The following is a 53,322-nucleotide window of genomic DNA, read 5'->3' on the forward strand; positions in this document are numbered from 1 at the left end:
AAAAGCTTCAACGCAAAGACGCAGACATTGGGTGATACCATCGTGCCTGTCGTCATCACCGTGTACCAGGATAGATCGTTTAGCTACATCACGAAGACGCCACCGGCGTCCGTTCTGCTTTTAAAGGCAGCCGGTCTGCAGAAAGGTTCGAGCAATCCGAAAGCCGAGCGTGTCGCGGAGATCGGCAGGGACAAGATCCGGGAAATCGCTGAGATCAAAATGCCCGACTTGAACGCCTACGATATCGAAGGTGCAATGAAGATCGTTGAAGGTACTGCCAGAAGCGCAGGCATTACCGTGGTGGACTGAGAAAATTATTAAATATCTATACTGCCGGCAGGACAACTGTGCTGCATGGGTAGGAGGCTGGACATGCCGAAACACGGAAAAAATTATAAAAATAAACTGAAGGAAGTCGACAGGACGGTTTTGCAGGGACTCGAGGAGGGTATCGAGATGGTGCTCAAGTCCAGTTACGCAAAATTTGACGAAACTTTTGATATTGCAATGAAGCTTGGTGTCGATCCGCGTCACGCCGACCAGATGATAAGGTCGTCGGTAAGCCTTCCCCACGGCACCGGGAAAGTAACGCGGGTACTCGTTTTCGCCAAGGGACCCAAGGAAGCCGAAGCACAGGAAGCCGGCGCCGACTACGTTGGCGGCGACGACCTTGTTGAGAAAATTAAAGACGGCTGGCTCGAGTTCGATAAGACCGTGGCAACCCCTGACATGATGGGCGTCGTAGGAAAAATCGGAAGAATTCTCGGGCCGAGAAACCTGATGCCAAACGCCAAACTCGGCACCGTGACCATGGATGTGGGCAATGTTGTAAAGGAGATCAAGGGTGGTAAGGTCGATTTCCGTGTCGACAAGGCGGGTATCATTCACGCTGGAATCGGTAAATTGTCCTTTGGCAAGGAGAAGCTTGCCGAGAACGCACTGGCGTTTGTACAGAGGATAATTCAGCTGAAACCCTCTGCGAGCAAAGGCGTATATCTCAAATCAATCACAATTTCATCTACAATGGGGCCCGGGGTAAAGCTCGATACGCTCGCGCTGCGTGCCGCAATTAAATAAATGTTGCAGTTCCGCGACAATAGTTCGTGGAACTGCAGTGTGTTGTTAGTCGAAGACAGCGGGCACATCTCGTTTAATCGTGTAATCGCGACCTGCCGAGACGAATGAAGCGATAAAGAATAACATCTTGAAACGCTGCTTTTGGTAATTCTGGTAACTGCTGTTTCGAAAAATATTAAAATTCAACTTGGAGGAGTGCTTTGAATCGTGATGATAAAGTGACGATGGTGGCTTCGCTGAACGACGCGTTTAGCAGGTCAAAGTTAACTGTTGTCGCTGACTATTGTGGTTTAAAGGTTTCCGAATTCGAAAAAGTTCGTATCGAACTGAAGAAGTGCGATTCGGAAGTCCGCGTAGCAAAAAATACTCTTTTGAGAAGAGCAGTAGCAGATACTACCAATGCAGACCTTGGTGACGACTTCACCGGTACTACTGCCGTAGTGATGGCTTATTCTGACCCAGTCGAACCCGCGAAGGCGGTAACAAAGTTCGCAAAGGATCACGATAAGTTCATTATCCGCTCCGCCGCTCTCGATGGGGAAAAGATCGACCTAGACAAGCTTGTAGCTTTGTCGAAACTTCCCTCCAAGGAAGTTCTGCTCGGTCAGTTGCTGTCCACATGGTCAAGCGTACCAACTGGTCTCGTTCAGGTTCTCTCCGGAGTGCCGCGGACGTTTGCATATGCCCTGCAGGCGATCAAGGACCAGAAGGAATCCAGCGGCAATTAATACTGTTATTTCGTTGATACTATTTAACTACAAAGAGGTAAATTACCATGGCTGTTACTAAAGAAGATGTTATTGAATTTATCGCAAATATGTCTGTACTCGAGCTCTCCGAGCTCATCAAGGAATTCGAAGAGAAATTCGGTGTTTCCGCTGCCGCTCCGGTAGCAGTCGCCGCAGCTGCCGGCCCCGCCGATGCCGCTCCGGTTGAAGAGCAGACTGAGTTTGATGTCATTCTCGCCGATGTCGGTGGAGAAAAGATCAAGGTCATCAAGGAAGTTCGCGCAATCACCGGTCTTGGACTCAAAGAAGCAAAAGCTCTGGTAGAATCCGCACCGGCTCCGCTTAAGGAAGCTGTTTCAAAGGAAGAAGCCGAAGAAGTAAAATCGAAGATCGAAGGTGTAGGAGCAAAAGTAGAGATCAAGTAACTGATTCTACATAAGTTGTTCGAATTTTTGAGCAACATGGCTTGATATCAACACGCTACGGGCTCTGCTTCGTGGCGTGTTGTGCTTTATGGTGCAAGGCATTTTAAAAACTTATATACCAAGTGGATTGAGCCGGACGGTTCTGCACAGTGAGCGATTGCCTGATAAAAAAATGACACGGCAAAAGTTTACAAAGCGGGGGTATCGTGCTTATCTTTTTGCAGGCTTTATTTACTCTATTTAAAATATAAAAGCATCATTGTTTTCAAACATGCGCTGCTTATTTTCCAAAAGCATGAGTGCAGCAGGAAACCTGATAGTTTGAAACATTAATTATAATCAGTCGTATATATTTACAGGCAATTTCGAGGAAAAATATGGAAAGAGTGAGAAAGAATTTTGCCAGGGCAGAGAAGGTACTTGAGCCACCGCACTTGATATCTATGCAGCGACTCTCTTATGAAAAATTCCTGCAGATGGATGTTGATCCCGACGAGAGGGATAATTACGGGCTGCAGGGAATCCTGCAAAATGTTTTTCCTATAAATGACTTCAACGGCCTCTGTTCACTCGAATTTGTAAGATATAACTTTGGCGAACCGAAATATACAATCCAGGAATGTCTGCAGCGCGGGATGACCTACGAAATTCCGCTCAAGATCGTCGTAAGACTTATCACCTTCGACGTCGACGAGGAGACCGGGGTCCAGTCGATCAGGGACATAAAGGAACAGGAGGTATTTCTCGGTTCCTTGCCGTTAATGACAGCGGACGGAGTTTTTGTCATTAACGGGACGGAGCGGGTAATAGTATCCCAGCTGCAACGCTCTCCCGGCCTGTTCTACACCCATGACAACGGTAAGAGCCATGCCAGCGGCAAGCTGCTCTACTCCGCAAGAATAATACCGGTAAGGGGTTCGTGGATTGATCTTGAGTTCGATATCAAGGATATTCTCCACGTGCGTATCGACCGCCGGAGAAAATTCCCGGTAACGACCCTGCTCAAGGCGATAGGCTACAACGAAGAAGAATTGCTGGCGGAGTTCTACCCGGTTCGCGAAGTCCTGACGGATGGAGGGAATTTCAGGATTAGTTTTGATTCGGAATTGGTTAAAGGGCAGAGGCTCGAATATGATATCGTAAGTCCTGCTGACGGTGAAATTCTTGGCAGGGAAAATAAGAAGATTTCCAAGGTACTCTGCAAGAAGATTGAGGCTGCAGGAATTGAGTACCTTAGAATCTCCAGGCAGAAGCTGGTCGGTTCGGTGCTCGCCAACGCCATAAAAGACCCTGTTAATGGTGAACTGATCGCCCTTGCCAACACCGAGATAAGCGAAACGCTTCTGGAAACTTTTGAAGAACACAAAATAGACAGATTCAACATCATCCATATTGACGGTGTCAAATACTCGGAGTCGTTCAGTAAGACCCTTGCGCTTGACAAGGCAAAGGACACCGAGGAGGCGTTGATTGAAATATACCGCAGACTGCGGCCATCATCGCCGCCAACACCAGAAGTTGCCGAAACGTTTTTCAACAACCTGTTTTTCAACCAGGATCTCTACGATTTGTCCGAGGTCGGCCGGTATAAGATCAACGCCAAGCTTTCGCTTGACATAGATATTGCAAACCGTGCGCTCACTAGGGACGACATTGTCCATGCGGTACGGTACCTGGTACGTCTCAAAGACTCTCAGGGCGGGGTCGATGATATCGATCACCTGGGCAACAGGCGGGTGCGGACGGTAGGCGAACTTGTCGAGAACCAGTATCGGATGGGCCTTGTACGCATGGAAAGGGCAATCAAGGAGCGGATGACTCTTCAGGATGTCGAGACGCTGATGCCCCACGACCTGGTCAACCCTAAACCGATTTCGGCGGCGATAAAGGAATTTTTTGGTACCTCTCAGCTGTCACAGTTTATGGATCAGACCAATCCGCTTTCGGAGGTGACCCATAAAAGGCGGCTCAGTGCCCTCGGACCTGGAGGTCTGTCACGTGAGCGTGCTGGCTTTGAAGTGCGTGACGTCCATCCTACCCACTATGGCAGGATCTGCCCGGTAGAGACCCCGGAGGGACCGAACATCGGCCTGATCGTGTCGCTTGCCACCTACGCCAGGGTCAACCCGTATGGTTTTATCGAGACCCCGTATCGCAAGGTGGATGACCGTATTGTCCTTGAAGAGACCAAATATCTCAGCGCGCTCCAGGAGCAGAAACAGTTTATCGCCCCGGCGCTTACCGAGCTTGATCATGCCAACAAGATCGTCCAGGACAACCTCATTGTAAGGGAAGACGGGGAAGTTATCACAACGGCAGCGGAAAACGTCACCTACCTGGATATCGCACCCAACCAGATGATCAGTGTCGCAGCATCGCTGGTACCTTTTCTTGAAAACGATGACGCCAACCGTGCCTTGATGGGATCAAACATGCAGCGTCAGGCGGTGCCGCTGATGATTACCGAAGCGCCTTTTGTAGGCACCGGGATGGAGCGGTATGTGGCCAGGGACTCAGGTGCATGTCTGCTCAGCGGCGGAGACGGTGTTATTGAGGAAGCGGATTCCAACAGGATTGTGGTCCGTTACGATAAGCCCGGGACTGAAGGTTACGACACCGGGGTTGCAGTTTATCGTCTGGAAAAATACAAGAAATCAAACCAGAACACTTGCTTCAACCAGCATCCGGTTGTCGTGCCAGGGACCAGGGTACACAAGGGAATGGTGCTTGCCGATGGTCCATCCTGCGAGTGCGGTGAACTTGCAATCGGCAAGAACGTTACCATTGCATTCATGCCGTGGCGGGGATTCAACTTCGAGGACTCCATCCTTGTTAACGAGAGGCTGCTCAAGCAGGATACCTTCACTTCGGTGCATATCGAGGTGTTTGAAACCATGGCGAGAGACACCAAGCTCGGCAAGGAAGAGATCACCCGGGATATACCAAACGTAAGCGAGGAAACCCTCCGCAATCTCGATGATTCAGGTATTGTCAGGATCGGTGCTGAAATCAAGGCCGGAGACACCTTGGTAGGAAAGGTTACGCCAAAGGGTGAAACCGTACTGTCTCCTGAGGAAAAACTTCTGCGGGCTATTTTCGGCGAGAAGGCGCAGGATGTGAAAGATTCGTCCCTGAGGGTGCCTCCCGGCGTTTCCGGCGTGGTCATCGATGCCAAGGTTTTCTCAAGAAAAGGTGTCGACAAGGATGAACGATCCCTTCTCATCGAGGATCTGGAGGTGGAAAAGCTCAACCAGGACAAAATGGACGAGCTGCGCAGCCTCAAGCGGGGTATATGCAGGGAAATCGGCAAGATTATTGAGGGCCGCACCGCCAAGGTAGATATTCATGACGCAAAAGGCGAGCTTGTTACCGGTCTTGGCAAGAAAATCATGGCCGAAGATGCAGAGAAAATTGGCTTCTCACGGCTAAGAGATATCGAGTTCTCGGAAAAAGCAAAATATCTCGACGATATTGAAGACCTGTACGCGCGTTACGATAAACAGGCGCAGCTGATCAGCGAGCGGTACGACGGAATCATTGACAGGCTGAAGAAGGGAGACGATCTTCCTCCCGGTGTGGTCAAGATGGTGAAGGTCTATGTCGCAACCAAGAGGAAATTGTCCGTTGGTGACAAGATGGCCGGTCGCCACGGAAACAAGGGTGTTGTCTCTCGGCTTCTTCCTGAAGAGGACATGCCATTTTTCAAGAACGGCACCACCGTTGATATCGTACTCAACCCGCTCGGCGTACCTTCGCGTATGAATGTGGGCCAGGTACTTGAGGTGCACCTCGGGTTCGCCGCAAGAAGACTTGGAGAGCAACTTGAAACGATGGCCGATCAGGTGGCTGTTGAAGCGATCCGTGAAAAATTAAAAAACGTCTATTCCGCTGAGGAGTATAGGGAAATTACCGAGGATAAATCGGACCGGGAGATAATAGAGTGGGCGAGGCGGCACAAAACCGGGCTGCACATGAGTACTCCCGTGTTTGACGGTGCCCCGGAGGAATCGATCCGGCGGCTGCTGGTGGAAGCCGGTGTTAACGAAGTTGGCCAGGAGCGGTTGTATGACGGGCTGACCGGGGAACCGTTCGCCAACAATGTTACCGTCGGGGTGATGTACATGCTCAAGTTGCATCATCTGGTGGATAATAAGATCCACGCCCGTTCGACCGGCCCCTACTCTCTTGTTACCCAGCAACCGCTCGGCGGCAAGGCGCAGTTTGGTGGGCAGCGGCTCGGTGAAATGGAGGTCTGGGCAATGGAGGCTTACGGGGCCGCCTACACACTCAAGGAATTCCTGACCGCCAAATCCGATGACGTCGAGGGACGGACCTCGATGTACGAACGGATCGTCAAGGGTAATAACTTTCTTACGACCGGTCTGCCGGAATCGTTTAACGTTCTCGTCAAAGAGCTTCAGGCCCTTTGTCTGAATATGGAACTGATAGAAGAGTAACAACCACAGCAGCGTGGATTACTCGACAGGGTCGCTGCAACCATTGCAGACAAAAATTCTCTTTGACTTGAGTTTTTCCTCAGATGGCGGGGAAATCCTTTAAAATAAGGTGAGGTGATTTCGTGGAAGAGCTATTTAATTTTTTTCAAAAACCGAAAGCTCCAATTAAGTTTAAAAATGTAAAAATATCTCTTGCTTCGCCGGAAAAGATCATGGACTGGTCACACGGGGAGGTGAAAAAGCCGGAGACCATCAACTACCGGACGTTCAAGCCCGAACGTGACGGACTGTTCTGCGCCAAGATCTTTGGTCCGGTTAAGGATTTCGAGTGTAACTGCGGAAAATACAAGCGCATGAAACACCGCGGTGTTGTCTGCGAGAAGTGCGGTGTCGAGGTTATTCAGTCGAAGGTGAGAAGGGAGCGGTTGGGCCATATAAAGCTTGCGGCTCCGGTTGCCCATATATGGTTTTTGAAGAGCCTGCCGTCTAAAATAGGCGCCGTGCTCGACATGACCCTCAAGCAACTCGAAAAAATACTCTATTTCGAGCAGTACGCCGTGGTGGAGTCCGAAACGGACGCACTGGTTCCGGGGACACTGCTCACCGAGGAAAAATACCGCAAGGCCCTGGAAGAGTATCCTGCACAGTTCCGGGTAGGTATCGGTGCAGAAGCCATCCGTGAACTTCTTGCCGCCCAGGATCTGGTCGAGTTGTCGAAACAGCTCCGCGAGGAGATGCTCGCCACCAACTCCCAGACCAAACGGCAAAAACTTGGCAAAAGGCTGTTTGTCATAGAGGCTTTCCGCGACTCCGGCAATAGGCCAGAGTGGATGATCCTTGAAGTTATACCCGTTCTGCCTCCGGATCTGCGTCCTCTGGTGCCGCTTGAAGGGGGCAGGTTTGCAACTTCTGACCTCAATGATCTCTACCGCCGGGTGATTAACCGGAACAATCGACTCAAGCGTCTGCTTGAGCTCGACGCGCCAGACATCATCATCCGCAACGAGAAGCGGATGCTGCAGGAAGCGGTCGACGTGCTCTTTGATAACGGACGCAGGGGCAGGGTAATTACAGGCGGCAACAAGCGCCCGCTCAAGTCACTCTCCGACATGCTCAAGGGTAAGCAGGGTCGGTTTCGCCAGAATCTGCTCGGCAAGCGGGTAGACTACTCCGGTCGTTCAGTAATCGTGGTCGGTCCGCATTTGCGGCTGCACCAGTGCGGAATCCCGAAAAAAATGGCGCTGGAGCTGTTCAAGCCGTTCATCTACAACAAACTTGAACAGAAAGGATACGTCACCACCATCAAGTCCGCCAGGAAAATGGTGGAAAAAGAGGTGAAAGAAGTTTGGGACGTACTCGATGAGGTGGTTACCGAATATCCGGTTATTCTCAACCGTGCTCCTACCCTGCACAGACTTGGTATGCAGGCGTTTGAGGCGGTGTTGATAGAAGGCAAGGCGATCCAGCTGCATCCGCTCGTGTGTATGGCGTTTAACGCCGACTTTGACGGCGACCAGATGGCTGTGCATGTGCCGCTGTCGGTAGAGGCGCAGGTGGAAGCGCGGGTGCTGATGATGTCCACCAACAATATCCTTTCGCCCGCCAACGGCGAGCCGGTAATCATTCCGTCCCAGGATATCGTACTTGGACTCTACTATATGAGCCGGGATCGTATAAATGTACCTGGTGAAGGCAAGGTGTTCAGTTCCGTCGAAGAAGCTACCATTGCCTACGATTACGGTGAAGTTGACCTGCAGGCAAGGGTCAAGGTGCGCAAAAAAGGCGAACTGGTGGAGACCACCATGGGGCGAATTCTGCTGGGTGAGCTGCTGCCGGAAAGCGTCGGGTTTGAAGAGGTGAACAAAGTGCTCACCAAGAAGGCTCTTGCCGCGCTCATAGACTACACCTACCGTCACGCCGGAACCAAGGAGACGGTGATTCTTGCCGACAGGCTCAAGGATATCGGCTACGAGTATGCCACCCGGGCGGGAATATCGATCTCGATCAACGATATGAAAATTCCGCTGGACAAGGAAAATTTCGTTGAAGACGCAGAGAAGAATGTGCTCGATGTTGAGCAGCAGTATACCGATGGTCTCATAACCTCCGGCGAAAAATACAACAAGATCGTCGATATATGGTCAAAGGTGACGGAAGATGTCGCCAATGCCATGATGGACGAGATCAAGGTCGATTATTTCAAGGACAAGGACAACAACCTGGTTGAGGCACCGAGTTTCAACTCCATCTACATAATGGCGGATTCAGGAGCAAGGGGCTCTCGCGACCAGATTCGTCAGCTTGCCGGAATGCGTGGCCTGATGGCTAAGCCCAGCGGTGAAATTATCGAGACGCCCATCAAGGCAAATTTCAGGGAAGGGCTCGGTGTTCTTGAATACTTCATCTCAACCCACGGGGCGCGGAAAGGACTCGCCGATACTGCGCTGAAAACTGCAAACTCGGGTTATCTCACCAGGCGGCTGGTAGACGTTGCCCAGGAGTCTACCATTGTTCAGTCCGACTGCCTTACTCTTGACGGCATTATCGCTGAACCGCTGATGGACGGTGGGGAAATCATAGTTCCCCTTGGCGACAGGATTCTTGGTCGTGTGGCCCTTGAGGATATCGAAGACCCTTACTCTGAAGAAATTATCGTCGAGGCGGGGGAGGAGATCACCGAGCAGAAGGTCAAGGAGATCAACGATGCCGGTATAGACCGGGTGCCGATACGTTCGGTGTTGAGCTGCCGGGCCAAGCGGGGGGTATGTGCCGCCTGCTACGGCCGGGATCTCGGACGGGGTCACATGGTTAATATCGGTGAGGCGATAGGTGTCATCGCCGCACAGTCCATTGGAGAGCCTGGAACCCAGCTTACCATGCGTACCTTCCACGTAGGTGGTACTGCGAGCAGATCTGTTGAACAGGCCGAATTGAAAACCAATATCGGTGGTACCGTGAGCTTTTCCAACCTGCATTCCGTAACCAATGCGGAAGGGACCGAAATCGTGATGAACAGAAGCGCGATAATGTCGATCAAGGACGAACTCGGCCGGGAGAGGGAACGGTACAAGGTCAATTACGGCGCCCAGTTGCTGGTTAAAGAAGGTGATGTGGTGGAAAGGGACACCATCCTCGCCGACTGGGATGCGTACACCATACCGATTGTCGCCGAGGTGGGTGGTGTCATCAAGTATGGCGACGTCGTGGAAGGCGTTACCATGCAGGAGAAGGTCGATGCCGTAACGGGCAGATCTTCGCTGGTCATTGTCCAGACGGCTGCCGGTGCACAGCTCAACCCGCGTATTTCTGTGAAGAACGACAAGGGCAAGACTGTCAAACTGCCCGGAACCGATATCTACGCCAGGTACAGCCTGCCGGTTGGGTCCATTATCTCTGTTGCCGAAGGCGACGTAATCCAGCCAGGAAGCATAGTTGGTAAAATCCCGCGGGAGACGACAAAAACCAAGGATATCACCGGTGGTCTTCCCCGTGTTGCAGAACTTTTCGAGGTGCGCAAACCAAAAGACCCTGCGGTGATTTCAAAGATCGACGGTAAAGTCAGCTTCGGCAAGGAGCTCAAGGGTAAACGACGGGTTATTGTCACTCCGGAATATGGTGAGCCGCAGGAGTACCTCATTCCCAAGGCTAAACATATTATCGTTCATGAAGGAGACTATGTACAGGCTGGCGAACCGTTGATGGAAGGAACCGTAGTGCCAAACGACATCCTCTCCGTCCTCGGTGTCAAGGAACTGGCTAAGTTTCTGGTCAACGAAATTCAGGAAGTATACCGGCTCCAGGGCGTTAAGATCAATGATAAACACATCGAGGTCATTGTCCGCCAGATGCTCAAGCGGGTCATGATTACCGCGTCCGGCGATTCCAGGTTCATGATCGGGGAACAGGTGGAGTGGTGGAAATTCGAAGAGGAAAGAGACAATCTCATGAGCGAGGGTAAACAGCCGGCGGTCGCTGAACCGCTGCTGCTCGGCGTGACCAAGGCTTCGCTGTCCACCGAAAGTTTTATTTCGGCGGCATCGTTCCAGGAGACCACCAAGGTACTTACCAACGCAGCTGTAGCCGGCAAAGTCGATGAATTGGCCGGATTGAAGGAGAATGTAATCATGGGTCGGCTGATTTCCGCCGGTACCGGCTTGGCCGGCAACCAGTAATACTGTATAATGAGGGATGCTATTTTTCTCTTGACAGGGCTCTGTTGTTAAGGTAAATTCCCTCACTTTCGTGTTTTAATTTGAGTGTCTGAAGTCCGATGCGGATGAAAGACTTCTATAAAATGGTATGTAAACAGGAGCAGTTAACGTAATGCCAACAATTAACCAACTCGTAAGGAAGGGGAGAAAAAGGTCGGTCAAGAAGACCAACACCCCGGCTCTTAAAGGATCTCCCCAGAAAAGAGGAGTCTGTGTAAGGGTATATACCACTACGCCGAAAAAACCGAACTCTGCTCTTAGAAAGGTTGCGAGGGTGCGTCTGACCAACGGGATCGAGGTGACTTCGTACATCCCCGGCATCGGTCACAACCTGCAGGAGCACTCAGTTGTGATGATCAGGGGTGGAAGGGTTAAGGACCTTCCTGGTGTTCGTTATCACATTATCCGTGGAACGCTGGATACGTTGGGTGTTTCAGATCGTCGACAGGGTCGTTCCAAATATGGCGCAAAGAAGCCTTCCTGATAGGCTTTTGCACTGAAAGAGGTTGATATATGTCAAGAAGAAGAAGTATAGAAAGACGACCTATCGTCCCGGATCCGCGTTACAATAGTGTGCTGGTCTCGAAATTCACCAACGGCTTGATGGAACGGGGCAAGAAAACACTTGCGCAGCGTATATTCTATGACGCGATGGATATCGTGCAGGAAAGAGTCAAGGAAGAAGATCCGCTGACTGTTTTTGAAGAGGCTATGGAAAAAGTCAGGCCTCGCGTCGAAGTGAAGTCTCGCCGTGTCGGTGGTGCCACTTATCAGGTTCCGATGGAGGTTCGTCAAACCAGAAGAAACGCGCTGGCGATTCGCTGGATCATCGGATTCGCCAAATCAAGATCGGGCAAGACCATGTCTGAAAAGCTTGCAGCCGAATTGGTGGACGCGTACAATAATCGCGGTGCTGCAGTGAAGAAGCGCGATGATACCCACCGCATGGCCGAGGCAAACAAGGCTTTCGCCCATTATCGCTGGTAGTCTGGCGCCGCAGTGACGGACTGCTGAAAGTAAGGGCTGGCAACGAATTTTAACTACTTAGGTAATAAAGGTTATGGCAGCCCTGAAAGATTTGGCTGATGTGCGCAATATCGGCATAATGGCTCATATTGACGCAGGGAAGACGACGACCACTGAAAGAATACTTTTCTACACCGGCAGGTCGTACAAGATTGGTGAAGTTCATGACGGTACTGCTGTCATGGACTGGATGGAGCAGGAGCAGGATCGGGGAATAACAATTACCTCGGCAGCAACCACCTGCTTCTGGAAAAACAATAAGATAAATATCATCGATACTCCGGGGCATGTCGACTTTACAGTTGAAGTCGAGAGATCGTTGCGGGTGCTCGATGGGGCTATCGCTGTTTTTTGTGCTGTAGGTGGGGTCGAGCCGCAGTCAGAGACGGTCTGGAGACAGGCTGACAGGTACAAGATCCCGCGGATAGCGTTTGTAAACAAGATGGACCGGATCGGTGCTAACTACGATCGATGCGTAAAGATGATCAGGGACAGGCTGGGGGCTAATCCCGTGCCGGTTCAGCTGCCCGCCGGAAAAGAGGCGGAGTTTAAAGGGGTCATCGACCTGATTGAAGAAAAGATGCTGCTGTTTGACGAGCAGTCTCTTGGACAGGAAGTGACGAAAGTCGATATACCTTCCGAATATATAGAAGAATTCACGGCCGCACGTATGATGCTCCTCGAGAAGTTGGCCGACTTCGATGAGGAAATCATGGAAAAATACTTGGATGATACATCAGTATCTGCGCCTGAGATATATAGTGCTCTCAGGAAGGCGACACTTGCCCTCAAGGTGGTGCCTGTCTTGTGTGGGAGCGCGTTTAAGAATAAAGGTGTACAGCCTTTGCTCGACAGTGTGATCGAATACCTGCCCTCTCCTCTGGACGTCAAGGACGTGGAAGGCGAAGGGAGCGACGGAGAAGTTGTCAGCAGGAAAACTGACCCCGCTGAAAAAATGGCCGCTCTGGTATTCAAGCTGCAGAGTGACTCGTTCGTCGAGAATCTCGCTTTTGTGCGAATCTATTCGGGTACCCTCAAGATAGGCAGCAAGGTATATAATCCTGTGAAGAATAAACAGGAGAAAATATCCAAGATCATGAAGTTGCACGCCAATAAGCGAGAGGAAGTGCAGGAGATCGCGGCCGGAGACATCGGAGCCCTGGTTGGTCTGAAATTTACGACAACCGGAGACACGCTTTGTGAGAAAGGGGACAATATCATACTCGAGAGTATGGATTTTCCCGAACCGGTGATAGGGATTGCGATCGAGCCGAAATCGAAGGCTGAAGAGAAAAAGCTCAGTGACACTCTTGAAAAGATCGCACTGGAGGATCCTTCGTTTACCGTAAAGATAGACGGTGACACAGGCCAGACGATCATATCCGGGATGGGCGAACTGCACCTGGAAATTATAGTTGACAGGCTGCTCAACGACTTCAAGGTTTCGGCTAATGTCGGAAAACCGCAAGTAGCCTATAAAGAGACTATAGAGCGCAGCACGACCGCTGAAGGAAAATTTGACCAGCTGACAGGCGCAAAAGGGCAATACGGGCATGTCGTGATAGAGATCGAGCCTATGGAAAGAGGCGGCGGAATTGAATTCACTTCCGAGGTTGACAAGGAAGTCATTCCCGCCGAATTCCTTGAATCGATCAAGAAAGGGGTCATCGACACCCTGGATGGCGGCCCCCTAGTGGGATATCCGGTTACCGATATCCGGGTTCGTCTGGTTGGGGGCTCCTACCATGAGGAAGAGTCCACCGGTATGGCTTTTGGTATTGCCGGAGCGATGGCCATAAGAAGGGCCACCTCCGAGGCGCGGCCGATGCTGCTTGAGCCAATTATGAGTCTTGAAGTGACTACTCCCGAGGAGTACGTGGGAGATGTGATAGCCGACGTAAACGGCAAGAGAGGTAAAATAGTTGGCGTTTCGGCCGAAGGAAACTTGCAGATTCTCAAGGCGCAGGTACCCTTGTCCGAAATGTTCGGGTATTCAACGTCGCTTAGGTCGGCAACCCAGGGAAGAGCCAATTTTACCATGCAATTTTTAAAGTATGATGTGGTGCCTGCTCAAAAAGCAGAAAAAATAATTAAAAAAATAAGAGGGATATAAGTCCAAACATATTGAGGAACCATTATGTCAAAAGCAAAATTTGAAAGGACTAAGCCGCATGTCAATGTGGGTACTGTAGGACATATTGACCATGGTAAGACCACGCTGACCGCTGCAATTACCCGCGTACTGTCAACCAAAGGACAGGCGTCATTTACCGACTTCAGTGAAATTGACAAAGCGCCGGAGGAAAAAGAGCGCGGAATCACCATCGCCACCGCGCACGTAGAGTATGAGAGCGCCAAGCGCCACTATGCCCACGTAGACTGCCCCGGCCACGCCGACTATATCAAGAATATGATCACCGGCGCCGCGCAGATGGACGGTGCGATTCTGGTTGTTGCCGCAACAGACGGTGCCATGCCGCAGACCAGAGAGCATATCCTGCTCGCTCGTCAGGTTGGTGTACCGGCGATCGTGGTATTTCTCAACAAGTGTGATATGGTCGACGACGAAGAGCTTATCGAGTTGGTTGAGATGGAGCTTCGTGAGCTTCTTGACAGCTATGAGTTCCCAGGAGATGACATCCCGTTCATCCAGGGTTCGGCGCTGCTCGCACTTGAGAATCCAGAAGACGAGGAAAAGGCAAAATGCGTCTGGGACCTCATGGATGCAATCGACTCCTACATTCCCGAGCCCAAGCGTGACGTCGACCAGCCGTTTCTGATGCCGGTCGAGGACGTGTTCTCGATTTCAGGCCGCGGAACCGTTGCCACCGGCCGTATAGAGCGCGGGGTTATCCACGTGGGCGACGAGGTAGAGATTGTCGGTATAAGGCCGACGGCAAAAACCACCTGTACCGGGGTAGAGATGTTTCGCAAGCTGCTTGATGAAGGTCAGGCCGGTGACAACATCGGCGCTCTGCTGCGCGGTGTGAAGCGTGAGGAGATCGAGCGTGGCCAGGTTCTCGCGGCGCCCAAGTCGATCACTCCGCACACCAAGTTCAAGTGTGAGTGCTATATCCTCGGCAAAGACGAGGGTGGCCGTCATACTCCGTTCTTCAACGGCTACCGTCCGCAGTTCTACTTTAGGACCACCGACGTTACCGGCGTGGTAACACTCGCTGAAGGAGTGGAGATGGTAATGCCTGGCGACAACATTGCCGCCGCGGTAGAGCTGATCACCCCGATCGCAATGGATGTTGGACTCCGCTTCGCTATCCGTGAAGGTGGCCGTACTGTTGGCGCCGGAGTTATAAGTGAAATTATTGCCTAAAGGTGCGTAATGATACCTACAGAGAAAATTCGTATCCGCTTAAAAGCGTACGACCACAAGCTGCTCGACCAATCCACCTCTGAGATCGTCGAAACAGCCAGAAGAACCGGATCAGCTGTTGCAGGACCTATTCCGCTGCCAACAACCATCAACAAATTCTGTGTTCTTCGCTCGCCTCACGTCGATAAAAAATCCCGTGAGCAGTTTGAAATGAGAACCCATCGTCGCCTTCTGGATATCCTGGAACCGACCCAGCAGACCATAGATCTGCTGATGAAGCTCGAGCTGTCCGCCGGGGTTGATGTGGAAATCAAGTTGCCTTAACAGGCAGTGGCTAAAAGTAAATTGAAGCATCGGGTAATATCATGCCAAAATCAATGGGTATATTAGGAAAAAAAATTGGAATGACCCGCATATACGGTGAAGTAGGTCAAGCCATTCCAGTAACTGTTATAGAGGCTGGTCCCTGTAAAGTTCTTCAAGTGAAAACTGAAGCTACTGACGGGTATAATGCAATTCAGGTTGGTTTCGCCGATAAAAAGGCATCCAGGATCAACAAACCTCAGACCGGGCATTTCAATAAGTCCGGAGTTGAGGGATACTACTTCGTTCGCGAATTCAGGGTAGCTGATGACGCGGCATACGAGGTCGGTCAGGAAATCAGCATCGACGATGTCATTAAGATCGGGGACAAAGTAGACGTACAGGGTACGAGCAAAGGCCGCGGTTTCCAGGGCGTTATTAAACGTCATGGATTTTCAGGCGGCGGAGCCGGGCACGGTTCGATGTTCCACCGCGCCCCAGGTTCAATCGGTTGCAGTGCGTATCCAGGAAGAGTCATCAAGGGCAAAAAACTTCCCGGACGCATGGGTAACGACACCGTTTTACGGAAAAATGTCGTTGTGGTTGACATTAGATCCGAAGAAAACGTCGTGCTTCTGAAAGGCCCCCTGCCCGGAGCCAAGAACGGCCTGTTGAAGATATTCACCAAATAAGGATTTACCATCTGATCAGGTTCGAGGAGAATACTATGTCTACTGTAAATATTGTTAACACCAAGAACGAGAGTGTTGGCGAAATAGAATTGAACGATGCGGTCTTCAACCGTGAGGTTAAGCCGTATATCCTGCACGAAGTTGTCCGCATGCAGCGGGCCGCAAAAAGAGCCGGAAACGCCTGCACCAAAACACGGGTGGAAGTAAGTGGCGGCGGCAAAAAGCCCTGGCGCCAGAAAGGTACCGGAAGAGCCAGATCCGGAACGAGAACTTCTCCATTGTGGCGAGGAGGCGGGGTCACTTTTGGACCCAAGCCGAGGGACTACGCCTTCAAGGTGAATAAAAAAGTTCGCAAGCAGGCTGTCTCCATGGCGCTGAGCGCAAGGTTTCAGGAAGGAAACCTGGTAGTTGTCGACGATTTCAATATGGATGAGATCAAGACCAAGGATTTCGTGTCGATCATGAATCTTCTGGAAATAGACAACGGCTTGATTGTGACCGACGACGCATCGGAGAATCTTGCGAAATCGTCAAGAAACGTAAACGGCTACAAAATCCTCTCTTCGGAAGGACTCAACGTTTACGACATCCTGCTTCATAAGAAAATTATTCTGGTGCAACCAGTGATAGGCAGCCTTGAAAAGAGGTTAATGGCATGAAAAACATCTACGGAGTACTGCAGGGGCCTTGCCTCACTGAAAAGGCTGCACTGCAACAGGAAGAAGATGGGAAGGTAGTTTTCAAGGTCCATCCCAAGGCGAACAAGATTGAAATCAAGAAGGCGGTGGAGGTTATGTTCAACGTCAAGGTCAAGGACGTCAAGACCGCCTCGATTCACGGGAAGAAGAAAAGGGTAGGAAAAACAGTCGGCTTTACCAGTGATTGGAAGAAGGCCTATGTTACCTTGGCAGAAGGACAGATCAATTTTGCGGATGAACTGTAAGGTCTCTGCGAACCGGTTTATCAACCTTCAGCACACTGTACGATTCTATCAAATAAAATAATGATGGAGCGATTGGGAAATCATGGCTATTAAAGTATACAAACCAACATCACCTGGAAAGCGACAGCATGTCTCCATTAAAAATGCAGACCTGTCCAAAAAAGGGCCGGAAAAGAGCCTGATTGTAAGCCTTAACAAATCCGGGGGAAGAAATAATTACGGAAGGATAACTTCTCGCCACATCGGTGGAGGCCACAAACGGAAATACCGTATTATCGACTTCAAGCGCAACAAGGTCGATATCGACGCAAAAGTTGTCGCCATCGAGTATGATCCGAACCGTTCTGCCAACATAGCTCTACTGAGCTATAAAGACGGGGAGAAAAGGTACATTCTGTCACCCGACGGGGTTACTGTCGGAGACACCATCGTGGCCGGGAACAACGTCGACATTCAGCCGGGCAACTGTCTGCCGCTGGCTAACATCCCGCTGGGAACGATTATCCATAACATCGAGATGAAAATCGGCAAGGGTGCTCAGCTGGTCCGCAGCGCCGGAGCCGCAGCCCAGCTCATGGCCAAGGAAGGGAGTTACGTTCTGGTGAGACTTCCCTCAGGTGAGGTCAGAAAATTCAACAACAGCTGCCGGGCCTGTATAGGCCAGGTCGGCAACCGGGAACATGAAAGCCAGAAGCTTGGAAAAGCCGGCCGTAACCGGTGGAAGGGACGCCGTCCCCATGTCAGGGGCGTTGCGATGAACCCTGTCGATCACCCGATGGGTGGTGGTGAGGGCCGCAGCTCAGGTGGACGCCATCCCTGCAGTCCCTGGGGTGTACCAACCAAAGGGTACAAGACCAGGACAAAGAAGGCTTCTGACAAGCTGATTGTCAAGAAGAGATCCTAAGTTAAAAGGAGTTAGTAATGGCACGCTCAATTAAAAAAGGTCCTTTCATTGATGATCACCTTCAAGAGAAAGTGACGAACGCTATTGAAAGCGGATCAAGAAAAGTTATTAAGACCTGGTCGAGAAGGTCGGATATAAGTCCTGAGATGGTTGGACTCACCTTTGCGGTACACAACGGTAACAAATTCATCCCGGTATTTGTAACTGAGAACATGGTCGGTCACAAACTCGGCGAATTCGCGCCGACGAGGACATACTACGGCCACGCTTCAGACAAAAAGGGCAAAAGATAAGCGGAAACCTTGATGGGTTTCTCAGGATTTATCAGGAGTTGAGACTATGGAAGCCAAAGCCGTAGGAAGATACATTAGGATTTCGCCACAGAAGGCGCGACTGGTTGCCGATGTGGTCAGGGGCATGGGCGTTGATCAAGCGATCAACACCTTGCGCTTCATGCCGAAAAAGGGCGCTGGAATTATAAAGAATATTATCGAATCGGCCGTCGCAAACGCGACCCAGAACGAGGCGGCGGATGTTGATAACCTGTTTGTGAAGAAAATCTTCATAGATGGTGGGCCTTCCCTTAAGCGGATTCGTCCAAGGGCACAGGGCCGGGCTACAGGGATAATCAAAAGAACGAGTCATATCACTGTAGTTCTGGATGAAAACTGATCTGCTGCTGAAATTAAAGCGCAGACCGTTTGATAAACTTTATTGAACAATGAATTTGTTGGAGGACTGTTTTGGGGCAGAAGGTTAATCCACACGGACTGAGACTGAACATTACCCGGACATGGGATTCGATCTGGTATGCTGATAAGGAGTACCCGGCATTTTTGATCGAAGATCAGAAGCTGAAAAAGTTTCTTAAAAAGCGACTGCAGCACGCCGGGCTTGCCAAAATAAAGATCGAGCGTACCGGAGATCAGGTAAGGATCAAGCTGTTCACGGCACGGCCCGGGATCGTAATCGGGAAAAAAGGCGCAGAGATCGAGATCCTTAAAAGGGATCTGGAAAATCTGATTTCCAGGAAAGTTACCCTGGATATTCAAGAGGTTCGCCGTCCAGAAGCCGACGCACAGCTGGTAGCGGAGAATATTGCTCAGCAACTGGTACGCCGCGTGGCTTTTCGCCGGGCAATGAAAAAGGCGGTCAGTTCCGCGTTGCGCTTCGGGGTACAGGGAATAAAGATCTCCTGTTCCGGTCGTCTTGGCGGTGCCGAAATGTCCAGGTGCGAATGGGTTCGGGAAGGACGCGTACCGTTGCATACCTTGAGGGCTGACGTCGATTACGCGCTGGCCGAAGCGAACACCACCTACGGGATTATCGGTGTCAAGGTCTGGATATTCAACGGGGAAGTACTCAGCGAAGATGATGCTGTTGCTGCGCAGTAAGTGCAGCGCTGATATGTGCCATTTTTTATATGGAGTTATTAAATGTTAAGTCCTAAGAAGGTTAAACATAGAAAAGTATTCAAAGGCCGGATGAAGGGAGCTGCGCAAAGGGGCTGCTCAATTTCATTTGGTGATTACGCTCTCAAGGCGACCTGTTGCGGTTACATGAGCAATCAACAGATTGAAGCCGCTCGTATCACCATAAACAGGACCATGAAGAGGGGTGGAAAGGTGTGGATCAGGGTGTTCCCTGATAAACCGCTCACCAAAAAGCCAGCTGAGACCAGGATGGGTAAAGGTAAAGGTAGCCCCGAATCGTGGGTGGCGGTTATCAAGCCTGGGACCATCCTTTACGAAATTACCGGGGTAAGCGAGGAAATCGCAGTTAAAGCCTTGAGCCTTGCCGGAGCCAAGCTGCCTTTCTCTACAAAAGTAATAACCAAGAGGAACACGCTATGAAACCGGAAGAAATAAGAAACTTATCTGCAGAGGAAATCGATAAAATGCTGCAGGACCTGAGAGAGGAGTATGGGAATCTTTCTTTTCAACATAAGATCCGTCCTCTCGAAGACACCTCGAAACTGAAGAAAATTAGAAAAGATATTGCTAGGATCGAGACCATAAAGAGACAGTCCGTCAACTGAGCACCGGTATACAATTAACGCAGTATGGTCTGGTTCTAAAAAACATCACTATTTGATTAAATTATGAGTGAAATAAACAAATCTAGAAAGACAAGAACCGGTTCTGTTGTCAGCAACAGGATGGAAAAGAGTGTCGTGGTTCGGGTAGAACGCAAGGTACGCCATAAGCTTTATGGAAAATTCGTAAAAACCTGCGTGAAATACCTGGCGGACGATCCGGAAAACCGTTGCAACATTGGCGATACCGTTCTCATAGAAGAGTGTCGGCCTCTTAGCAAAAGAAAAAGGTGGCGGGTTAAAACAATTCTGGAGCAGGCCGTTTAATAATCTGGCTAAATGGCACGGCACAACTAGATGTTTCAGATGAAGAATCGGGTGAGATTATGATACAAACAGAAACAGTACTCAATGTTGCTGATAACTCCGGAGCGAAAAAAGTGCTTTGCATTCGTGTTCTCGGGGGTACAGGTAAACGATACGCATCCATCGGTGACGTCATTGTCGTCACGGTCAAGGAGGCGTTGCCAAACGCAAAGGTAAAAAAAGGTGACGTCATGAAGGCAGTTATCGTTCGCACCGCTAAGGAGATGAAGCGGATGGACGATACCTGGGTGAAATTCGACGATAATGCAGCGGTAATGCTGGCTGCTTCCGGTGAGCCCGTTGGGACCCGTATCTTTGGGCCGGTTGCAAGGGAACTGCGCAACCAGGGGTTCATGAAAATTATATCGCTGGCACCTGAAGCACTTTAACGAGAATGTGTGCCAGAGTGGCGATAGATTCATTGATTGGATAAAGGTATAGCAATGAAACAGGGTAAAACATACCTGAAAAAAGATGATCAGGTTGAAGTAATTGCCGGAAAAGACAAAGGCAGGGTTGGAAAGGTACTCCGAGTCCTTCGCGATCAAGACAAGGCAGTGGTTGAGCGCATTAACATGATCAAGCGGCACACCAAACCGCAGGAAATGAACCAGCAGGGACAGATCGTAGAGAAAGAAGCTCCTATTCACGTTTCCAATCTTCAACTTATCTGTCCAGAGTGCACTAAGACTGGTCGCATAGGAAAAAAGATCCTCGAGGATGGCACAAAAGTACGTTTTTGTAAGAGTTGTGGCGAATCCATCGAGAGTAAATGATAGATTGTCAACTACGATACGCTAGGAGTTATCATGGGTGCGCTTAAAGATATGTATGAGAATGAGTGTGTAGCTGCACTCAAAGAGGAATTTGGCTATGAGAATGCCATGGAAATTCCTCGAGTGAAAAAGATTGTATTGAACATGGGCTTGGGTGAAGCCGTTCAGAACCCGAAAATAGTTGAAGGGGCTGCCCAGGAGCTGACCCTGATCGCTGGTCAAAAGGCGGTCATAACCAAGGCAAAGAAGTCGATCGCTACTTTTAAGCTTCGTGAGGGAATGCCTATTGGGGCGCGGGTAACCCTTAGGGGCGAAAAGATGTACGATTTTCTGAGCAAACTTGTTAACATCGCACTGCCCCGCGTACGCGACTTCCGCGGATTATCCCCAAAGGGTTTCGACGGCAGGGGTAATTATTCGATGGGTGTAGCGGAACAGATCATTTTCCCCGAGATCGACTACGATAAAATTGATAAGATTAAAGGGTTGAACATCACCATCGTTACCTCGGCATCTTCCGATAAGGAAGGACGATTCCTTCTGGGAAAACTCGGGATGCCTTTTAAAAAATAGATAACATCCAGAACATAATTTTAATAGAGAGAATTTGGAGGTCGGTTTGGCTAAGAAATCCATAATTGCAAAAGCACAACGCAAACCAAAATTCGCGGTGCGTAAATACAACAGGTGTCCTCTTTGTGGACGTCCCAGAGCCTTTATCAGAAAATTTGGTGTTTGCAGAATATGCTTCCGTAAACTGGCGTCCAGCGGAGAAATCACCGGGGTTACCAAATCAAGCTGGTAAGGTTCTATCTCTGTTAGATTTTTAGTTTACTACTTTGAAAAATAAGGAGTGTTCGCTATGTCAATGAGCGATCCCCTGGCAGACATGCTGACCAGGATAAGAAATGCAGTAATGGCAAGATACGATTCTGTTGAGATGCCCAATTCCTCGATCAAGGCCGATGTCGCTCGTGTACTTAAAGAGGAAGGGTACATTTCCGACTTCACCGTTCGTGAGGGTAATGTACAGGGTGTGATTAAAATCGATCTTAAATACGGACCCGAAAACGAATCTGTTATCAGTGGAATCAAGCGAATCAGCAAGCCCGGATTGCGTAAGTACTCCAAGGCAGACGCAATTCCTGAAGTACTGAACGGGCTTGGGATCGCAATAATTTCCACCTCAAAGGGTGTTGTCACCGACAAGAAGGCCCGCGAACTGAACGCAGGTGGGGAAATAATTTGTGAGGTCTGGTAGACCCGAGGATAACGGAGGAAAGTATGTCTCGAATAGGTAAACAGCCCATTCCGGTTCCAGCCGGAGTGACGGTGGATCTGAAGGGTCAGCAGATTACGGTTAAAGGTACCAAGGGTACTCTGCAGCGTCAGATCGTTGATGAAATCGAAGTTGTCCTTGGTGACGGCGTCATCGAAGTAAAAAACCGGGAAGAAAGTACCCGAGTCAACGCCTTCCGGGGAATGAGCCGCAGTCTCATCAACAACATGGTTGTTGGTGTTGCCGAAGGGTTCAAGAAAGTTCTGGTAATAGAAGGTGTCGGATATAAAGCCAGTGCCAGCGGGTCCAAGCTCACGCTCAACGTCGGCTATTCCAATCCGGTTGATTTTGAGGTTCCCAAAGAGGTTGCCGCCTCGGTTGAGGGGAACAATAAAATCGTGCTCGAATCAATCGATAAAGAGCTGGTGGGACTGGTTGCGGCCAAAATCCGTCAGATTAGAAAGCCTGAACCATACAAGGGCAAAGGGATTCGTTACGAAGACGAACACATTGTCCGTAAGGTCGGTAAAGCTGGCGGCGCTTAAGAACGTTAAAATGCCTTCGGGCTTTAAAAGCAAATGGTAAACAGTAATGGCTAGAAAAAATCCAAACACGGTTGCTAGGGAAAAACGTGTCCGCAGAATCAGAAAGAAAATCACCGGCACGAGCGAGCGGCCTCGCCTCAGAGTATTTAAAAGCAACAAGCATATCTATGCCCAGATAATCGACGATAGCGCAGGCAAAACCTTGGTATCAATGTCGACCATAGACAAGGAGTTCGAGCCGGGCGAGGAAAAAGGTAAGGCATCGCTGGCCAAAAAAGTCGGTGAACTTCTTGCTACTCGTGCCAAGGCAGCAGGAATTACGAAGGTAATATTTGACCGTGGCGGTTGTCTGTATCACGGCAGAGTAAAATCGCTTTCCGAGGGTGCTCGGGAAGGTGGACTTGAATTTTAATGATTTTTAATATAACGGGGGTGTCCCTTGTCTGATTTCAAACGTTCCAAAAGTGCGGCTACTGAGGAGCTGATCGAGAAAATAGTTTTTATTAATCGCGTTGCCAAAGTTGTTAAGGGTGGTCGCCGATTCAGCTTTTCTGCGATTGTAGTCGTCGGTGATGGTAAAGGAAAGGTTGGTTACGGTCTCGGAAAAGCAAACCAGGTACCGGAGGCGATTAGAAAGGGTGTGGAGAAGGCAAGAAAGGCCATGTTCACCGTCGCTCTTACTGAAACCTCTATTCCCCATCAGGTAACAGGTCGTTTTGGTGCAGGGAAGGTCCTGCTCAAGCCGGCGTCGGCTGGTACAGGTCTTATTGCCGGTGGACCGGTGCGTGCGGTTCTCGAGGCTGCAGGTGTTTCAAACATCCTCACCAAATGCCTGGGCTCCCACAATCCGCACAATATGGTCAAGGCGACTATCACCGGATTGAAAGAACTCAGATCCGCCCAGACAATTGCCGATTTGCGTGGAAAAAAAGTAGAAGAAATTACAGCATAATTACAGCTATTGATTTGTGGTCCGCCACTGTGCTGAACAGTACTGACTAACATAAGAAAAAAGAAGGTAGCAAATGGCCGAGACAATTACATTTACCCTGGTTAAAAGCGGCATTGGAAGCACCAAGAAGATTAATGCTACTTTAACAGGGCTTGGGCTTACCAAAATGAATAAGACTGTCACCAGAAAGGATACCCCGGAGCTTCGCGGAATGCTGAGTAAGGTGGCGCATCTTGTACGTATAGAGGAGATATAGCATGTTGACTTTAGCAAACCTTTCTCCGAAAGCCGGATCTACCAAGCAGCCGAAGAGACTTGGCCGCGGACCAGGTAGCGGGCATGGGAAAACTGCAGGAAGAGGTCACAAAGGATATAAATCGAGGTCGGGATCAGGCGTGAAGCCGGGTTTTGAAGGCGGCCAGATGCCGCTGCAGAGAAGGTTGCCCAAGAGAGGGTTCAATAACGTATTCAAAAAGGAATATGCGCTTATTTCTCTGGAGCAGCTTGACCGATTTGAAGCCGACGCCACTGTAACGGTCGACACCCTGATCGAGGCCGGTCTTGTAAAGAAAAACAGCCTGGTCAAAGTACTTGCAAACGGTGAGATCACCAAGGCGATCAAGATCAAGGTCGATAAGCTTTCAAAATCGGCCCAGGCCAAGATTGAAGCTGCAGGTGGAACCGTACTGACCGAAGAATAAAGCGTTAGCACTGAATGGCGCCCCGAGAGGCCATAAGGTTAAATTCTTAGAACTGTAAGTAGGTATCAATAATGAGTGGATTGCAGAGTGCTGCAAATATACCTGAGCTGCGCCGGCGTATCCTGTTTACGCTTATAATGCTCGCCGTGTATCGGATTGGGGTGCAAATTCCAACCCCCGGTATTAACGGCGAAGCACTGGCGGCTTTTTTTGCCCAACAATCCGGCACGCTGTTCGGGATGTTCAATATGTTTTCCGGCGGTGCGCTGGAGAACTTCTCGATATTTGCCCTCGGAATTATGCCGTATATCAGCGCCTCCATCATAATACAGCTGCTCACCGTGGTGGTACCCCAGCTGGAGGCGCTCAAGAAGGAAGGCCAGGCCGGGAATCGTAAAATAACGCAATACACGCGATATGGTACTGTTCTGCTCAGTATTATCCAGGGTACTTTTATCGCCACCGGCCTTCAGGGCATGACGGGACCCGGCGGCGCGCCGATTGTACTTGATCCCGGCGTTCAGTTTAAACTGATGACCATGCTCACCTTGACTTCAGGTACCGCATTTATTATGTGGCTCGGTGAACAGATGACTGAAAGGGGAATCGGTAACGGAATCTCACTGATCATCTTTGCCGGTATCGTCGCGCGCGGACCCGCAGCTGTGGCCAACTCGATTCAACTGGTCAAGGCTGGAGAAATCACGATGTTTTTTGTGCCGTTTCTAGTCGTGTTCATGTTAATGGTCATAGGCATTATCGTCTTCTTTGAAACCAGCCAGCGGCGAATTCCCATCCAGTATGCAAAAAGAGTGGTTGGAAGAAAAGTGTATGGTGGTCAGAGCTCGCATCTGCCGCTGAAGATTAACGTCTCGGGTGTCATTCCGCCGATTTTCGCTTCATCGATTATGATGTTTCCCGCGACCATCGGCAGCTTTATCCAGATTGACTGGGTGCAGAGAGTTTCAGCGGCAATGTCGCCCGGGACCATATACTACTATCTGTGCTATATCACCATGATAGTGTTCTTCTGCTTTTTCTACACCGCAGTCACTTTCAAGCCCGATGACGTTGCAGAGAACCTGAAGAAGAACGGTGGATTTGTGCCCGGGATTCGTCCAGGGAAAAAGACTGCCGAATTTATAGATAAGGTGTTGACCCGGTTGACCGTAGTAGGGGCAATCTATTTAAGCGCAGTGTGCGTGCTGCCGACGATTCTTATCTCTAAATTCAACATTCCCTTCTATTTCGGAGGCACAGCTCTGCTGATCGTAGTCGGAGTTGCCATCGATACCATTTCTCAGGTCGAGTCCCATCTTCATATGAGAAATTATGAAGGATTCATGAAGCAGGGTAAGATCAAGGGCAGAAGGTAGACGTCGTGACCGCATCAGGTGAAGCAGGCGATGGCCGAAACATTGTGCTCAAGTCGCCCGACGAGATCAAGTTTATGCTCGAGGCTAATCAGATCGTGGCGCAGACTTTGAGCTTGCTCGAGAAAACTATTGAGCCCGGGATTACCACCTGGGAACTTGACAAAATAGCCGAAGCGCAGTGCGAGAAGATGAAGGTAACCCCTGCATTCAAGGGGTACCGTGGTTTTCCGGCATGTATCTGTGCTTCTGTAAATGAACAGGTCGTACATGGGATACCGTCGCGCAAAACCAAGCTGAAAAAAGGTGACATCATTTCCATCGATTTCGGGGTTGAGTTCAAAGGTTACTTCGGCGATTCCGCGATAACGGTTCCCGTGGGCAAGGTTGATTCCAAGCTCATGAGGCTGCTGGATGTGACGAGGGTTTCTCTTGAAAAAGGCATTCAGCAGGTAGAGGTTGGCAACAGGATCGCCGACATTTCAAAAGCCGTGCAACACCACGTGGAAGGACACGGCTTTTCAGTTGTCAGGCAGTTTGTCGGACATGGGATCGGAAGCGCTCTGCACGAGGCACCTGAGATCCCGAATTTTCACCAGGGTGAGCGAACTGCGAGGCTGATGCCCGGGATGGTGCTGGCCATTGAGCCCATGGTGAATATGGGAACATACAAGGTAAAAATGCTGAGAGACGGATGGACTGTAGTAACCGAAGACAGTAAGCCGTCCGCCCACTTCGAGCACTCTGTGGCTGTTACCGAAGATGGTCCCAAAATATTGAGTTACCGATGAAAAAAAGAAGCGCAAAAAAATACTTCTCATTAGCGAGAAAGTAGATTATACTGTTGCGTTTTTAACTGAAACTTACATAAGCCGGTAAATCATGTCGAAAGAAGAAGCTATTGAAGTAGAAGGTACAATTATCGAACCATTACCCAACGCAATGTTTCGCGTTGAACTGGATAATGGACATAAGGTGTTGGCCCATATATCGGGTAAAATGCGTATGCATTTTATAAAAATTCTTCCCGGTGACCGGGTGACCGTAGAGCTTTCCCCTTATGATCTGACAAGGGGAAGGGTTACTTTCAGGGCTAAAAACGCCAAAAAGAAAAAATAGAGAGTTTGCTGATTATGAAAGTACGAGCATCTGTAAAAAAAATGTGCAGTGATTGCAAAATTATAAAACGTAACGGTATCGTACGCGTTTCCTGTAAGATAAAAAAACATAAACAGAGGCAGGGATAAATAGCTTTTATGCCGTTTAACTTCACCTACTTCTTTAAGGAGATATGTCTTGGCACGTATAGCAGGAATTGACCTTCCGAAAAATAAACATATGGATCGGGCGTTAACTTACATTCATGGAATTGGGTTAACTTCGGCTCGTAAAATTCTGGATAAAGTGGATCTTCCATACACCATGAACAGCGACGACCTGGACGGCGACGATGTGAACCGCATCAGGAAAGTGCTTGAAGATGAGTATGTTGTGGAAGGTGATCGCAGGCGTGAAGTTTCCATGGATATAAAACGTCTGACTGATCTTGGTTGTTATCGCGGCCGGCGGCATCGTATGGGACTTCCGTGCCGGGGACAAAAGACCAAGACCAACGCACGAACCAGGAAGGGACCGCGCAAAGGCGCAGCACGACGAAAGTAATCGAAATTAATATAGGTGTAAGATATGGCAGTCGCTAAAAAGAAAAGAATAAAGAAGAACGTGCCGGAAGGGGTAGTCTTCGTCTATTCGACTTTCAACAACACTATCGTAACTATCTCTGACAAACAGGGAAACGTAGTATCCTGGTGCAGCGCAGGCGTTCTTGGTTTTAAAGGTTCACGAAAGAGCACACCGTTCGCCGCACAGAACGCACTCACCGACGCAGCAAAAAAAGCAGCTGATTTCGGTATGCGCAAGGTAGAAGTCAGGGTTAAAGGACCGGGACCGGGTAGGGAAGCGGCGCTGCGCGCCCTCATCAACACCGGCTTTGAAGTAACCAAAATCTGCGACGTTACTCCGGTGCCCCACAACGGCTGCAAACCTCCAAAGCGCCGGAGAGTGTAGCGTTTTTTCGTTATATACTTTAATACATTAAAATAAACGGAGGCCCAAGTTGGCTAGAAATATAGGTGCTGCATGCCGTCGATGCAGGAGAGAAAACTTGAAATTATACCTCAAAGGCGAACGTTGCTATTCCGACAAATGTGCTTTTGAGCGGAGAGCGTTTGGCCCTGGTCAACACGGGCAGGCAAGATTCAAGAAACAATCCGACTACGCCATCCAGCTGCGTGAAAAGCAAAAAGTCAAAAGCATGTACGGAATGCTCGAGAGCCAGTTCCGTCTGACCTTTGAAAAAGCCGATCGCCAAAAAGGTGTTACCGGTGAAAACCTGCTTATTCTCCTTGAGAGGAGGCTCGATAACGCCATCTTCCGCATTGGCTACGCTTCTTCGAGGAATCAGGCAAGGCAAATGGTACGTCACAACCATATACTGGTAAACGGGAAAAAAGTTAATATCCCTTCGTTTCTGGTTAGCCCTGGAGACGTGGTAAGCCTGAAGGAAAAGAGCCGCAGCAACGCTGTAATTAATGAGAATTTAGAGGCAGTAGTACGGCGAGGCGTTCCAAGTTGGCTGGAGCTTGACAAGGATAACTACAAGGCTACCGTCAAGGCCCAACCCAACCGGGAAGAGCTGACCATGCCTATTCAAGAACAGTTGATCGTCGAACTTTACTCCAAGTAAGCAAAAACCATAAGGTTTGCATCGAGTCTTGCAAAAGGCTGTCCGTTGTAAACCTTTTCGTAACTTTCAGTACGATATAAAGAGTAAAAACAAAGCGATACGACGACACAGTTCGTAATTGCGGGTAAAGGATATCTATGATTCAAGCTGCCGACGAAAAAATACCGTTTCACCGAAACTGGCATGAACTGATTAAACCTGAGAGGCTGGAGGTAGACAGGGAAAAGCATACCGAAACTTACGGTAAATTTGTCTGTCAGCCGCTAGAGCGAGGGTTTGCCACCACAATCGGCAACTCTCTGCGGCGCGTTCTGCTGTCTTCCATACAGGGTGTGGCTATAACCACCGTGAAGATCGAGGGTGCGTTGCACGAATTCACCTCCATGAAGGACATCATGGAAGACGTGAGTGAAATCATACTCAACCTCAAGCAGGTGAGACTGAAACTGCACACCGGTGACAGCCAGAAGGTAATAATAGAAAAGGATGGCCCGGGAGCGGTTACAGCGGGCGACATCGTGGAAACCGGATTTGTCGAAGTAATGAACAAGGATCAGGTAATATGCACCCTGACCGGTCCTACTACCTTCTACGCAGAATTGACCGTGGAGTGGGGTAAGGGATATCAGCCAGCCGAAAAGATGGAAAAGGAAAACCTGTCAATTGGACAGATTCCGATCGATGCGATATTCACGCCGATCAAAAAGATCCAGTACATGACTTCACAGGCTCGGGTGGGACAGCAGACCGATTATGACAAACTGACGATTGAAATCGAGACGGACGGGAGCCTCAAACCGGAAAACGCCCTCGCCTACGCTGCCAAGATACTAAAAGAACAGATGACCATCTTCATTAACTTCGATGAAGAGGAAGCTGAACCAGAGATCAGTGAAGACGACGACCGGGATTCAGAACCGCTCAACCCGTATCTCGACAAGCCGGTCGAGGATCTGGAACTGTCGGTACGTTCCGCTAATTGCCTGAAAAATGCTGACATCAACTACATTGGTGATCTCGCCCAGAAAACCGATCAAGAAATGTTGAAGACCAAGAACTTCGGGCGCAAGTCTCTTAACGAGATCAAGTCGCTGCTTTCGGAAATGGATCTGACCCTGGGAATGAAGTTTGAAAACTGGGTGCCACCCCACGAGCGGGAAGATACCGAAGAGTGAAATTCACATAAAAAAAAAACCGTTAAAGGTTTTTATTTGTAGCAGAGGAATATATCATGAGACATAAAATTTCCGGAAGAAAACTTGGACGGACGAGCTCACACAGGCTTGCTATGCTCAGAAACATGGCAACATCCCTTTTTGAGCATGAGAGAATAGTTACCACCACCGAAAAGGCAAAGGAACTTCGTCCAGTGGCCGAGAAAATGATAACCTTGGCCAAGCGCGGCGATTTGCATGCCAGAAGGCAGGCGCTGAGCTTCATCAGGAGCAAGGCTGTCGTCGACAAACTGTTCAACGAAATAAAGGACAAATTCGAGGACCGCAAGGGGGGATACACCAGAATCCTCAAAACAGGGGTCCGGCCGGGAGACAACGCCTCCATGGCAATCATAGAGTTGGTCAACTATGAAGAACAGATAGAGACTGAAGATTCTGATGAATAAGATTCAAGATCTCTGAGAAAAAAGCTGATAGAGGCCTAGGCCTTTATCAGCTTTTTTTTTGCTCAATACGTTATTTGGAGGAAATCTCTTGCAACCTAAAAACAAAGAATTCCCCAAGGGGATGATCCCTGTTGGAGATTCTGAGTTCCTGTTTGACTGTCACAAGAATGTGGAGTGTTTTAACGTATGCTGCAGAAAAGTCGACCTGACACTCTACCCTTATGACATTCTTCGACTGAAGAACTGCCTCAAAATCGATTCGGAGCAGTTTCTTCGTAGTTACACAATTCTTGCCAAGGGAAATAACGCTTTTTTCCCCAGCGTGATGATAAAACTTGCCGATGACGAAGAGAAATCATGTCCTTTTCTCGGTGAAGAGGGCTGTACCGTATATCATGACAGACCGTCGGCGTGCCGTACCTATCCGCTTGAACGGGCTGTCGACAGATCAGAACAATCGGCAGTGCCTGATGATTTTTACTTTCTCGTAAATCATGACTACTGCAAGGGGCACAATGAAGATAAATCCAACACCGTTAATTCATGGGTCAGAAGTCAGAGGTTGATCGAATTCAATACAATGAATAGTTTATGGGCCGGGATGGACACTCTTTTTGCCACTAATCCATGGAAGGGGGAGGGGGCAGCGGGGGAAAAACAGCAGCTGGCATTCATGGTCTGCTACAACATAGACGGGTTCAGACGATTTTGTCATCAGCACCAGATTTTAAAACAGTTCCGGCTCGACAAACAGACCAGAAGACGCATAGACAACGAAGACGGCGAGCTGTTAAAGTTCGGTTTTGATTGGCTCAGGCTGGTGCTAACCGGCCGCAGTTCGCTGGTAAAAAAGTAGATAGGAACTGAATTTTTCAACGATCGGTTGCAATCATGAGTTGCTCATGGTAAAAAGGAATGTTTTTTTTGTATGCGGGACCAAGGGTGTCCCGGAATTATCAAAACACACACCTTCGAAAATGCTGGTGTCGGACTGTTGGAAATAGGACGATTCGATTATGAAGGTGGAGGTATAACCAGAACGGAGACAATAATGGCTAACGCTAGTGTAAGAGACATGCTGCAGGCGGGCGTCCACTTCGGTCATCAGACCAGGAGATGGAACCCTAAAATGAAACAGTACATCTACGGACCTCGTAACGGTATTTATATCATCAATCTCGATATTACCAAGAAGATGTTCGACAAGGCGTGCAACTATATTACCCGCGAAGTACAGAACGGCGGATCCGTTCTCTTTGTTGGTACTAAAAGGCAGGCACAGTCGATTATCAACGAGGAAGCAAAACGGTGCAACATGTTTTATGTAGACCACCGGTGGCTCGGTGGGATGCTCACTAACTTCCAGACTATCAAAAACAGCATAGACCGCCTCAAGTCGATTGAATCGATGCAGGCTGACGGATCGATCAACCGCTTTCCCAAAAAAGAGATCCTGCTGATGGAAAAAGAGCGGATCAAGCTTGAGAGAAACGTCGGCGGTATCAAGGACATGAAAGGATTGCCTTCGGTGGTTTTCGTCGTTGACCCGCGGAAGGAAAATATTGCGGTCAGTGAAGCTGTCAAGCTGGGTATCCCGGTTGTCGCTATCACCGATACCAACTGTGATCCTGATAATATTGATTTCGTCATTCCCGGAAATGACGATGCCATACGTTCGATCCGACTGCTGACTTGTCACATCGCTGAGTCTGTGCTTACCGGTCAGGCGTCCCGCGAAGGTGAAGAGGCTTCTGAAGAAGCGGTCGCGGCAGCTATGGGTGATGTTGGCAGCGAAATGGCCGAGGAAGCTGAAGAGGCCAAAGAATCACAAGAATAATTCCGGGAGGGCTATTTGCAGCTCTTCAGGCAAAAGTTTCGTTTGTTATGAAGGGGTTGTCGACTGACTACCCCTTTTTTATGTGATAAATTGCATTAATATGTCTGACAACAACTGTGACGGTACAGACTTTTTAAATAGAACTCAAAGTTAGAAAAAAGGAGATTTACCATGGCCATTACAAGTAAGATGGTAAAAGATCTGAGAGACAAGACTCAGGCAGGAATGATGGACTGCAAAAAGGCCCTGGAAAAGACCGGCGGAGATATGGAGAAGGCTGTTGATCTTCTGCGCCAGAAAGGTTTGGCGGTTGCAGCAAAGCGCGCAGGCCGTGCAACCAGTGAAGGTGTTATCGAGACCTACATTCACGCCGGCGGAAAACTTGGTGTCATGGTCGAGCTCGGATGTGAAACCGATTTTGTTGCCAAAAACGATGCGTTCCGTGAGTTCGCCCGTGACATAGCCATGCACATAGCGGCGGCAAGTCCGGTGGCGATTACCCGCGAAGAAGTGCCTGAAGAGATTGTTGCCAGAGAAAAAGACATCTACGTGCAGCAGGCACTTGACTCTGGAAAACCTGAAGCAATTGTTGAAAAGATGGTGACCGGCAAGATAGAAAAATATCTTGCAGAGGTAGCCCTTCTTGAACAGAAATTTGTAAAAAACCCTGATCTCTCCATCCAGGATCTTCTCAATGAACTGGTTGGCAAGATGGGAGAAAATATCTCAATCAAGCGTTTTGCAAGATTTCAGGTTGGGGTAGCCGAGTAACAGTTGTTTGGCGAAAGTTTTCTGGCTTTCGCCAAACTCCCCGGCAAAGCGATGAGATATCGGGTCTCATCGCTTTGCCGGGGAGTTCTTCCACTTTTTAAAAGCCAAAAAAGGAGTGACCATGGCAAGCCAGCTGAAATATAAGAGAATATTGCTCAAACTCAGTGGTGAGGCTTTGATGGGCGAAGACGCCTACGGGATAAATACCGGTGTTCTTGAGTTTGTAGCTGGCGAAATCAAGCAGGTGGTTGAAAAAGGTGTAGAACTTGGCGTTGTCATCGGGGCCGGCAATATCTTCCGCGGTGTAGCTGGGGCGTCCAAAGGGATGGATCGTACCACCGCAGACAATATGGGAATGCTGGCGACGGTCATGAACAGCCTGGCAATGCAGGATGCCCTTGAGCGTACAGGAGTAATAACCAGGGTAATGTCTGCGATCCCCATGCAGTCCGTATCGGAACCGTATATCAGGAGAAGGGCTACCAGGCACTTGGAAAAGGGCCGGGTGGTCATTTGTGCTGCCGGCACAGGAAACCCATATTTTACGACAGATTCGGCCGCTGTACTCAGGGCACTCGAGATCGACGCTGACGTGGTGATTAAGGCGACCAAGGTTGACGGGGTGTACGACAAGGACCCCATGAAATTCAACGACGCGCTCAAGTATGAGAGTCTGACCTACGACGAGGTGCTGCAGAAGGGGTTGCGGGTTATGGATGCCGCCGGTATCGCCCTTGCCAAAGAAGACAATCTGCCGATCATGGTTCTTGACATGGGGGTTTCGGGCAATATATCCCGGGCGGCTTTTGGTGAGTGTGTCGGCACGTTGATAACCGCCTGATGGTCCGGACAACAATTTGGCGCCGGACAATATCCGTTTTCTGACGGGTAGCAGTCTCTGCCATATAATGGGTCAATCCTGAAATTAATCTGAAATAGAGGTGTATCATGAATGAAGTTATCCTGGAAATGTCTGAAAAGATGGACAAAAGCGTTGATTCTTTTAAAAACGAACTATCCAAGGTAAGGACCGGTAGAGCTTCTCTTGCTATCCTCGACGGTATTTCTGTCAATGCATATGGCAGTCAAATGCCTCTGAATCAGGTTGGTACCCTGACTATTCCGGAAAGTCGCATGATAGCGATCCAGCCATGGGATCCACAGATGCTGCAGGCTATCGAAAAAGCAATCCTCAAATCTGATGTCGGTCTTACTCCTGCAAACGATGGCAAGATCATCCGTCTCAATATTCCCCAGCTCACCGAAGAACGAAGAAAGGATCTGGTTAAACAGGTGAAAAAAATCGCCGAAGAATTCCGTGTCGCCGTACGTAACTTGAGAAGGGAGGCGATAGATACCTTGAAAAAACAGAAAAAAGATAAGGAAATATCCGAGGACGAGCTTTTCAAGTATCAGGATGAGGCGCAGGTTGAAACCGACAGCCATATCAAGATGATTGATGACGCAATGGCGACCAAGGAAAAAGAAGTTATGGAAGTGTAAGGGGCGGGGCGAATTCTGTTGGTAGTTTTTTTGTTGGTAAATAATCTGGGAAGCATATGTCTGTAACTGTTGATCTTGATGAAAACCTCCTGCCCCGTCACGTTGCTATTATAATGGACGGAAACGGCAGATGGGCACAGCGTAGGCGAAAGCCGCGGCTCTTCGGCCACAAGGCCGGGGCCGAGTCGGTTCGCGATATTGTTGAAGCGTGCAGGGAAATCGGGATCGAATACCTCACACTGTATGCGTTTTCTTCGGAAAACTGGAAGCGTCCCGACCAGGAAGTTTCTGGGTTGATGTCCATTTTAAAAAAGTATCTGATCTCCGAATTGCCAAAGATGGTAAAAAACGATGTTCGTTTGCTGGCGATAGGGAACCATGCAAAACTTCCCGAGGACGTAAGGAAAACGCTGCGGGAAACCATCAAGACAACCGCTGAAAACAACAAACTCACCCTCACCCTGGCGTTGAGTTACGGCGGACGAGACGAAATCGTCAGGGCTGTCAAAAAAATCAGCGCCGACTGCGTTAACGGAAGTTTGCAGGTTGACCAGATCTGTGAAGATACCCTGCAGAACGCACTCGATACGTCGGCAGTACCCGATCCCGATCTCCTTATCAGGACTGGCGGTGAGGCGAGACTGTCCAATTTTCTGTTGTGGCAGGCATCCTATGCAGAAATTCTCTTCACTGATATGATGTGGCCGGACTTCAGAAAGGATGCTTTTTACCGAGCACTTTCCGATTACCAGAAACGGGAACGCAGATTTGGGCGCACCCGAGAACAGTTGCACTCAGAGTAAGACGATGAAACGTATTGTGCCCGGGCTGTTGATTGCTGGTTTGTGGCTTATGCTGTTGCTTTTTGGGTCGATACAACTTTTCAGTCTGCTTTTTTTTGTTATCGCCATGATCGGCGCAGATGAATATCTGAGGATGGCCGACAGGCGGGATGTGGCTTTGGGGGAGAAGGGGCTGCTGATCATCTTTACTGCGCTGCCTGTGGGAATAGTCGGATTGTGCGGGCAGACCGCAGGTCTTGGCGGCGCCGTTCTGCTATCTTTTGCAGGATTTGTCGTCTATCTGCTCTGCCGTTACGGTTCGCCGCTTGAGAGCTACGCGCTGTTTGCCAGGTTTGTTTTCGGCCTTCTGTATGTCGGCTTTCTCGGATCTCACCTGGTGCTGCTGCGTTCTCTGGAAGAAGGCGGCACCTGGCTGATTATCGCCTCTGCGATAACCGCGTGCTCCGATACCGGTGCCTATTACACAGGAAAAAGATTGGGCAAAAGAAAATTGTGCCCTGCCATAAGTCCCAACAAGACCGTCGAAGGGGCGGTGGGAGGCGTTGTGAGCGGCACCATCGGCGCCCTGGTATTCGGTGTGGTCCTGCTCAACGAGCCTCCGTTGGTGTTCCTGGCACTGGGCGGAGCATTTCTCTCGCTTGTAGGTATCAGCGGCGACCTCACCGAGTCCATCATAAAAAGGGGGACGCAGACTAAAGATTCCGGCAGGTTGCTCGCGGGGCATGGAGGTGTGCTTGATCGCATGGATTCGCTTCTTTTTGTGGCGCCGGCTCTCTATTATCTCCTCATTCTTCTGGTGCCCTGATGAAGTCTATATCTCTTTTGGGCTCAACCGGCTCAATCGGTGTTAATGTTCTTGATGTTGTAAGGCGTTGTCCCGACCGTTACCGGATCGTGGCTCTGGCGGCAGGTACCAATATATCGTTGCTTGCCAGGCAGGTAATCGAATTCGATCCCGAGATTATTTCCATAGCAGAAGAAAAATATTCAACACAGCTGCGTGAACTCCTGCCGCGCCAATATCATGCAAGAATCTGTTTTGGGGTCGAAGGTGCCAAATTGGCCGCGGCGTGTCGCTCTGCCGATATAACCTTCTCCGCCATCGTCGGGTCTGCTGGGCTTCAGCCGACCCTGGCCGCAATAGAGGCCGGCAAGGACATTGGTCTGGCCAACAAGGAGACTCTTGTCATGGCGGGCAGAATCGTAATCGACGCGGCTACAAAAAACGGCGTGCGCCTTTTTCCCGTCGATTCCGAGCATTCAGCCATCTTTCAAGCGCTTGAGGCCGGTCGAAAAGAAGACCTGAGTAAAATCATCCTCACCGCATCCGGCGGACCTTTTCACGGAAAAAGCCGACGGCAGCTAGAAGAGGTGACACCGGAGCAGGCGCTCATGCATCCCAACTGGAGTATGGGCCGGAAAATTTCTATAGATTCTGCTACCCTCATGAATAAAGGGCTGGAAGTAATTGAGGCCAGGTGGCTGTTTGATGTTTTGGCCGGCACAATCGAAGTCGTCGTCCACCCCCAGTCCATAGTCCATTCTCTTGTTGAATACGTTGACGGCTCGGTGCTGGCCCAGCTGGGGATTCCGGATATGCGCATTCCAATAGCCTATGCCCTTTCCTATCCCGAGAGAATGGATCTCGGGCTTAATCCGCTGCGGCTGTCGCAGTGTGGCAGGCTGGAATTTATAGAACCTGACTACCAATGTTTTCCGGCATTAAAACTTGCCTTCGACGCACTTGAGCAGGGAGGAGTGTTGCCCGCAGTGCTTAACGGAGCCAATGAGGTCGCTGTCGATGCGTTTCTCGCATCCAGGATCAGTTTTTTGCAAATTGCCGAGACAGTCGCGAGAACAATGGATATTGTAAACGAAGGAAGAGAGGATTGTCTTGAGGATATACTCCTTGCAGATTCTCGGGCCAGGAGGGAGGCTGAGGCGGTTATCCGCATTTTGTCCTGACCTTGGGGTGCGGTTGCACCGATTTCTTGCTATACACTTTTTCAACTGCTGGTAATAATGAATACCTTGTTCGCTTTTATAATTGTTTTAGGTCTTCTCATCTTTGTGCATGAGTTCGGGCATTTTATCTTTGCCAAACTCTTCGGGGTGCGGGTGTTGAAATTTTCCCTGGGATTTGGCCCCAGCCTGGTGGGGAGAAAGATCGGTGAGACGGAGTATGTCATTTCCGCCTTTCCGCTTGGGGGCTTCGTTAAAATGTACGGGGAAAATCCCGACGAGCAGGATATTCCCCAGACGGACAGGGAAGCATCTTTTGCCTATAAGCCGGTGTGGAAAAGATTTTTCATAGTCCTTGGCGGTCCGCTGTTTAATTTACTGTTTCCGGTCGTGCTGTTTTTCTTCATTTTCCTTTTCGTCGGGGTTCCGACCCCGGTGGATACCACGCGTATCGGCAAGGTAACAGAAGACTCTCCAGCCTACCAGAGCGGACTGCAGGCAGGAGATGTCATTGTGCAGATCGACGGCAATACAACCTCCAGCTGGCTTGACGTGCTTGAGTCGGTAAAAAACAGCGGTGGAAAGGAATTGTCCGTTGCGGTGATGCGCGGCGGCAAACAGGCGACAATAAAGGTTACGCCGGCAATAGATTCGGTGAAGAATGTGTTTGGAGAAGAGATCGAACAGCGCTATATGGTTGGAATAATGAAGGCTGACGAGCTTGTCTATGAAAGAAGCGGGCTGGTGGAATCCTTCACCAACAGCTGCCTGCAGACGTGGATATACATCTCCCTTACCGTGAAGGGTTTTATCAAGATTGTCCAGCAGGTGGTCCCGGCATCGGAGCTGGGCGGGCCGATTCTCATCGCCCAGATCGCTGGCGAGCAGATGCGGGCGGGATGGCTCAATCTTATCTATTTCATGGGACTTTTAAGCGTCAACCTCGGTATTCTCAACCTATTGCCTATTCCCGTTCTGGACGGCGGTCACCTGGTTTTTCTTACCATTGAGGGGATAAGGCGAAAGCCGCTGAACGAGAGGGCGCAGATTTTTGCTCAGCAGATCGGGATAGGGTTGCTCGCAACGCTTATGCTCTTTGTCTTTTACAATGATATAGTCCGCCTGTTTAGCTGATGGATCGCACAACTCCTTTTATATTGTCCCTGGATACGGCGACACCGTGCAGCTCTGTTGCCCTGACACGAGGAACGAGGGAGCACGGAGAGATACTTGGTGCGCTGAACCTGTCAGGTAATGTCACACACTCAAGAAGACTGCTGGCGAGCATTGATTACCTGATGAACCAGTCTGGGGTTGACTGGGATGACCTGGACGCGGTCAACGTCAGTCTGGGACCGGGAAGTTTTACCGGGTTGCGTATCGGTATGGCGACGGCCAAAGGACTTGCCGCGGCGGCTGGTAAACCGCTTATCGGGGTCTCCACCCTGGACGGTCTTGCTGCAAAATGTGTTACCGGCCGTCTTGTCTGTGCGGTGCTGGATGCCCGGAAAAAAGAGGTCTATGGGGCATTTTACCGGTGCGACAAAAAGGGCAGGAGTGCCAGGGTTAGCGATATGGCGGTGCTTTCGCCGCAGGTCCTTGCACAACAGATAAATGAGCCGGTGCTGATGGTCGGTGACGGCGCGGTGGCGTATAAGCAAAAATTCAAAGAGCTGCTCGGCGATAAACTGACGATTGCGCCCGCTCATCTTCACGAGCCGGGCGCATCGGCGATCGGTATGCTGGCGGGTGAAGCCTATCTCAGAGAAGAGATGCTTGATATTAGCAGGGTGCAACCGATCTATATCCGCTCCTCGGATGCTGAACTCAACCTGCTGAAAAAGAAACAGCAGCAGTCGTCGTACAGTGGTGACAATCAATGATTGAGCGACGGAAAACACGGCAGATACAATTGGGAAGTGTCGGCATAGGAAGCCAACACCAGGTTTCAGTCCAGTCGATGACCAACACCGATACCAGAAATATTGACGAGACCGTTGCCCAGATACACCGACTGGAGGCTGCCGGATGCGATATCGTTCGGGTCGCCGTCCCTGACAGGGATGGTGCTGTTGCCATCAGGCAAATCAAGGACCGCATCAAAATTCCCCTTATTGCCGACATCCATTTTGACTATCGGTTGGCGATCGGCAGTATGGAGAGCGGTGCCGACGGTATCAGGATCAACCCCGGAAATCTGGGGGGTGAGGAAAAACTGGCCAGGGTGGTCGAGGCTGCCATCAGCAACAGGGTGCCTATCCGGGTGGGGGTGAACAGCGGATCGATCGAAAAGGATCTGCTTAAACAATATGGCTATCCAAGCCCGGAAAACAGCAGAGCCCTTATTGAAAGCGCGCTGCGCAATGTGCAGCTGGTGGAAAAATACGGTCACCATGAAATCAAGATATCGATCAAGTCGGCCGATGTTCTGACCACTATAAACAGTTACCGGGCTCTTTCGCAGGCCACCGACTATCCACTGCACCTGGGGGTTACCGAAGCGGGGGGGCTTATCGCCGGGACGGTTAAATCAAGTGTTGCCCTGGGCATATTGCTGAGCGAGGGGATTGGCGACACCTTCAGGATTTCCCTGACCAGGGATCCGGTGGAGGAGGTGCGTGTCGGGTTTGAGCTGCTGCGCTCGCTGAAGATACGCGAACGTGGCCCCGAGTTGATCTCATGTCCAACCTGCGGCCGCACCCGCATCGATCTGTTTGCCCTTGCCGAGGAAGTGGAAAAATTTGTCCAGACTATGGAGAGCCCCTTAAAGGTTGCCGTTATGGGGTGCGTCGTAAACGGACCCGGAGAGGCAAAACAGGCGGACATCGGTGTTGCCGGCGGCAACGGAGTAGGAATTATTTTTAAAAAAGGTGAAATTTGGAAAAAGGTGCATGAAGACGAATTGATGGCAGTTTTTATGACCGAGTTGAAAAAGATGGAACAAGAGAGTAAATGAAATATTGAACAGGTTGGTTCGTTGCCGGTGGCACTAACCCGCCGCCGGGTGTTGCATCCTACATGAATAATCCCTGACAAAAGAGACAAATGCGCTATTCGAAAACCTTTATACCGACCCTCAAAGAGAATCCGGCGGAAGCGGAAATCATAAGCCACAGACTTATGTTGCGTGCCGGGTTTATCCGTAAACTTACTGCCGGAGTCTACAGCTATCTCCCAATTGGACTTACGGTGATACGCAAGGTTGAAAACATCGTCAGGGAAGAGATGAACAGGGCCGGAGCACTGGAACTGCTGATGCCGATGGTTCAGCCGGCTGATCTTTGGATGGAGTCGGGCAGGTATAAAAAATATGGTCCTGAACTGCTGCGTTTTCAGGATCGGCACGAACGGGAATCCTGTCTTGGGCCGACCCATGAAGAGGTGATTACCGATATTGTCAGAAAAGAGTTGCACTCGTATCGCGACATGCCTGTAAATCTCTACCAGATCCAGACCAAGTTCCGCGACGAGATCAGACCCCGTTTCGGCCTGATGCGGGGGCGCGAATTCGTGATGAAGGATGCCTATTCATTTGATGTCAGCGACGAGGCGGCATCTGAGAGCTATGTGAAGATGTATGAGGCGTATAAGCGTATTTTCGCCCGGTGCGGACTCGACTACAGAGCGGTACAGGCCGATTCCGGCACCATCGGCGGATCTTTTTCCCACGAGTTCATGGTGCTTGCTGAAAATGGCGAGGATACAATCGTAATCTGCAACGATTGCGAGTATGCGGCCAATATGGAAAAAGCGACCGTAGTGTTGAAGGAACCGGCGGATTCCGCGGAATCTTTGCCCCTTGAAAAGGTTGAAACACCGGGCAAGAGAACGGTGGACACCGTCTGCGAGTTTCTCGGGATTGAGCCCAGGCAGCTCGTCAAGACCATGGTGTATATGGCCGACGGAAAACCTGTCGCCGCCCTGGTGCGGGGGGATCGGCAGATTGAAAAAGTCAAACTGACAAACCTCTTGGGTGCTACCGAGCTGGAGATGGCCGGGGAGCAGGAGGTTTTTGACGCAACCGGGGTTCCCACCGGCTATCTAGGACCCGCTGGACTTAAGATCAGGATCGTCGCCGACCAGGAAGTTGCCGCGATGAAGAATTTTTATGCCGGCGGCAACGAAAAGAACTATCATGTGAAAAACGTCAATCTGGGACGGGATTTCGAGGTTGACGCGGTGGCGGATCTCAGGGAAATCACAACCGACGATCCATGTCCGGAGTGCGGCGGACGACTGGGCCTCACAGAAGGGATAGAGGTCGGTCACGTCTTCAAGCTTGGCACCGGTTACTCGGAAAAGATGAACGCTACGTTTCAGGATAAAGACGGCCAGGAGAAACATTTTGTGATGGGATGCTACGGTGTCGGCGTAACCAGGGTCGTTGCCGCGGCAATCGAGCAGCACCATGACGACAACGGTATTATCTGGCCTGTTGCCCTCGCTCCCTACAGTGTCGTTATCGTTAATCTGGGCATCCAGGATGAAGTTATCAATCCGGCTGCAGAAAAGCTCTACAGCGACCTGCTCGCTGCCGGGGTCGAGGTGCTGATCGACGACCGTGACGAGCGGCCGGGGTTCAAGTTCAAAGACGCCGACCTGCTTGGAATCCCTTACCGTGTTACGGTAGGCAAAGGGTTCAAGAAGAGCGGCATGGTTGAAGTCAGGGAACGAAGAAGCGGTGAGACTAAAGAGATGGCGCCTGAAGAGGCGATTGCATTTCTCCAGGATCGGATCCGGGAACAACTCCAGTAGAGATGTTCTTCGTGCGGCGGGGGATATCGGCGCAAGCCGTTAAGCGCCTGCCGCAGCCCTGATACGAAATTTTCAGCGCAAAATCTCACTACAATTGTACGATCATGGTTATTCCCCCTCCAATAAACCCGGAAGGTCTCAAGAGGCTGGTCGCAAACTACCTGCCCAAAGAGGACCTTACGCTGATTGACCGGGCATGGGAGCTTGTTCTTCGCGTGCATGAGGGACAGCGGCATTTTTCCGGAGAGCCGAGAGTTTTTCATCTTCTTGAGGTTGCTACAACTCTTGCATCAATGCAGCTGGATCTTGACACCGTACTGGGGGGAATGCTTCACGGGGTGCTCAACGAAGGGGTTACCTATGAAGAGATTGTCGATGACTTCGGCAAGGACGTAGCGGTTATCGTCGATGGCTCCACCCGTATCACTCAGGTCGCCTATAACAGCAAACTGGCTTCAAAGGCGGAGAACCTGAGGAAGATGCTGCTCGCCATCGCCGCAGATATCCGTGTCCTCCTGGTAAGACTTGTCAACCGGCTGATCGACATGTTCCTGCTCGATGCCGTCGACAGAGAGGAACAGCTCGATATCGCCCAGGAGACGATGGATGTTTACGCGCCGCTGGCCAGCCGTCTCGGCATAGACTGGATGAAACGGGAACTGGAAGATCTGTCGTTTAAGTTCCTGTATCCCGAAGAATACGAGGAGCTGACCCGTAAGCTTGAGAGTTCACTGGACGAGAGACAGCGATATGTGGACGATGTTATCAAGATCCTCCATGAAAAACTGGCGGAATCGGGAGTATTGCCGGTCCGCATCATCGGCCGTCCCAAACATCTCTACTCCATATACAAGAAACTGAAAGTACAGAACATATCGCTTGAACGGGTATATGATAAGGTTGCTTTCAGGATAATAGTCAATACCGTTAAAGAATGTTACGAAGCGCTGGGTACCGTGCATGCCAACTGGGCACCAGTCCAGGGGCGGATCAAGGATTTTATCTCAGTGCCCAAAGCCAACAACTACCAGTCGATGCACACCACCGTCGCCGGTCCCCATGGATACTTCATTGAAATCCAGATCAGGACCGACGAGATGGACAGGGTTGCCCAGGAGGGGGTCGCCGCCCACTGGGCATATAAAGAGGGATCGAAAGCAAGCACCAGCGATGCCAGGCTTTTTCGCGAGCTGAAGAAGCTTATCACCTCGTTGCAGGAGGTCGAAGATCCACGGGAATTTCTTGATCACCTGATCGGGGAACTCTATGACCCCGAGGTGTATACCCTCACCCCCACCGGCGAGGTGAAGGAATTTCCCCTCGGCAGCTGTCCCATCGATTTTGCCTATTCGATCCATACGGAAGTTGGCGACCATTGTGTTGCAGCCAAGATTGGGGGAAAACATGTACCCCTGAAGTATCAGCTGCAGAATGGCGATATTGTTGAAATCGTTACGTCCCCGACCCAGCACCCCAGGAGGGACTGGCTCGACCTGGTGAAAACCAGCCGGGCAAAGACCAGGATACGGTCCTGGCTCAGGCGCGAGGAGAAGGAGCGGGCATTAAAGGTTGGTCGGGAAATTTGCGAGAGAGAGGTGCGAAAATATAACACTTCCCTCAAGAAAATTATCAAGACCGGTCATATTCGTCATCTTCTCAAAGAGTTGCGCTGCAATTCCCTCGACGATCTGCTGGCAAAGGTCGGGTCGGGTACCATAACGGTGCAGAATCTGATCAAGGGGCTGCAGCCTGAGGAACTACGCAAAGAGGGAGAACAGGTTCTTGAAAAGCTGCCGCCTGAGGAACTGGCCAGCCTGATGGTGAGCCAGGGCGGGCAGCGGCAGGCGACGGATAAATCGGGTATCAGCATCGACGGCGTGGACGGGATGCAGGTGAAGATCAGCCGCTGCTGCAGTCCGGTTCCCGGCGATCCTATCGTCGGTTTTATCACCATGGGGCGCGGGGTCTCCGTGCATAACGCCAACTGCCCCAATCTGCTCAGCGCCGATCCGCAGCGATGGATCGATGTTTCATGGGCTGGAATTGCCGAAAAAACCTATAAAGTCACTCTTCAGGTGAGCACCGAAAACCGCAAGGGCATCTTTGCAGATATAAGTACCCGGATCAGCGCCGACAACGCCAACATAGTTGATATTTCGGCCCACACCACGCCGACCAACCAGGCGGAAATGAAGATCTCCGTCGAGGTGGAAGACCTTGATCACCTGAAAACCGTTATCCAGCATCTCAAACAGCTTCCCGAAGTCATCGTTGCCCGCAGGCTGTAAGGAATAACGGGATGGGGGCGATATTGCAATGGGGGGATGATCGTGTCCGTTTGTGACGTCTGCGGTAATGAGATCGAAAACGGTGCCAACAGATGCCCCTATTGTGGTGCGCATATTGAAGGGGGCACGCTGTCCCCGGAAAAGTCTTTTCGCTACAGGACCGTCAATCTTGAGGCGGGCAGGCCTGTGGCGGAAGTGGCTCTTCATCGAATGGTTGAGGCCATAGACGACTGTAGGCGCAACGGGGTAACGGTGGTCACTTTTATCCATGGGTACGGATCGAGCGGTAAAGGAGGCATAATCAGGTCCGAATGCCGCAAGATGCTTGACTATATGGAAAACCAAGGACGGATTGGCGGCTATATTCCGGGAGAGGAGTTTAACAAACGTTCGGGAGCTACCCGGGCGTTTATTAACCGTTTTCCGCAGCTTGGGAAAAATAAAAATCTTAACCGGGGAAATCGCGGCATTACCTTGGTCATACTTTCGTAGCTGATGGCATAGTATACGTTCCATCAATTTTATCGTCTGTGGCCTGTTGCGGCTGACAGACAAAGAAAACTCTACTTTTGGGAGTAACTAATGAAAAAATATGCAATATCTGCATTGGCAGGATTGTGCCTGGCTGTCCCGGCATTGTCTATGGCGGCCGCTGCTCCCTCGACTTTCGAGGAAAAATTGAGCTACAGCATGGGCTTTGAGGTTGGGAATTATTTTAAAAGTGCGGGTGGCGATATACAGAAGGAATTTTTGATTACCGGTATAGAAGACGCTTTTAACGGCGAGTCCCCGGTGCTGAGCGTTGAGGAAATGGCTCAGGTTAAAAAGGAATTCGGCGAAAAACTTCAGCAAGAACAACTTGCCCAGCTTGAAGAAATGAAAGCTAAAAACAAGGCTGACGGCGAGGCGTTTCTGGTGGAAAACAAGAAGAAAGAAGGGGTTATCGTAACTGAAAGCGGGTTGCAGTATGAAGTCCTGAACGCCGGTGAAGGAGCGAAGCCTACCGCTGAAGACACCGTGAAGGTGGAATATGTCGGTACCCTTATTGACGGTACGGAATTTGACAGCACCGCAAAACACGGCGAGCCGGCGCAATTCCAGGTGGGACAGGTCATCAAAGGATGGAGCGAGGCGCTGCAGTTAATGTCTGTCGGCACCAAGCTCAAGCTGGTCATACCGGCCGACCTGGCCTATGGCGAAAAGGGCGCGGCCCCGATAATCCAACCCAACTCCACCCTTGTGTTTGAAGTGGAGCTTCTGGAAATAGTGAAGTAGCGGTAATCGGCAGTCTTTTAACAAGTACTGTTTCGATATAAGCGGGGAGCCGGCAAAAACCGGCTCTTCGCTTTTTTTATTGGTCGTTGTTACCTGTCGTTTTTTATCAAGAGAAACAAGCCTAGCAGGGAAAACAGGATATGCAGGGTGACTGCGGCAAAAAGCGGTGAAATATAGCCGGCTATGGAAAGCGACTGCAGGGCGCCCCAGATTCCCCATGCCAGAAACGCCAGTCCGCAGCTTACCGGAATGGCGACGGAGAGGTCGCGCCCCCATTTACGGTAGGAATAGAGGAGAATCGGCAGCCCGAGAAGAAGCAGGGGAATGCCGAGGAACAGGTAGGAAATCCTGCCGAGAAAATTGGTCCAGGCGTTTCTTTGCTCGTACTCCGCTTCGGCGTTTTCTGTCTCAAAATAGAGATCTGAAAGCGACTGTTCTGTGTTTTTATTGATCGGGACCAGGAAATCTTCGGGACTCTCGTTAAAGACATGAAAGCGCATCTTGAAATTTAGGATCTCGTAGGTCCCGTCCTCACTCTTTTGCTGGACCTGTCCTTTCTTGAGCACCCATCGTTCTTTTTCAGGGTCCCAGTCTGCCCAGCTGGCGGTGATCAAAATTTTGAGATTGTAATTTTCATCCCACTCGGAATATGAAAAATCCTTGAAGATATATTTTTTCGGGTTGGGCCAGCCGAAAGAATAGAACGCATCCTGTCCTTTGTAGTGGTAGCGGTTGTTGCGGACTATTCCAAGCGGAACCTTGCCTTTGAGCTGTTCGTACCAGATGTTGTTGGTATGTGCCACCGTTTGCGGCAACAGCCATTGGGCTGCAGCGATGAACAGTAATGTAAAAAAGACGGCGCTTAGTATCAGCGGGCGGATGATGAGCTTGAGCGGTACCCCCCCGGCTTTCAGGGCGGTCAGTTCGTTAGTGTGATTGAGGATGCCCAGGGTTATGACTCCGGCCAGCAGAATAAGGACCGGACCGAGCAGGTCGACAATATACGGAATAGTGAAAATAAAGTAATTAATCGCCAGGGACATCGATTTGCCGGCGCTTTTAAAATTGTCGATCTTTTCAAAAAAATCAACGAGCAGGTAAATTGAAACAAAACCGGCATTTACCGTGAAAAAATATTTAATAAACTGTGATACAAGGTAGCGGTTCAGTAGATTCACGACAAGGTCCTGCTAACGGATAAAACGGTAACATAAATAAAAGCCGAGGGCGACCATGGCAAGTCCCATAATGTTACTTATAAGTAAATAGGAGATGCCGTGCCATATTTCCCCGATCCGGAAAAACTGTTCGGTTTCTCTTGCAAAAGTTGAGAAGGTTGTAAAACCACCCAGAAATCCGGTGAAGATAAAGAGCCTGAACTCGTTACTGAGATGGACCTTTCCGAAATACCCCCAGAGAATCCCAATCAGCAGGCAACCGAGAAGATTGGCCATCAGGGTTCCCATGGGAAAATTGATCCGGATAAATTTTTCTACACCTATGGCGATGCTGTATCTGCCAAGGGAGCCGATCGCACCTCCCAGGGCAACAGCGATTATCGTTTCCATAGCAATTTGTTTTTAATGAAGTGGCATTATCGACAGAGTCTGTTATCAGAAAGTAGGTAACATTATAGCCGTGATGCGTCAAGAATACCTTTTTGTCCAACTCCAGAATCTTGGACTTTTGTTGCATTTAATTTATTCACTGTGCTATAATGTGAAGTTCGTTGCGGTGCTATCTAACACTGGAAGTGTTGGAAATTCTACGCATTTGGTAGTACCAAACTGTTCTGTTTGCGTAATATTCAAAAAAAGACAGGACGTTATTCAACAGGAGGTGGCTGGCCTTAGGAAGAGTATTAGACCGTCTGGGGTGATGGCGAGAACGTAAACCTCAAAAGATGGTTACTCCCTGTTTTGCGGGGCGCACGCCGGTAACGGTGGTGACGCTTAAAAACAGATTAATTTGAACCTGAAGTCACTGTTCCCCTATGGCGCGAAAACGAAAAATCAAGAATAATATTATCAATGGATGTAAACAGACCTACAAAAATACCGCTAGGGACCGTTTACAGGCTTTCTGGGAAGTTTTTGAAAAAGAAGATGATGTACTGGTGATAATAAACGCCGACCCCGACGCTCTTGCCGCGGCTCTTGCCGTCAAACGGTTGTTGCGATACAAGGTGAAGAGCGTAACTATCGCCCACCCCAATGAAATACGACGTCTCAACAACCAGGCGATGGTCAATCGTTTGAAAATCCCCCTGGTACGCCTCAAAGATGTTAAAGTAAATGGTTATTCCAAGCGGGTAATGGTTGACTCCCAACCCGGGCATCTCCCGTGCTTTGAGAATATCCGGTTTGATGCAATTATTGACCACCATCCGGTCAGTGGCGAATGGGAAGCTGATTTTATTGATATTCGCCCCGATTATGGTGCGACATCGACCATGGCGGTCGAATATCTGCGGGCCGCCGGAATGAAGCCTTCCGTTGCTCTGGCAACAGCACTTTTTTATGGCATTAAGGTCGACACCCAGGATTTTGAACAGAAATCGGTCCTCGCTGACGGCATAAGTTTCCGATACCTCTTTAATATTGCCAACAGAGATCTTGTCCGCAAGTTTGAGCTTACCGATCTACGCCGCTCGGAATTGAAATATTTCAATATCGCGCTCTCTGAATTGAAGTATTCGAAGGGAAGATACTATTCCCATGTAGGTCGGGTGAGGTCTCCTGACGTACTCGTTATCGTCGCGGATTTTTTAAACCACGTGGGCGAGATCGACTGGGTCTTCGTCTCCGGCATCCATGGTGAAAAGCTGGTTGTAATTTTTCGCTGCGACGGGTACCGCAAGAGTGCCGGGAAGCTGGCTGAAAAAACTTTTGGTTCGCTCGGTTCAGCCGGTGGGCACAAAGGTGCCGCTCGTGCTGAGGTGCCGCTTAAAAATCTTAATCTGGGTGACAAGGAATTTACTTCGGATACCCTGAAAAGATTTATTATGCAGCATATATAATTTCTTTTCGTCCCACGGCTCCATTTCTAATTGTTGCGTTAGGCGTTTATTTCCTTTACCATTAAGCGTGACAGAAATAAACGCCCTGATACGGGCAAGGTAATCTAAAGAACGCCTGGTCGTATTTGTTTTTCTACTTCTTCAGAGATGTGGCATGTTGAAACCTACAACGCTGGCAATGATTTTGGCCGGAAGCCGGGTCGACGAACTGAACGTACTGACCTATTATCGTCCTAAATCCGCTGTGCCGTTCGGCGGTTTTGGGCGCGTTATAGACTTTTCCCTGAGTAACCTCATGAACTCCGGTATAGAGCAGGTAGCCCTGCTGAGCCAATACCGCAGTTATTCTCTTATCAACCATATAGGCACCGGCGCAGCTTGGGATATGATCGGCCGCTATCGCCACGTTTCGGTTTTGCCTCCGTTTCTCGGTTCTGAAGAGACGGACTGGTATCGTGGTCCAGCCGATGCGATTTTTAAAAATCTCGACTACGTCCGGTATCACCAACCCGAGGAGATACTGATTCTCTCCGGTGATCATATCTATCAGATGGATTACCAGGATATGATCGACTATCATCAGCAAAAAAATGCCGATCTTACCGCAGCCTTTATCAAGGTTCCCATGGGCCATGCCCATCGTTTCGGGGTCGCGACCATGGATGATGAGAACGGTAGTGGTGGAGGAAGAATTACCGGATATTGGGAAAAACCGGAAAATCCCACCTCAGATTGGGCTTCCATGACAATTTTCTGTTTTAAGCCAGAGGTGTTGTACAAGGCGCTGGCCGAAAATCAGAAGGGGGATTCATACCACTTCGGCAAAGACATTATTCCAGCGCTTCTCGCTGCCAATTACCGGGTTTACGGGTATAAGTTCTGTGGCTACTGGGGGTATACAAGGACGATTGACGAGTATTGGCAGTCAAGTATGGATATGCTTGGGCCGAATCCAAAAATCGATCTTGAGAAATGGGTGTTTCGCACCAACCTCGACCACCGGAAGATACGTGATAACGAACCGGTACTACTGGGGAGTAACGCGGTGGTGCAAAACTCCCTTGTCTACAATGGCTGTAAAATTGGCGGAACTGTAAAAAATTCAATCCTGTTTCCCGGGGTGCATGTTAAAAAAGGTGCCGTAGTTGAAAGCTCCGTGCTTTTTTTCAATAATATCGTCGGGGAAAACTGCCGACTCAACAAGGTTGTTTCGGATGTGAACAACACCTACCTGGACGGGGTTGTCGCCGGGACTAAAAATATCGCTGCAGGTCCTGTTACTGTCATCGGCTGGAGTAACACGGTCCCGTCGAACACGGTCGTCGGTGAAGGGGCAACGGTATATCCCTCAATGGCTAGGGGGCGCTGGCCTGAACGAATCGATCCCGGAGAGGTGGTCAAGTGAAGAGAGCAAAGGAAGCCCTGGTCTTTATCCTGGCCGGTGGGGTCGGTTCAAGACTGAACATTCTGGTTAAGAACCGGGCCAAACCGGCGGTTCCTTTTGCCGGAATTTACAGGATCATAGATTTCAGCCTCAGCAATGTGATGAATTCCGGTCTGAAACAGGTCGGGGTGCTCACGCAATACAAACCGCTGTCGCTCATGGGGCACCTGGGGTCGGGAGAAGCCTGGGATTTTACCGGCAGGTCGCGGGGCGTAACCATCCTGCCGCCCCGCACCGGGGAAAAAGATTCCGACTGGTATAAAGGGACCGCTGACGCGCTGCGCCGCAATATCGATTTTCTGCAGTCTCATCCGGCCAAGGAGGTTGTAATACTTTCAGGAGATCATATTTATCATATGGATTTCGATGCGATGATCGCCTATCACCAGTCCAAGAAGGCCGATGTGACCATTGCGATGATGGTTGTTCCCAAAAGCCAGATCCATCAGTTCGGAGCCGGAATTGTCGATGGCGATAACCGTATTGTCGACTGGGAGGAAAAACCCAAGGAGCCCAAAACCAATCTCGCATCGATGGGCATTTATGTTTTTGATTACAACTACCTGCTTAAGACGCTGAGGTGCGACCGAAACGAGATCGATTTCGGCATGCATATTCTGCCGCGGGCAATCGAAAATGATAATGTCTTTGCCTATCCATTCTATGGATACTGGCGCGATGTAGGGACTGTTCAGGCATATTGGGAAGCCAATATGGATGTGTTGCGTAAAGAGAGTGGAATTTCTCCGCAGAAATGGCAGATAAGGACCAATGTCGAGTGTGCTGGCCGCTATGCCGACCGTCCTCCGGCAAGATTTGGGGAAAATTGCTGTTTTGATACCTGCCTGATCTCAGCTGGGTCAATTATTCATGGACGGGTGGTTAATTCAGTGTTGGCCCCGGGGGTTGTGGTAGAAGAGGGGGCATCTGTGGAAAACTCGATTATATTTGAGGATTGCGTAATCAGGAAAGGGGCGGTTGTCGATCTGGCCATCCTTGATAAGCGGGTGGAGGTCGGCGAGAATGCAATAATAGGTCATGGAGAAAATTATTCTGTCGCAAACCGTCTGCAGCCGAGCCATCTCTATACCGGAATCTCGCTGGTAGGAAAAGGGATTACAATCCCGGCGGGGTTCAGGGTGGGACGAAACTGCATTGTCAACACCCCGGTCGATGCGTCATTCCAAGCAGATAATATGCTTGAAGACGGCGAGTCGCTTCTTGGTGAGTGAGATTTTAGCAGGCGCGTTTGACGACAATGAAATCTTGATCAAAAAAATATTGCGCTTTATGTAATCTTGAGTATTATTCCGCTCACCCAAAAACTTTAAAATGCCCCCGTAGCTCAGGGGATAGAGCACAGGATTCCTAATCCTGGTGTCGGACGTTCGAATCGTCTCGGGGGTACCAAAAATATCAGCCACTTAGAGGGTTTTCTCTGGGTGGCTGTTTTGGTTTGGAGGTGATTTGTACAACCCCTGTACAACTTTTGATAATTGTAATTCTATTGGCAATACAGGAAATACTGCAAGGCATCATTTTGTGATGATTGGTTGAAAACTGAGGGGCAGGCACGAAAGGCGAAAATTGGCCTTTGGAGTGATTCAGACCCAGTACCTCCCTGGGAGTGGCGCAGAGGGGCAAGGAATAGCAGCTACGATGCGGGCAACAATGGCAAGTATACAGCATCTGCTGGCGGATATCATGGCAACGTGAAGTCCAACGTTTTTCATGCTGCAAGCTGCCGCCACTATAATTGCAAGAACTGCACTATGGAGTTCGCCAGCAAAAGTGCTGCTGTTGGTGCAGGATATCGGCCGTGTGGTGTGTAATCCTTGACTGCTCAATAATTGAATACCGTAGAAAAGAATAGGCACCTGGCCAGATGTGGAAGCATCAAAAATTTTTTCTGTGAGCATGGACCTATTTTTTCACTCGCAAGCTTCCGGAATCCCTCCTCTGCATAATAGATCCAAAGTCCCTTTGGCGTCTGGGTTACCTTGTTTCGCTGCTTCTCTGTACCATTTGGCTGCTTCCTTAAAGTCTCTTGCGACTCCTTGGCCTACGAAGTACATCTGTCCTAAGAAAGCCTGAGCCTTATCATCCTCTTTCATAGCTGCTTTTCTGAACCACTTAGCTGCTTCGTTATAATCCTGTCCTACACCTTTGCCTAAATAGTACATTTGTCCTAAGTAAAACTGAGCAGGAGCATCCTCTTGCACTGCTGATCCTGCTATAAAAGGGTGGACACACGGTTAAGCCAATATTATGAAAATTGGCAGGAGGAAACCATGAGTGTTCAACGAAGAAAATACGATCCCGATTTTAAGAGAAATGCTGTTCGATTGACAGAAGATCCAGATCGTTCAGTGCAAGAAGTGGCAACTAACCTCGGCATATCCAAAGACCTTCTTTACAAATGGCGCCGTGAGTTGCGGTTAAAGGAAGGACTTGCTTTTCCCGGCCATGGCAAAGAGGCGCTAACTGAGCAGGAAAAGAGAATCAAGGAGCTTGAGAAAAAGCTCAAAGATGCTGAAATGGAGCGAGATATACTAAAAAAAGCCGTGGCCATCTTCAGCAAGGCACCGAAATGATATATGTCTTCATCAAGGAGAACCGCTCATCATTTCCGGTGAAGAAGATGTGCCAGGCGTTACAGGTTTCTCAGAGCGGTTATTATCGTTGGTTGAAATCGCCACTTTCTCCAAGGAAAAAAGAAAATATCAAGATCAAAGAGCGAATAAAAGCAATCTTTGCATCTCACAATGAGATGGTTGGTAGCCCCATTATTACTGCAGACCTTCATGATTATCGGGAATTCTCCAAAGTGAGTCGTGTCAATCAGCATTCAAAATTGACCCCCTGTCAGCGTCCAAAAATGACCCCCAAAAAGTAAAAAGGGGGTTCCATTAATCCTGTTATTTTAAAGCTTTCATCTCAAGGTAGCCCCAATTGAGTTCTGGCGCGAGAATGGGCCCACCAAAATGCTCGTCGGAGCGGCAGTACTCAACTGAGGCGGATAGTAAATGATGAACTTATTTTCTATTTTTCAGCCGATAACTCTCATTGCCGGTTTCTACGATGTCGCAATGATGTGTCAAACGATCAAGTAGTGCAGTCGTCATCTTCGCATCCCCAAAAACCTGTGACCACTCTCTAAAGCTGAGATTTGTGGTC

At 49.8% G+C, this 53,322-nt stretch carries 64 protein-coding genes and 1 tRNA gene (1 of these 65 cut by a window edge); 61 read left to right on the forward strand and 4 right to left on the reverse strand.

Features of this window, described 5'->3' with window-relative positions:
- The 55 genes from rplK to BLQ17_RS11370 form a co-directional block, all read left to right on the forward strand.
- Positions 1 to 309, forward strand: the 3' portion of a protein-coding gene (gene rplK / locus BLQ17_RS11100; RefSeq protein ID WP_092222797.1) for a 50S ribosomal protein L11. It extends 117 nt beyond the left edge of the window; 309 of the gene's 426 nt are visible here — the last part of the coding sequence; the start codon falls outside the window, past its left edge; its stop codon occupies positions 307 to 309.
- Between the two features lie 63 nt (positions 310 to 372).
- Entirely contained in the window at positions 373 to 1,077 is a 705-nt protein-coding gene (gene rplA, locus BLQ17_RS11105) for a 50S ribosomal protein L1 (RefSeq protein WP_092222798.1), read from the forward strand.
- Between the two features lie 200 nt (positions 1,078 to 1,277).
- Entirely contained in the window at positions 1,278 to 1,805 is a 528-nt protein-coding gene (gene rplJ / locus BLQ17_RS11110) for a 50S ribosomal protein L10 (RefSeq protein ID WP_092222800.1), read from the forward strand.
- Between the two features lie 47 nt (positions 1,806 to 1,852).
- Positions 1,853 to 2,230 carry a 50S ribosomal protein L7/L12 gene (gene rplL / locus BLQ17_RS11115; RefSeq protein ID WP_092222802.1) on the forward strand — a complete coding sequence of 126 codons (378 nt, stop codon included), beginning with the start codon at positions 1,853 to 1,855 and terminating at the stop codon, positions 2,228 to 2,230.
- A gap of 377 nt (positions 2,231 to 2,607) precedes the next feature.
- Positions 2,608 to 6,687 (forward strand): DNA-directed RNA polymerase subunit beta, encoded by a 4,080-nt coding sequence (rpoB, locus tag BLQ17_RS11120; RefSeq protein ID WP_092222804.1) that lies wholly within the window; start codon positions 2,608 to 2,610, stop codon positions 6,685 to 6,687.
- Between the two features lie 122 nt (positions 6,688 to 6,809).
- The gene (gene rpoC, locus BLQ17_RS11125; protein WP_092222806.1) at positions 6,810 to 10,859 is read left to right on the forward strand and encodes a DNA-directed RNA polymerase subunit beta'; all 4,050 of its coding nucleotides are present in this window, start codon (positions 6,810 to 6,812) and stop codon (positions 10,857 to 10,859) included.
- Positions 10,860 to 11,010: 151 nt separating this feature from the next.
- The gene (gene rpsL / locus BLQ17_RS11130) at positions 11,011 to 11,382 is read left to right on the forward strand and encodes a 30S ribosomal protein S12 (RefSeq protein WP_092222808.1); all 372 of its coding nucleotides are present in this window, start codon (positions 11,011 to 11,013) and stop codon (positions 11,380 to 11,382) included.
- Positions 11,383 to 11,411: 29 nt separating this feature from the next.
- Positions 11,412 to 11,885 (forward strand): 30S ribosomal protein S7, encoded by a 474-nt coding sequence (rpsG, locus tag BLQ17_RS11135; protein WP_092222810.1) that lies wholly within the window; start codon positions 11,412 to 11,414, stop codon positions 11,883 to 11,885.
- A 73-nt stretch (positions 11,886 to 11,958) separates the two neighbouring features.
- On the forward strand, positions 11,959 to 14,037 hold the full coding sequence (fusA, locus tag BLQ17_RS11140) for an elongation factor G (RefSeq protein ID WP_092222812.1): 2,079 nt from the start codon (positions 11,959 to 11,961) through the stop codon (positions 14,035 to 14,037).
- Between the two features lie 24 nt (positions 14,038 to 14,061).
- Positions 14,062 to 15,252, forward strand: coding sequence for an elongation factor Tu (tuf, locus tag BLQ17_RS11145; protein WP_092222814.1), 1,191 nt, complete (start codon positions 14,062 to 14,064; stop codon positions 15,250 to 15,252).
- A 12-nt stretch (positions 15,253 to 15,264) separates the two neighbouring features.
- Positions 15,265 to 15,576 carry a 30S ribosomal protein S10 gene (gene rpsJ / locus BLQ17_RS11150; RefSeq protein ID WP_176761190.1) on the forward strand — a complete coding sequence of 104 codons (312 nt, stop codon included), beginning with the start codon at positions 15,265 to 15,267 and terminating at the stop codon, positions 15,574 to 15,576.
- A gap of 41 nt (positions 15,577 to 15,617) precedes the next feature.
- Positions 15,618 to 16,247 carry a 50S ribosomal protein L3 gene (gene rplC, locus BLQ17_RS11155; protein WP_092222816.1) on the forward strand — a complete coding sequence of 210 codons (630 nt, stop codon included), beginning with the start codon at positions 15,618 to 15,620 and terminating at the stop codon, positions 16,245 to 16,247.
- A 35-nt stretch (positions 16,248 to 16,282) separates the two neighbouring features.
- On the forward strand, positions 16,283 to 16,906 hold the full coding sequence (rplD, locus tag BLQ17_RS11160; protein ID WP_092222817.1) for a 50S ribosomal protein L4: 624 nt from the start codon (positions 16,283 to 16,285) through the stop codon (positions 16,904 to 16,906).
- A complete protein-coding gene (locus tag BLQ17_RS11165) occupies positions 16,903 to 17,190 on the forward strand; it encodes a 50S ribosomal protein L23 (RefSeq protein ID WP_092222820.1) in 288 nt (95 codons plus the stop codon). Before rplD ends, BLQ17_RS11165 begins: the two co-directional genes overlap by 4 nt.
- 82 nt (positions 17,191 to 17,272) lie before the next feature.
- Positions 17,273 to 18,094: a 50S ribosomal protein L2 gene (gene rplB / locus BLQ17_RS11170; protein ID WP_092222822.1), complete on the forward strand. Its 822-nt coding sequence runs from the start codon at positions 17,273 to 17,275 to the stop codon at positions 18,092 to 18,094.
- 17 nt (positions 18,095 to 18,111) lie between these two features.
- On the forward strand, positions 18,112 to 18,387 hold the full coding sequence (gene rpsS / locus BLQ17_RS11175; protein ID WP_092222825.1) for a 30S ribosomal protein S19: 276 nt from the start codon (positions 18,112 to 18,114) through the stop codon (positions 18,385 to 18,387).
- A 46-nt stretch (positions 18,388 to 18,433) separates the two neighbouring features.
- Positions 18,434 to 18,766 carry a 50S ribosomal protein L22 gene (gene rplV, locus BLQ17_RS11180; protein WP_092222827.1) on the forward strand — a complete coding sequence of 111 codons (333 nt, stop codon included), beginning with the start codon at positions 18,434 to 18,436 and terminating at the stop codon, positions 18,764 to 18,766.
- Between the two features lie 71 nt (positions 18,767 to 18,837).
- The gene (rpsC, locus tag BLQ17_RS11185) at positions 18,838 to 19,488 is read left to right on the forward strand and encodes a 30S ribosomal protein S3 (protein ID WP_092222829.1); all 651 of its coding nucleotides are present in this window, start codon (positions 18,838 to 18,840) and stop codon (positions 19,486 to 19,488) included.
- A gap of 42 nt (positions 19,489 to 19,530) precedes the next feature.
- The gene (gene rplP / locus BLQ17_RS11190) at positions 19,531 to 19,947 is read left to right on the forward strand and encodes a 50S ribosomal protein L16 (RefSeq protein ID WP_092222831.1); all 417 of its coding nucleotides are present in this window, start codon (positions 19,531 to 19,533) and stop codon (positions 19,945 to 19,947) included.
- Entirely contained in the window at positions 19,944 to 20,132 is a 189-nt protein-coding gene (gene rpmC / locus BLQ17_RS11195) for a 50S ribosomal protein L29 (RefSeq protein WP_092222833.1), read from the forward strand. The genes rplP and rpmC overlap by 4 nt, the downstream gene beginning before the upstream one ends.
- A 63-nt stretch (positions 20,133 to 20,195) precedes the next feature.
- Entirely contained in the window at positions 20,196 to 20,456 is a 261-nt protein-coding gene (gene rpsQ / locus BLQ17_RS11200) for a 30S ribosomal protein S17 (protein WP_092222834.1), read from the forward strand.
- 59 nt (positions 20,457 to 20,515) lie between these two features.
- Complete coding sequence (rplN, locus tag BLQ17_RS11205) at positions 20,516 to 20,884, forward strand: 50S ribosomal protein L14 (RefSeq protein ID WP_092222836.1); 369 nt, start codon at positions 20,516 to 20,518, stop codon at positions 20,882 to 20,884.
- Between the two features lie 54 nt (positions 20,885 to 20,938).
- Positions 20,939 to 21,271, forward strand: a complete 333-nt coding sequence (gene rplX / locus BLQ17_RS11210) for a 50S ribosomal protein L24 (protein WP_092222837.1) — start codon at positions 20,939 to 20,941, stop codon at positions 21,269 to 21,271.
- A 33-nt stretch (positions 21,272 to 21,304) separates the two neighbouring features.
- Complete coding sequence (rplE, locus tag BLQ17_RS11215) at positions 21,305 to 21,844, forward strand: 50S ribosomal protein L5 (protein ID WP_092222838.1); 540 nt, start codon at positions 21,305 to 21,307, stop codon at positions 21,842 to 21,844.
- Positions 21,845 to 21,890: 46 nt separating this feature from the next.
- Positions 21,891 to 22,076, forward strand: coding sequence for a type Z 30S ribosomal protein S14 (locus BLQ17_RS11220; protein ID WP_092222918.1), 186 nt, complete (start codon positions 21,891 to 21,893; stop codon positions 22,074 to 22,076).
- 57 nt (positions 22,077 to 22,133) lie between these two features.
- A complete protein-coding gene (gene rpsH / locus BLQ17_RS11225; RefSeq protein ID WP_092222840.1) occupies positions 22,134 to 22,532 on the forward strand; it encodes a 30S ribosomal protein S8 in 399 nt (132 codons plus the stop codon).
- A gap of 23 nt (positions 22,533 to 22,555) precedes the next feature.
- Positions 22,556 to 23,095, forward strand: a complete 540-nt coding sequence (rplF, locus tag BLQ17_RS11230) for a 50S ribosomal protein L6 (RefSeq protein WP_092222842.1) — start codon at positions 22,556 to 22,558, stop codon at positions 23,093 to 23,095.
- Between the two features lie 46 nt (positions 23,096 to 23,141).
- Positions 23,142 to 23,507, forward strand: coding sequence for a 50S ribosomal protein L18 (gene rplR, locus BLQ17_RS11235; protein ID WP_092222844.1), 366 nt, complete (start codon positions 23,142 to 23,144; stop codon positions 23,505 to 23,507).
- A 27-nt stretch (positions 23,508 to 23,534) separates the two neighbouring features.
- Positions 23,535 to 24,047, forward strand: coding sequence for a 30S ribosomal protein S5 (rpsE, locus tag BLQ17_RS11240; protein WP_092222846.1), 513 nt, complete (start codon positions 23,535 to 23,537; stop codon positions 24,045 to 24,047).
- A gap of 73 nt (positions 24,048 to 24,120) precedes the next feature.
- Entirely contained in the window at positions 24,121 to 24,303 is a 183-nt protein-coding gene (rpmD, locus tag BLQ17_RS11245; RefSeq protein ID WP_092222848.1) for a 50S ribosomal protein L30, read from the forward strand.
- 1 nt (position 24,304) lies between these two features.
- Positions 24,305 to 24,748, forward strand: a complete 444-nt coding sequence (rplO, locus tag BLQ17_RS11250) for a 50S ribosomal protein L15 (protein ID WP_092222850.1) — start codon at positions 24,305 to 24,307, stop codon at positions 24,746 to 24,748.
- A 71-nt stretch (positions 24,749 to 24,819) separates the two neighbouring features.
- A complete protein-coding gene (secY, locus tag BLQ17_RS11255; RefSeq protein WP_092222852.1) occupies positions 24,820 to 26,124 on the forward strand; it encodes a preprotein translocase subunit SecY in 1,305 nt (434 codons plus the stop codon).
- Positions 26,125 to 26,129: 5 nt separating this feature from the next.
- The gene (gene map, locus BLQ17_RS11260; protein ID WP_281180524.1) at positions 26,130 to 26,912 is read left to right on the forward strand and encodes a type I methionyl aminopeptidase; all 783 of its coding nucleotides are present in this window, start codon (positions 26,130 to 26,132) and stop codon (positions 26,910 to 26,912) included.
- 91 nt (positions 26,913 to 27,003) lie between these two features.
- Positions 27,004 to 27,240 carry a translation initiation factor IF-1 gene (gene infA, locus BLQ17_RS11265; protein WP_092222854.1) on the forward strand — a complete coding sequence of 79 codons (237 nt, stop codon included), beginning with the start codon at positions 27,004 to 27,006 and terminating at the stop codon, positions 27,238 to 27,240.
- 14 nt (positions 27,241 to 27,254) lie between these two features.
- Positions 27,255 to 27,368: a 50S ribosomal protein L36 gene (gene rpmJ / locus BLQ17_RS11270; protein WP_092222856.1), complete on the forward strand. Its 114-nt coding sequence runs from the start codon at positions 27,255 to 27,257 to the stop codon at positions 27,366 to 27,368.
- Between the two features lie 49 nt (positions 27,369 to 27,417).
- Complete coding sequence (gene rpsM, locus BLQ17_RS11275; RefSeq protein ID WP_092222858.1) at positions 27,418 to 27,783, forward strand: 30S ribosomal protein S13; 366 nt, start codon at positions 27,418 to 27,420, stop codon at positions 27,781 to 27,783.
- 24 nt (positions 27,784 to 27,807) lie between these two features.
- Complete coding sequence (rpsK, locus tag BLQ17_RS11280; RefSeq protein WP_092222860.1) at positions 27,808 to 28,188, forward strand: 30S ribosomal protein S11; 381 nt, start codon at positions 27,808 to 27,810, stop codon at positions 28,186 to 28,188.
- A gap of 49 nt (positions 28,189 to 28,237) precedes the next feature.
- Entirely contained in the window at positions 28,238 to 28,867 is a 630-nt protein-coding gene (gene rpsD / locus BLQ17_RS11285) for a 30S ribosomal protein S4 (protein WP_092222862.1), read from the forward strand.
- 137 nt (positions 28,868 to 29,004) lie between these two features.
- Positions 29,005 to 30,042 (forward strand): DNA-directed RNA polymerase subunit alpha, encoded by a 1,038-nt coding sequence (locus BLQ17_RS11290; RefSeq protein ID WP_092222864.1) that lies wholly within the window; start codon positions 29,005 to 29,007, stop codon positions 30,040 to 30,042.
- A 56-nt stretch (positions 30,043 to 30,098) separates the two neighbouring features.
- Positions 30,099 to 30,488 (forward strand): 50S ribosomal protein L17, encoded by a 390-nt coding sequence (rplQ, locus tag BLQ17_RS11295; RefSeq protein WP_092222866.1) that lies wholly within the window; start codon positions 30,099 to 30,101, stop codon positions 30,486 to 30,488.
- An 88-nt stretch (positions 30,489 to 30,576) separates the two neighbouring features.
- Entirely contained in the window at positions 30,577 to 31,344 is a 768-nt protein-coding gene (locus BLQ17_RS11300) for a YkgJ family cysteine cluster protein (protein WP_245695110.1), read from the forward strand.
- 195 nt (positions 31,345 to 31,539) lie between these two features.
- Positions 31,540 to 32,325 carry a 30S ribosomal protein S2 gene (gene rpsB, locus BLQ17_RS11305; protein WP_092222922.1) on the forward strand — a complete coding sequence of 262 codons (786 nt, stop codon included), beginning with the start codon at positions 31,540 to 31,542 and terminating at the stop codon, positions 32,323 to 32,325.
- A 171-nt stretch (positions 32,326 to 32,496) separates the two neighbouring features.
- The gene (tsf, locus tag BLQ17_RS11310) at positions 32,497 to 33,096 is read left to right on the forward strand and encodes a translation elongation factor Ts (RefSeq protein ID WP_092222873.1); all 600 of its coding nucleotides are present in this window, start codon (positions 32,497 to 32,499) and stop codon (positions 33,094 to 33,096) included.
- Positions 33,097 to 33,217: 121 nt separating this feature from the next.
- Positions 33,218 to 33,937 carry a UMP kinase gene (gene pyrH, locus BLQ17_RS11315; protein ID WP_092222875.1) on the forward strand — a complete coding sequence of 240 codons (720 nt, stop codon included), beginning with the start codon at positions 33,218 to 33,220 and terminating at the stop codon, positions 33,935 to 33,937.
- A 104-nt stretch (positions 33,938 to 34,041) separates the two neighbouring features.
- Positions 34,042 to 34,599 carry a ribosome recycling factor gene (gene frr, locus BLQ17_RS11320; RefSeq protein ID WP_092222877.1) on the forward strand — a complete coding sequence of 186 codons (558 nt, stop codon included), beginning with the start codon at positions 34,042 to 34,044 and terminating at the stop codon, positions 34,597 to 34,599.
- Between the two features lie 56 nt (positions 34,600 to 34,655).
- A complete protein-coding gene (locus tag BLQ17_RS11325) occupies positions 34,656 to 35,402 on the forward strand; it encodes an isoprenyl transferase (RefSeq protein WP_092222879.1) in 747 nt (248 codons plus the stop codon).
- A 4-nt stretch (positions 35,403 to 35,406) separates the two neighbouring features.
- Entirely contained in the window at positions 35,407 to 36,207 is an 801-nt protein-coding gene (locus BLQ17_RS11330) for a phosphatidate cytidylyltransferase (RefSeq protein ID WP_176761188.1), read from the forward strand.
- Entirely contained in the window at positions 36,207 to 37,367 is a 1,161-nt protein-coding gene (locus BLQ17_RS11335; protein ID WP_092222883.1) for a 1-deoxy-D-xylulose-5-phosphate reductoisomerase, read from the forward strand. Before BLQ17_RS11330 ends, BLQ17_RS11335 begins: the two co-directional genes overlap by 1 nt.
- A 57-nt stretch (positions 37,368 to 37,424) precedes the next feature.
- Positions 37,425 to 38,498: an RIP metalloprotease RseP gene (gene rseP, locus BLQ17_RS11340; protein ID WP_092222885.1), complete on the forward strand. Its 1,074-nt coding sequence runs from the start codon at positions 37,425 to 37,427 to the stop codon at positions 38,496 to 38,498.
- Complete coding sequence (gene tsaB / locus BLQ17_RS11345) at positions 38,498 to 39,247, forward strand: tRNA (adenosine(37)-N6)-threonylcarbamoyltransferase complex dimerization subunit type 1 TsaB (RefSeq protein WP_092222887.1); 750 nt, start codon at positions 38,498 to 38,500, stop codon at positions 39,245 to 39,247. Before rseP ends, tsaB begins: the two co-directional genes overlap by 1 nt.
- On the forward strand, positions 39,244 to 40,320 hold the full coding sequence (gene ispG / locus BLQ17_RS11350; RefSeq protein ID WP_092222889.1) for a flavodoxin-dependent (E)-4-hydroxy-3-methylbut-2-enyl-diphosphate synthase: 1,077 nt from the start codon (positions 39,244 to 39,246) through the stop codon (positions 40,318 to 40,320). The genes tsaB and ispG overlap by 4 nt, the downstream gene beginning before the upstream one ends.
- Before the next feature lie 89 nt (positions 40,321 to 40,409).
- Positions 40,410 to 42,119 (forward strand): proline--tRNA ligase, encoded by a 1,710-nt coding sequence (locus tag BLQ17_RS11355; protein ID WP_092222891.1) that lies wholly within the window; start codon positions 40,410 to 40,412, stop codon positions 42,117 to 42,119.
- A 104-nt stretch (positions 42,120 to 42,223) separates the two neighbouring features.
- Positions 42,224 to 44,407, forward strand: a complete 2,184-nt coding sequence (locus BLQ17_RS11360; RefSeq protein WP_092222893.1) for a RelA/SpoT family protein — start codon at positions 42,224 to 42,226, stop codon at positions 44,405 to 44,407.
- A gap of 36 nt (positions 44,408 to 44,443) precedes the next feature.
- Positions 44,444 to 44,899 carry a Smr/MutS family protein gene (locus tag BLQ17_RS11365; RefSeq protein WP_092222895.1) on the forward strand — a complete coding sequence of 152 codons (456 nt, stop codon included), beginning with the start codon at positions 44,444 to 44,446 and terminating at the stop codon, positions 44,897 to 44,899.
- A gap of 90 nt (positions 44,900 to 44,989) precedes the next feature.
- A complete protein-coding gene (locus tag BLQ17_RS11370) occupies positions 44,990 to 45,682 on the forward strand; it encodes a BamJ family beta-barrel-assembly machinery protein (protein WP_092222897.1) in 693 nt (230 codons plus the stop codon).
- A gap of 89 nt (positions 45,683 to 45,771) precedes the next feature.
- On the opposite strand, the gene BLQ17_RS11375 is transcribed toward BLQ17_RS11370, so the two are convergent.
- Together BLQ17_RS11375 and crcB are read right to left on the reverse strand one after the other, a co-directional pair.
- Positions 45,772 to 46,860, reverse strand: a complete 1,089-nt coding sequence (locus BLQ17_RS11375; RefSeq protein ID WP_092222899.1) for an LptF/LptG family permease — start codon at positions 46,858 to 46,860, stop codon at positions 45,772 to 45,774.
- A 12-nt stretch (positions 46,861 to 46,872) separates the two neighbouring features.
- Positions 46,873 to 47,250 carry a fluoride efflux transporter CrcB gene (gene crcB, locus BLQ17_RS11380; protein WP_092222900.1) on the reverse strand — a complete coding sequence of 126 codons (378 nt, stop codon included), beginning with the start codon at positions 47,248 to 47,250 and terminating at the stop codon, positions 46,873 to 46,875.
- 425 nt (positions 47,251 to 47,675) lie between these two features.
- On the opposite strand from crcB, the gene BLQ17_RS11385 reads away from it, so the two are divergent.
- From BLQ17_RS11385 to BLQ17_RS11400, 4 genes are all read left to right on the forward strand, one after another.
- The gene (locus BLQ17_RS11385; protein WP_092222901.1) at positions 47,676 to 48,701 is read left to right on the forward strand and encodes a DHH family phosphoesterase; all 1,026 of its coding nucleotides are present in this window, start codon (positions 47,676 to 47,678) and stop codon (positions 48,699 to 48,701) included.
- A 154-nt stretch (positions 48,702 to 48,855) separates the two neighbouring features.
- Positions 48,856 to 50,106: a glucose-1-phosphate adenylyltransferase family protein gene (locus tag BLQ17_RS11390; RefSeq protein ID WP_092222905.1), complete on the forward strand. Its 1,251-nt coding sequence runs from the start codon at positions 48,856 to 48,858 to the stop codon at positions 50,104 to 50,106.
- Entirely contained in the window at positions 50,103 to 51,377 is a 1,275-nt protein-coding gene (locus BLQ17_RS11395; protein ID WP_092222908.1) for a glucose-1-phosphate adenylyltransferase family protein, read from the forward strand. The genes BLQ17_RS11390 and BLQ17_RS11395 overlap by 4 nt, the downstream gene beginning before the upstream one ends.
- A 102-nt stretch (positions 51,378 to 51,479) precedes the next feature.
- Positions 51,480 to 51,555 (forward strand) — tRNA-Arg (locus BLQ17_RS11400).
- A gap of 521 nt (positions 51,556 to 52,076) precedes the next feature.
- On the opposite strand, the gene BLQ17_RS11405 is transcribed toward BLQ17_RS11400, so the two are convergent.
- Complete coding sequence (locus tag BLQ17_RS11405) at positions 52,077 to 52,367, reverse strand: tetratricopeptide repeat protein (RefSeq protein WP_092222910.1); 291 nt, start codon at positions 52,365 to 52,367, stop codon at positions 52,077 to 52,079.
- 69 nt (positions 52,368 to 52,436) lie between these two features.
- On the opposite strand from BLQ17_RS11405, the gene BLQ17_RS11410 reads away from it, so the two are divergent.
- Positions 52,437 to 52,739: a transposase gene (locus BLQ17_RS11410; RefSeq protein WP_092222912.1), complete on the forward strand. Its 303-nt coding sequence runs from the start codon at positions 52,437 to 52,439 to the stop codon at positions 52,737 to 52,739.
- On the forward strand, positions 52,736 to 53,041 hold the full coding sequence (locus BLQ17_RS22610) for a hypothetical protein (RefSeq protein ID WP_092222914.1): 306 nt from the start codon (positions 52,736 to 52,738) through the stop codon (positions 53,039 to 53,041). Before BLQ17_RS11410 ends, BLQ17_RS22610 begins: the two co-directional genes overlap by 4 nt.
- 139 nt (positions 53,042 to 53,180) lie before the next feature.
- Here the strand turns inward: BLQ17_RS22610 and BLQ17_RS11420 are convergent.
- Positions 53,181 to 53,322 (reverse strand): ATP-binding protein (locus BLQ17_RS11420; RefSeq protein ID WP_176761189.1); only part of this gene is annotated, 142 nt, incomplete at its 5' end.

This window comes from Desulforhopalus singaporensis, from assembly GCF_900104445.1.
Lineage (GTDB): Bacteria > Desulfobacterota > Desulfobulbia > Desulfobulbales > Desulfocapsaceae > Desulforhopalus_A > Desulforhopalus_A singaporensis.

Coding starts and splice junctions, on each gene's coding strand:
- rplX (WP_092222837.1), top strand. CDS start 20,939: ATGAAACAGGGTAAAACATACCTGAAAAAAGATGATCAGGTTGAAGTA.
- fusA (WP_092222812.1), top strand. CDS start 11,959: ATGGCAGCCCTGAAAGATTTGGCTGATGTGCGCAATATCGGCATAATG.
- rplC (WP_092222816.1), top strand. CDS start 15,618: ATGCCAAAATCAATGGGTATATTAGGAAAAAAAATTGGAATGACCCGC.
- rpsK (WP_092222860.1), top strand. CDS start 27,808: ATGGCAGTCGCTAAAAAGAAAAGAATAAAGAAGAACGTGCCGGAAGGG.
- rpsL (WP_092222808.1), top strand. CDS start 11,011: ATGCCAACAATTAACCAACTCGTAAGGAAGGGGAGAAAAAGGTCGGTC.
- rplR (WP_092222844.1), top strand. CDS start 23,142: ATGGCTAGAAAAAATCCAAACACGGTTGCTAGGGAAAAACGTGTCCGC.
- BLQ17_RS11355 (WP_092222891.1), top strand. CDS start 40,410: ATGCGCTATTCGAAAACCTTTATACCGACCCTCAAAGAGAATCCGGCG.
- tsaB (WP_092222887.1), top strand. CDS start 38,498: ATGGATCGCACAACTCCTTTTATATTGTCCCTGGATACGGCGACACCG.
- BLQ17_RS22610 (WP_092222914.1), top strand. CDS start 52,736: ATGATATATGTCTTCATCAAGGAGAACCGCTCATCATTTCCGGTGAAG.
- BLQ17_RS11290 (WP_092222864.1), top strand. CDS start 29,005: ATGATTCAAGCTGCCGACGAAAAAATACCGTTTCACCGAAACTGGCAT.
- rpmD (WP_092222848.1), top strand. CDS start 24,121: ATGGCCGAGACAATTACATTTACCCTGGTTAAAAGCGGCATTGGAAGC.
- secY (WP_092222852.1), top strand. CDS start 24,820: ATGAGTGGATTGCAGAGTGCTGCAAATATACCTGAGCTGCGCCGGCGT.
- rplQ (WP_092222866.1), top strand. CDS start 30,099: ATGAGACATAAAATTTCCGGAAGAAAACTTGGACGGACGAGCTCACAC.
- crcB (WP_092222900.1), bottom strand. CDS start 47,250: ATGGAAACGATAATCGCTGTTGCCCTGGGAGGTGCGATCGGCTCCCTT.
- pyrH (WP_092222875.1), top strand. CDS start 33,218: ATGGCAAGCCAGCTGAAATATAAGAGAATATTGCTCAAACTCAGTGGT.
- rplV (WP_092222827.1), top strand. CDS start 18,434: ATGGAAGCCAAAGCCGTAGGAAGATACATTAGGATTTCGCCACAGAAG.
- rplD (WP_092222817.1), top strand. CDS start 16,283: ATGTCTACTGTAAATATTGTTAACACCAAGAACGAGAGTGTTGGCGAA.
- BLQ17_RS11330 (WP_176761188.1), top strand. CDS start 35,407: ATGAAACGTATTGTGCCCGGGCTGTTGATTGCTGGTTTGTGGCTTATG.
- BLQ17_RS11385 (WP_092222901.1), top strand. CDS start 47,676: ATGGCGCGAAAACGAAAAATCAAGAATAATATTATCAATGGATGTAAA.
- BLQ17_RS11365 (WP_092222895.1), top strand. CDS start 44,444: ATGATCGTGTCCGTTTGTGACGTCTGCGGTAATGAGATCGAAAACGGT.
- tsf (WP_092222873.1), top strand. CDS start 32,497: ATGGCCATTACAAGTAAGATGGTAAAAGATCTGAGAGACAAGACTCAG.
- BLQ17_RS11335 (WP_092222883.1), top strand. CDS start 36,207: ATGAAGTCTATATCTCTTTTGGGCTCAACCGGCTCAATCGGTGTTAAT.
- rpmC (WP_092222833.1), top strand. CDS start 19,944: ATGAAACCGGAAGAAATAAGAAACTTATCTGCAGAGGAAATCGATAAA.
- rpsB (WP_092222922.1), top strand. CDS start 31,540: ATGGCTAACGCTAGTGTAAGAGACATGCTGCAGGCGGGCGTCCACTTC.
- rplE (WP_092222838.1), top strand. CDS start 21,305: ATGGGTGCGCTTAAAGATATGTATGAGAATGAGTGTGTAGCTGCACTC.
- rpsG (WP_092222810.1), top strand. CDS start 11,412: ATGTCAAGAAGAAGAAGTATAGAAAGACGACCTATCGTCCCGGATCCG.
- rseP (WP_092222885.1), top strand. CDS start 37,425: ATGAATACCTTGTTCGCTTTTATAATTGTTTTAGGTCTTCTCATCTTT.
- BLQ17_RS11325 (WP_092222879.1), top strand. CDS start 34,656: ATGTCTGTAACTGTTGATCTTGATGAAAACCTCCTGCCCCGTCACGTT.
- BLQ17_RS11370 (WP_092222897.1), top strand. CDS start 44,990: ATGAAAAAATATGCAATATCTGCATTGGCAGGATTGTGCCTGGCTGTC.
- BLQ17_RS11360 (WP_092222893.1), top strand. CDS start 42,224: ATGGTTATTCCCCCTCCAATAAACCCGGAAGGTCTCAAGAGGCTGGTC.
- rplA (WP_092222798.1), top strand. CDS start 373: ATGCCGAAACACGGAAAAAATTATAAAAATAAACTGAAGGAAGTCGAC.
- ispG (WP_092222889.1), top strand. CDS start 39,244: ATGATTGAGCGACGGAAAACACGGCAGATACAATTGGGAAGTGTCGGC.
- rpsH (WP_092222840.1), top strand. CDS start 22,134: ATGTCAATGAGCGATCCCCTGGCAGACATGCTGACCAGGATAAGAAAT.
- rplN (WP_092222836.1), top strand. CDS start 20,516: ATGATACAAACAGAAACAGTACTCAATGTTGCTGATAACTCCGGAGCG.
- rplP (WP_092222831.1), top strand. CDS start 19,531: ATGTTAAGTCCTAAGAAGGTTAAACATAGAAAAGTATTCAAAGGCCGG.
- rpmJ (WP_092222856.1), top strand. CDS start 27,255: ATGAAAGTACGAGCATCTGTAAAAAAAATGTGCAGTGATTGCAAAATT.
- BLQ17_RS11165 (WP_092222820.1), top strand. CDS start 16,903: ATGAAAAACATCTACGGAGTACTGCAGGGGCCTTGCCTCACTGAAAAG.
- rplL (WP_092222802.1), top strand. CDS start 1,853: ATGGCTGTTACTAAAGAAGATGTTATTGAATTTATCGCAAATATGTCT.
- rpsS (WP_092222825.1), top strand. CDS start 18,112: ATGGCACGCTCAATTAAAAAAGGTCCTTTCATTGATGATCACCTTCAA.
- tuf (WP_092222814.1), top strand. CDS start 14,062: ATGTCAAAAGCAAAATTTGAAAGGACTAAGCCGCATGTCAATGTGGGT.
- rplB (WP_092222822.1), top strand. CDS start 17,273: ATGGCTATTAAAGTATACAAACCAACATCACCTGGAAAGCGACAGCAT.
- infA (WP_092222854.1), top strand. CDS start 27,004: ATGTCGAAAGAAGAAGCTATTGAAGTAGAAGGTACAATTATCGAACCA.
- rplF (WP_092222842.1), top strand. CDS start 22,556: ATGTCTCGAATAGGTAAACAGCCCATTCCGGTTCCAGCCGGAGTGACG.
- BLQ17_RS11410 (WP_092222912.1), top strand. CDS start 52,437: ATGAGTGTTCAACGAAGAAAATACGATCCCGATTTTAAGAGAAATGCT.
- rplO (WP_092222850.1), top strand. CDS start 24,305: ATGTTGACTTTAGCAAACCTTTCTCCGAAAGCCGGATCTACCAAGCAG.
- rpoB (WP_092222804.1), top strand. CDS start 2,608: ATGGAAAGAGTGAGAAAGAATTTTGCCAGGGCAGAGAAGGTACTTGAG.
- rpsQ (WP_092222834.1), top strand. CDS start 20,196: ATGAGTGAAATAAACAAATCTAGAAAGACAAGAACCGGTTCTGTTGTC.
- BLQ17_RS11390 (WP_092222905.1), top strand. CDS start 48,856: ATGTTGAAACCTACAACGCTGGCAATGATTTTGGCCGGAAGCCGGGTC.